Below are 57,275 nucleotides of genomic sequence, written 5' to 3' on the forward strand. Positions count from 1 at the left end.
CACCCAGAACATCGGCGGAGTATCCGAGGCGGCCGAGGGAACCGGCCATGCCGCCTCCGACGTGCTGGGCGCCGCCACAGAACTGTCCCGCCACGCCGAAACCATGAAACAAGCCGTGCAGAGCTTCCTGCAGGGCGTTCATGCCGCTTAAGCCAGCAAATCCCGCCGGGGAAGACGACGAAAACTCTCCCGGTTAAACCAAGTCTCGATAAGTCATCCTTATCGAGACTTGGTCTGGCCCATTGAGGGCTCGGTGATCGGTTCCGATCACCGAGAGTTGGTATTAAACCTCGACCACCAGCCCGTCATAGGCTGGGGCGACGCCGGGGGGCAAGGTTGCGCAAAGATGCGCGTAATCGAGTTTGGGCCCCATGTGACCGATCAACGTCGCCTTTGGCCGCAGACGTTCCACCCAGGCCAACGCCTTGCCGATATGGGCGTGGGTGTGATGCGGCGTATCGGTCAGGCAGCCGACGATCCACAAGTCCAGCCCTTCCAGCAAGGCCAACGATTCCTCGGGCAGATTGACCACATCGGTCGAATAGGCCACCCGCCCGAACCTGAAACCGGTGGTCCGGCAGTAGCCATGATCCTGGTCGAAGGGGGTGATTTCGATGCCGCCGACGTTGAACGGCCCATCCAGAACATGCGGCACCAGCCAGGGTTTGTAGATCGGCATGACGGCCGGATCCAAGGGCTCGAGCACATAACCAAACCGCTCCCGGATCTCCTCCAGCACCTCGCTTGTCCCGAAGACGTCGATCGCTGATCTCATCGCCCGGTTGACTTCCCGCAGATCATCGATGCCGTGCAGATGATCGGCATGGGCATGGGTATAGAGAACGGCGTCTAGGCGGCGCACTTCGGCGCTCAGCAATTGCTCGCGCAGATCCGGACTGGTGTCGACCAGGATGGTCTGCCCGCCCTCCTCGACCAGAATGGATGGACGGCGTCGGCGATTGCGCGGTTCGTCCGGGTCGCAACGCCCCCAGCCGGCGCTGACCATCGGCACGCCACCCGCGGCACCGGATCCCAGAATGGTAATTTTCATCGTGTCACCTTGGTGAACAGCCGGAAAAAGTTATCCGTGGTGATGCGGGCCAGGGCGTCCGGTTCAACCCCCTTCAATTCGGCCAGCTTGGCCGCCGTATGGGCGACGAAGGCGGGTTCGTTGCGTTTCCCCCGTTTCGGTATCGGCGCCAGATAGGGGGCGTCGGTTTCCACCAGCAACCGGTTGAGCGGCAGATCCCGTACCGTTTGGCGCAATTCCTCGGCCTTGTTGAAGGTGATGATGCCGGAAAGCGAGATATAAAGGCCTAGATCAAGAGATTTTTCAGCAAGTTGGCGGCTTGAGCTGAAACAATGAATGACGCCGGTGAAGGGGCCGGTGGCGGCTTCCTCGGTGAGAATTGCGACCGTATCGTCGTCCGCGTCGCGGGTATGAACGATAACCGGCAAGCCCGTTTCCCTGGCGGCGGCGATATGGTTGCGGAATGCCGCCTGCTGGAGCTCGCGCGGGCTGTGGTCGTAAAAATAGTCGAGGCCGGTCTCGCCGAAGCCGATCACCTTGGGATGCCGGGCGAGAGCGATCAGATCCGCCGTTCCGATCGCCCCCTCCTCTCCCGCCTCGTGCGGATGAACGCCGACGGTGCAATAGACGTTCTCGTAGCGCTCCGCCACCGACAGAACCTTGTCGAATTGCGAAATCCGGGTTCCGATGCTGACCATCAGCCCGACGCCGGCCGCGGCCGCGCGGCCCAGCAGATCGTCGAGATCCTCCTGAAAATCAGGGAAATCGAGATGGCAATGACTATCGACCAGCATCACGCGGCGCCCGTCCCCTCGGGATCGACATAACGGGGAAAGACGCCTTCCGGTTTCGGCAGCGGCGTACCGGGTTCGCCGCGATGGGCGAAACCTGCGAAATCGCGCCGTTCCTGTGGCACGGCGAGCTGATCGAGCAACCGTCCGATCGCTCCCGGCATCACCGGTTGCAGCAGCAGGGCGATCTGCCGGACCGTCTCGGCCAGCACGTAAAGAACGGTGCCCATCCGCGCCGGATCGGTCTTTTTCAATCCCCAGGGCGCCTGACGGTCGACATAGCCGTTGGCGGCGCGCACGACCTGCCAAACGGACTCGAGCCCTTCGTGGAACATTTGCCGGTCCAGGCAATCGCGCAGGCGGGGTAACAGCGCCGCCGCCGAATCGAGCATAACCCTGTCATCCTCGGTAAAGTCGCCGGGCTGCGGCAGTTTCGCCTCGCAGTTCTTGTTGATCATGGAAAGCGAACGCTGTGCGAGATTGCCCAGGTCGTTGGCCAATTCGCTGTTCATCCGATTGACCATGGCGCGGTGGGAAAAATCGCCGTCGGAACCGAAGGGCACCTCGCGCAACAGGAAATAGCGAACCTGATCCAGGCCGTAGGTTTCCACCAATTTGATCGGATCGATCACATTGCCCAACGATTTGGAGATCTTCTGCCCCTCGTTCGTCCACCAGCCGTGGGCGAACACCCGTTTCGGCGGCGCCAGATCGGCGGCCATCAGGAACGCCGGCCAATAGACCGCGTGGAAACGCAGGATATCCTTGCCGACCATATGCAGATCGGCCGGCCAATAGCGGGCATAGTCGCCCGTCATGTCGGGATAACCGACGGCGGTGATGTAGTTGGTCAGGGCATCCAGCCAGACATACATGATATGGGCCGGATCGCCGGGCACCGGCACGCCCCAGGAGAAGCTGGTGCGCGAGATCGACAGATCCTGCAGACCGCCTTTTACGAAGCTCAAGACCTCGTTGCGGCGCGAGGGGGGCGCGATGAAGTCGGGATTGGCCTCGTAAAAGGCCAGTAGACGCTCCTGCCAGGCCGACAGCCGGAAGAAATAGCTGGGCTCCTCCACCCATTCGACCGGCGCGCCCGTCGGCGCCAATTTGCTTCCATCGGGGCCCGTCTTCAGTTCGTCCTCGCCCCAGAAGGCCTCGTCGCGCACCGAATACCAGCCCTGGTAACCGCCGAGATAGATCTCGCCCTTGTCGATCAGGGTCTTCCACAACGCCTGGCAGGCCTCGATGTGGCGCGGTTCGGTGGTCCGGATGAAATCGTCGTTTGAATATCCCATGAAGGCAGCCAGATCGCGGAAGTTCTGCGACACGCGGTCGGTAAAGGTCTGCGGGTCCACACCCGCCGCCTGGGCCGATTTCTCCACCTTCTGTCCGTGCTCGTCGGTGCCGGTCAGGAACTTGACATCAAAACCGTCGAGCCGCTTGAAACGCGCCAGCACATCACAGGCCAGGGTGGTATAGGCATGTCCGATATGCGGGCTGTCGTTCACATAATAGATCGGCGTCGTCAGATAATAGGCAGTCTTGCCCGTCATCGCGTTCAGCTCCAGGAATGATGGCCCGGAAGCGGTCTTCCGCACCGGTCAGTGCCGGCACAGACGCTCCAGGGCGAGAAAGGCGTTGACCACCACGAGTTTGCGATCGAGGTTGACCGCATCGGCGCGGCCGAACAGATGGTTGTTTTTTTCCCACACCTCGACCCAACGATCAAGGCCGGCGGTCTTCACCAGGCGTCGCTGCAAATCCCGTTCGCCGGCCAACACCTCGGAAGATCCCCGTTCTCCGCCGGTTTGAGAGGCGGCGGATGCCAGCCAGCCGGAAAACAATTCAGACAAGGTGCGGAAGCTATCGTCGCTTTTCGCCACCTTCTCGCTGAAAGCATGCAAGGCGCCGATGTCCAGACGTGGCAGTCCGCCAATCAAGCCCACCATGTCCCGGTAAAGGCCCAAGCCCCCTTCTCCCGCCAAGGAGAGCGCCTTGCCGATGCTTCCCAGCGACAGGCGGGCGATGGCACGGGCATCGGCGGCATCCAGTTGCGGCGCGTGGCGCGCCAGCAGATCGACAACCAGATCCTCGGGCAAGGGACGCATCACCAGACGTCGGCACCGCGAGCGGATGGTCGGCAAAAGGCGTCCGGGACTGTGTGAGACCAACAGAAGCAAGGCGTTACGCGGCGGTTCTTCCAGAATCTTCAGGATGGCGTTGGCGCCCGAGCGGTTCAATTCGTCCACGGCGTCGATGATCACCACACGCCAGCCGCCCTCGGCCGGGGTCAGGGACAGAAAACCGCCGATCCCGCGAACGTCATCGACGGGAATCTCGCTTTTCATCCGGGTCTTCTTGTCGTCGGTCCAGCCGCGCTCGACCACCTTGAGGTCGGCATGCCCCCCCGAAACGACCCGTTGAAAGACGGGATGGGCCGGATCGATAGCCAGCGTGGCCGGCACGTCGCCGAACAGCCCCCCCCCGCCACCGCCGGAAAGCACGTACCGCGCGATGCGATAGGCCAGCGTCGCCTTGCCGATACCGCGCGGCCCGCAAATCAGCCAGGCATGCGCCAGCCGTCCGGATGCCCAGGCATCGAGGAAAGCCCGCTCGGCGGCGGCGTGCCCCAACAGTTCCGACGTGGTTCGGGGCGTCGAGGGGGTGTCGTCAGAGGCGGTGGTCATCGCTCAGTGGTTTCCTCTCGCGCGTCGATCACTTTTCCCGCTCACTTATGGATCGGCTCCAACCCGCTTTTTTTCAGGGCCGGCGCGGCGGCGGCGGAAGCCAGGAAATCGATCAACGCCTTGGCTCCGGCGGGATTCTGCGAACCATTGACGATGCCGGCGGAGAAGATCGTGATCTTTTGAACCTCCTCGGGCAACGGAGCGACGAAATCCGCGCCGGCGATCGGCAGCAGTTCGCTGATCTGCTGGAAGCCGAGTTCGGCCTCTCCCCGGGCGACCACGGCGGCCACCGGCTCGGCCGGAATCATCCGGCTCTTGCCCTGCATCTGTTCGGCGATCCCTAAGCGCTTGAACAACTCGCCGCCGACATACACGCCGCTGGCGCTATCGGAATAGACCACCGACTTGGCCGCCAGAAGAGTCCGCGTCAGGGCTTCGACCGTGGAGATGTCCGGCTTCGGCACGCCGGCCTTCACCACCATCCCAATGGGGGAACGCACCAGATCGACGCGGCTGTCGGCGACCACTCTACCCTGGCGAACCAACTCTCCCAGGGCGGAGCCCACCATGATCAGCACATCGGCCTTTTCGCCGCGCTCCAGACGAATGGGAATGGCGTCATGGGTGGTCCCCATCGAGGGGCCCCAGGCGGTCTCGATATGGTGACCGGTCTTTTGTTCGAATTCCGGCGTCAGCTCGCGATAGGCGGCGGCCATGCCGCCGGAAATCATCACCTTGACCTCCTCGGCATGGGCGGCTCCGGTCAACAACAAAAAGCAGGCGGCTCCCCATGCCGCGGCGCGCGAAAAAACCGATGGAGATCCCATGAACAATCCTCCCACTTTTTGTTTAAGGACCAGGGCAATATCTAGTCCCTCACTCGCCGGTCGACGGACTTCACCCGTTCGTCATCATGCCTGCATTGGCAATCGCTCCTCGACGACGGAACGGATCCTGGCGTGAACATCCTCGACGGAAGCGGTGGCCTGCACCAGGACGCACCGTTGAGGATGATGGCGGGCGATTTCCGTGAAACCATGGCGCAGCCGTTCATGGAAGGCCATCCCCATGCGCTCGTAACGGTCTTCCGCCCCGCCCCGCCCGGCAGCCCGGCGCAGACCCTCCTCCACGGGAAGATCGAGAATGAGCGTCAGATCGGGAACGAACAGGCCCAGCGTCATGTCATAAAGCTGCTCGATCGCATGGGACGGCAAGCCGTGGCCGTAACCCTGGTAGGCCATGGTGGAATCGGCGAAACGATCGCACAGGACCCACTGCCCTTCGGCCAGGGCCGGCCAGACGGTCCGCGCCACATGATCGCGCCGCGCCGCGAAATGCAGCAGGACCTCGGTCATCGGGTCCCAGCGGCCCGGCTCCCCTTCGACGAGCAGGCGGCGGATCTGTTCGGCGCCGACGGCGCCACCCGGCTCGCGGGTGGTCAGCACCCTCAGGCCGCGTTGGCGCAACAGGCCGGCAAGCAGATCCATCTGGGTCGATTTTCCGGCGCCCTCGCCCCCTTCGAAAGTAATGAAACGTCCTTGCGACATGGGGTCACGCTCCCCACAGGGTCCGTTTCACGGCGGCCCCGATCCGCCCGAAGAAACCCAGCCGCTCGACATCGGCGCCGGCCAGCAGGGGCACTTGCACCGGCTGGATACCGGGAGCGGTGATGGTGACCACGCCGACCTCGGTTCCCTTCTTGACCGGTGCCGGCAACGGCCCATTGAAATTGGCCGAAACCTTCATGTCGTGGCGCGCCGTGCGCGGCAAGGTGATCAAGACGTCCTTGGCGACCGTCAGCGGGACGGATTTTTCCACGCCAAGCCAGACTTCGCCATCGGTCACCGTCTCTCCGGCCTTGAACAGCTTGTAGTCGTCGAACTCGCGGAAAGCCCATTCGATCAACCGCTCCGATTCCTCGGCGCGCATCTTGATGCTGGTCATTCCATTCAGCACGACGATGACCCGCCGGCCGTCGCGAATGGCCGAACCGACCTCGCCATAGCCCCCGTCTTCCGTATGACCGGTCTTCAGACCGTCCGCGCCGGCGATGTTCTGCCAGATCAGAGGATTGCGGTTGTCCTGCTTGATGTTATTGAATACAAATGATTTTTCGCCGAAAATCGGATAGTAGTCGGGAAAATCGAGGATCAGGCGGCGGGCCAGAACCGACAGGTCGCGCGCCGTCATCTGGTGGCCGGGCACCGGCCATCCGCTGGCGTTCTTGAAGGTCGACTTGGTAAGCCCGATTTCGCGGGACTTGCGGGTCTCGCGTTCGGCGAAAGCCTCCTCGCTGCCGGCCAGCCCCTCGGCGAGGACCGAACAGGCGTCGTTGCCCGACTGGATGATCACGCCGCGCAGAAGATCCGAAACCTTGACCATCGAATGCACCGGCAGGAACATCAAGGAGCCTTCGCTCTTGTAGTTCTTTTTCCAGGCCGTTTCGGAGACCGGCAATTCGTCGGTCATCTTCAGGCTGCCCTCTTTCAAGCGCTCAAAGACCATATAGACGGTCATCAGCTTGCTCATCGACGACGGCGTCATCAGGTCGTCGGCGTTCTTTTCCATCAGGATGGTGCCGGTGTTGGCGTCGACGATGATTGCCTGGCGGGCCTGGGTATCGATGGTTTCGGCCTCGGCCACCGTACCAAAAGGAAGGAAAAAGGCGAAGGCCGCGCCAGCGGCGATGCCAAAGCGAGTATATGAACGCATTGTCCTAAAAGGTCCTTGAGTTGGGCATCCCGGGAAAAACCGATCGGATGCGCATTGGCGGATCAATCCACCACAAGCTTGGCCTCGGGATATCCCGAGGCGATGACTTTTTCCAAAAGCGCGTCGGCGGCGTCCAGGCTGGGCAGTGGTCCCATGCGGACGCGGAACATGGTTCCCCCCTTCGTCACCACCTGGGTGATCTTGGTCTGTCCCATCCCCGACAGCGCGGCGCTCAAGCGGTTGGCGTTGTCGTAGCGCTGAAAGGCGCCCGCCTGGATGTACATCTGGGTCGGTTTCACCGCAACGGTGCGAACCGGCTGATTGGCCAATTGCTGGGCGTCGGGCTCGGCCACGGTCTGCCGTGGCGGCGGCGGCGCGGAATTTACGATCGGCTTGGCCTGTTCGCGGCTACCGGGCGGCGGCAGGGTTTCCGCCTGCACCGTCTCGCGAGGCGCCGCGGCGACCTGGGGTTCATCCGTCTTGGACTTGAGCCGCATCGCCAGGGCCCGGCTCTCATCGGCCATGATCTCGACCTTCACCCTGGCGGTGCCTTGCTGCTCCATGCCCAGCAGTTGGGCCGCGCGGCGCGATAAATCAAGAATGCGGCTATGGGCGAAGGGGCCGCGGTCATTGACCCGCACGACCAGGGAACGGCCGTTGTCCAAATTCGTTACGCGAACGAAACTAGGCAGTGGCAAGGTCCGATGCGCCGCAGTCACCTGGTTTTGGTCGAAGATCTCGCCATTGGCGGTGTATTTTCCATGGAAATCCGGGCCATACCAGGAGGCAACGCCGGTTTCCTGGTAATTGTAATCCTCCGCCGGATAATACCAGACCCCCTGGATCTGGTAGGGTTTGCCGATCTTGTAGCCTCCCCCGTCCTGGCCGGTCTGCGCCTCCTTGACGGCATAGGTGGCGAGCTTCGTCTCGGAACAAGCACTCATCAGGACGCAGCCCGCAACCAGAAGGAGAACGCGGGCAGGAGGGAATCCCCCTCGCTTCATTTAGTGGTCCCCATACAGAGATACGGCAGATGTGGTAGACTACTTGCTCTCGAGCCGATCGGCAAGGGTTCCGGCGGCCAAAGCGAAGAAGATCGACCTGTTCCATTTCAGCAAGACGCGAAAATTGTCATAGACGAGATAGAGGTCTCCCTTGCCGACGTCGTCGCCCTTTCCCGTCTCGGCCCGAATCAGCGAGGCCTGGATATCCTTGCGCGGCGGTAGCGGCTTCCCGTTGGCCTGACGAAGGCCCAGCTTGTTCCATTCCTTGAGGCTGCGCCTGCCGTCGAGGCCGATCAGGGCTTCGGCGATTCCGTGCTTCGGCAACAGCACCGGCCGTCCCCAGGTTTCGTTGCCCTTCCAACCGATCTGCGAGAGATAATTGGCCGCCGAGGCGAAGACGTCGCCCTGGTCGCGCCAAATGTCCGGCGTACCCTCGCCCTTCCATTTCCTGGCGTATTTCAAGTAGGTCGACGGCATGAACTGGCATTGGCCCATGGCGCCGGCCCACGATCCCTGCATGGACTGGGCCGGCATGCCCCGATCGATGATCTTCAGCGCGTTGATCAGCTCGGTTCTGAAATATTGGCTGCGCCTTCCGTCATAGGCCAGCGTCGCCAACGCGGGCACCACGGAGAAGCCGCCGGTATTGCGGCCATAGTTGCTCTCGATGCCGGTCATGGCAACCAGCACCCGGGGAGGCACGCCGAACTGACGGGAGACCTCGGCCAGCAAAGCCTTGTTTTGACGAAGTATTTGCTGGCCATCGGCCACCCGCGCCGGAGTCACCACGCGATCGCGGTACGCCTCGAACGTCATCGAGAATTCCGGTTGCCGGCGGTCCAGTTCCAACACCCGATCGATCGGTTGGATGTCTTTCAAAGCCTGATCGACCGTCGCTTGGGAAATACCCCGGATCAGGACGTCGTTGCGCAAGGCGCCGAGCCAGGTGGAAAAATCCTCCTGCTGGTCAGCCAACGCAGGACCATTCAGGACCAGCCACAAGGCCGCCGCGCCGATACCGGGGAGTTTGCGCCAAAACGCCATTCCCATCATTATTTCGTCCTCGAAATGGTTTTTTCCACCTGCTCCCGGTCATCGGGGCCGGGGAACAGGCGGTCGGTCCAACCGTTCAACGCGTAATAGGCCAAGCCGACCCACTCGTGCAACGCCTGCGCCAAAAGACGCCCCCGTCTCAAGGGCAGATCGACATTGGTCCAGGCAAAGTCGCCGCCGCTTTGATAGTCCACGGGATAGGGAATCACCGGCCAGTTCAGGCGGTGGAAAATGCCGACCGATCGCGGCATATGGCGGGCCGAGGTCACCAGCACCCAAACCTGCCCGGCCTGCGGTTTGACCAGATCCTGGCTTAAAAGGGCGTTTTCGAAGGTATTCCGGGATTTGCCCTCAACCAGCAGACGGTCCGCCGGTACTCCAAGAGCTCTCAGCAGAGCCTCGGCCAGCGGCGCCTCGGCGGCATCCTGGCGCAGCGGATCGGCGCTGCCGCCGGTATAAAGGACCAGCGCCTCGGGATGGGTCTTGGCCAGCATGACGGTGGCGGTCAACCGTTCCGCCGCGTCGTTCAAGGCGATCCGCTGCCTGGCCTCGCTGACCAGCGGTTCGATGGCCCCGCCGAGGACGATGATGCCGTCGACATGCGCCGGCAGCGGCGGATTACCGGGAAACCGATTTTCCAGCGTCTCGGTCAGCCAGGGCTGGAGCGGCGAAACCAGCATGGCGCCGACCACCAGAACGAGAATGGTCAGCAAGGCGCGCCCCTGTCGCTGGCGCCGCCGCGACCACAGCATGGCGACGCCAGCGGCGAAAACGATCGCCAGCACCATTCCGGGCGCCAGAAGCGCGCCGATGACCTTCGAAAGGACATAACCCATGCTGGTGTGATATAGCTCCGGCGGATTTGTCGCAAGCCCCGTGGCGACCGGGCCTGCCGACGCATGAGGCGAAGGCGGTGGCATCGGGTGAAGTCTCGTCGGGTGCGGCCTTCGGAAACAACAATTGTCAGGACCTGTGTCAAAACGATGACCGACGTCGAACATTCCGATGGGGACGACGACGAGGACGAGCGGCAAGGCATCCCCGCCGGCGCCAAAAATTACATCCGGCCGCAAGGCGTCAAGGCATTGCAGGACGAATTGCGCTCGCTGCTCAGGGTTGAACGTCCGAAAGTCGTCGAGGTGGTGTCCTGGGCGGCGGGCAACGGTGACCGCTCGGAAAACGGCGATTATCTCTATGGCAAGAAACGGCTTCGGGAGATCGATCGCCGGATCCGCTTTCTGACCAAGCGCATCGAAAGCGCCGTGGTGGTCGATCCGGTCCGCCAGACGCGTCGAGACCAGGTTTTCTTCGGCGCCACCGTGACCTATGCTTATTCCGACGGCAAGGAGAACACGGTGACCATCGTCGGCGTCGATGAGGCCAACCTCGAACAGGGGCTGGTCAGTTGGGTTTCCCCCATAGCCCGCGCCCTGATGAAGGCCGGCGAGGGCGACATCGTCGATCTGCGGACACCGGGCGGGCGCGAACGCATCGAAATCGTCGCCATCCGATACGGCTGATCCGCCTCTTTCGCGCCGTCACGAATTTCCGCCCCGGCCACCGCGCCGCATCCGAACGGGGTGCCGCCATCCGGGCATTTTTTGAGAAGATCATGATGAACGATGCCCCCGATTTCCTGTCCACGACCAACCGGCTGATTTTGGAAGCCCAGGCCCTCGGCGCGACATTCCACGCCGACGGAACCTGGTCGATGGCCGACGACCACCCGCCTCTGCCTTCGACGCTGGCCGATCGCCTGCGCGTTCACCGCAGCGCCGTCGCCGCTCTTTTCGCGGAAGGCGAGATCGAGGAAAACAAAACAGAGGAAAACAAGTGATGAGAGGGGGCCGTCCGCCCCTCCTCCGCCCACTCGCCCTTGCCCTCGGCCTGGGGATGGCCTTTTTCGCCGCCTTCCCCGCCCGGGCCCAACTGTCCGGGCTCATCGCCAAGGGCGAGGCCAATATCACCATCACACCGGACGCCTTGAGCAAACTGTGCGTCTGGACCGACAAGGCCAACGGCACGAAGCTGATCTATTCGAGCGGCGCGTCGCAATGCTTCAACGGCCGGAATTTCCAGTGCAAGGGAAACCAGTGGTTTGAAATGAAAGGCCGTTTCGACGGCCCCTGCGACGCCGAGGCGCGCAATGCCGTCCTGAACCCATCCAGGGCGAAGGGACAGTAACCGGGGCCGGCTCAGAACCCTTGGTCATGCTCTTCCGTTCGCCTTCGGCTTGATGTATACAGCCACCGTCTTGCGGCGATATCGCCACGGCAAGGCCGCTGGATGGGTGTCCGAGTGGTTTAAGGAACCGGTCTTGAAAACCGGCGAAGGTGCAAGCCTTCCGTGGGTTCGAATCCCACCCCATCCGCCATTACCCTAGTTGTCACCACGTCCGATCTTTATTGCCGGTCCCACGGATTGAGTATTTCAAGACCCGCCATCGTCGCAAAATCCTTGACGTTTCGCGTCACCAGAACCAGCCGATGCACCAAGGCCGTCGCTCCGATAAAACTATCCCGTTCCTCACGTGGATCATGTACTTGCAGAGACGCACAACGAGCGGCCACGGCATCGTCGATCGGCAAAATACGATCGCGGAATTGCACGCGGACCGAACGCGCCAGCCAGTTCCTCAATATTTGTCCTTGCGTCTGGTCGCGGCGCTCAATGCGCCGAACGCCAAGCTCCAGTTCGTAAAGCGTCATCGCCGAGAGATAAAGATCGGCAACGGCCACCTCGGCTGCCCAAGACACCACCGATTCCGGGACGGTATCCGGTCGGCGCAAGGCGGAAACCACATTGGTATCGAGCAGAAACATTCAGGACAGGTCCGCCGGACGAAAGCCAAGTTCGGCCTTCGGTGGCTCGAAGTCGATGTCGGCGCTCGCCGGATCGGCCAGAGCTTCCAGCAAGCTTAGTCCCGGCCGCGCTCCGGCTTGATGCCGCCAATCGTCATATCGTTGCAGGACAAACGCCGGATTGCCCCGGTCCGTGATGATCACCGGCCCCTTCTCGGCGGCTCGCTTCGCCCTGGCGATATCCTGATTGAACTCCCGACCGCTGAGTGTGGTGATAGGCATCGGCATTCCCCTTCAACGTCAATTGACGAGACGATACTACATTCCGTTTCAACAACGCAAGCCATCACTCGTAGTATTGATGCTACGTTATTTATTCCAGATGCAGCCTTTTGTCTGTCGTTTACCCAAGGGGGGCGCTTCCGCCAGACTCTGGGCGGTCGGGTCGCAGCATCGCTTCCCTATCGATAAACCCCGCCGACGGCCTGGCCGAAATGGATCAGCAACAGCCGGTGCCGGACTGCGACGCGGGCGCGGATGAACAGTCGAAGGCGCCAAAATGAATCGAACAGTCGCCATCGACTTTGAAATGCCGACCAAATCTGGTCTCGCCGAGCATCGCGGCGGTGTTGCCACAGACCAGCATCGGCTTGCCGGAGATGAGGGTATGATGATCGTCAAGGGGGAACTGATGCGGATGATCGGGGATGGTGCCGAGATAGGTGGCGACCTGGCCATAATCCTCGCAGAGGTCTTCGAGCGAGGCGATCTTGAACGCCCTGATCGTCATCGACCAGAAGGTGATCGCCCCGACCTTGGCTTCCACCTCGGGGTTGTCGATGGTGATCCGGCTTTTCGTCATCACCCGGTAGTCGGGGCAGCCGAGACCGCGGAGCATCCGGCGAAAGTCTTCGACATACATCGCCCCGCCCAGGCATTCCGCCACCAGAAGACGGTCTTCCCGCAAGGCTGGAGGCAGTCTCCGGCTGGCGAACACGTCCGAGAAGAAAAGCTCACCGCCCGGTTTCAAGACGCGGAAGATTTCCGAGAACACCCGACCCTTGGCCGGCGACAGATTGATGACGCAGTTGGAGATGACCACGTCGATGGCGTCGTCGGCGATATCGAGCGCCGCCAAGTCTTCGATATATCCCTGGCGAAAATCGACGTTGGACTTCGGAAATCCGAAGCGTCTGGCTTGCGACTGCTGGTGGGACTTGGCGACCGCCAACTGCTCATCGGTCATGTCGACACCGATGACGAAGCCCTTCGGGCCGACGAGGCAGGACGTCAAATAGACGTCGCGACCGCTGCCGCAGCCAAGGTCGAGAACGCTACAGCCATCCAGGGCGGGGGGAATGGGTGAGCCGCAACCATAGAACTTCCCAAGGATCTCATTATCAATATTATCAAGAATGGATAAATGATGCGGAGGTATTGATTCCGAGCAACAGCACGTATTTGTTTGAAGATCTTTTGATTTTAGGATTATATTTCCGTAATATTCCTGAATTTTTGTAATACTATCATCGAGTGGTGGCATTGCATATCCTCCGATTCATGGTTAAATCGATCGAATATCTTGTGAAATTTCTGGTTTTATGTAGTCGACCACGTATTGAAATGAGTGTAATGCCCCTCGCCAAATCGGTCTGTCAGGCAGGCGACAAAGTGGGAAGACATGACGGGGGGCCTGATGGCGAAGTCTTCAATCGCTGCAAGATTTAAGCGTCTTGCCGCCCTCATCGACATTTGCTGGCTGTATATCCCATCAGAGGATACAGTCTGCGTTTTTATACATTTACCGACGGGGGCCATAAACAACTTGTCCGCAAGAAATCTGAGCCGGGGATTGGAGAACCGGCATATTCAGATGATCGCCCTGGGCGGGGCGATCGGCACCGGGCTTTTCCTGGGGGTCGCGCAAACCATTCGTCTGGCCGGACCTTCGATCCTGCTGGGATACGGGGTTGCCGGGCTGATCGCCTTTCTGATCATGCGCCAACTGGCCGAGATGGTGGTGGAGTATCCGGTGGCCGGGTCTTTCAGCCATTTCGCCTATCGCCACTGGGGTGAGTTTGCAGGTTTTCTGTCGGGCTGGAACTATTGGGTTCTGTATGTCCTGGTCAGCATGGCCGAGCTGACGGCGGTCGGCGTTTATATTCAGTACTGGTGGCCGCAGATGCCCACCTGGCTTTCCGGGCTGGTGTTCTTCGCCGCCATCAACGTCATCAACATGCTGCACGTCAAAATGTTCGGTGAGATGGAATTCTGGTTTTCCATCATCAAGGTCGGCGCCATCGTCGGCATGATTTTGTTCGGTTCCTGGCTTCTGGTCAGCAAAACCGGTGGCGCCCAGGTGTCGGTCAGCAATCTCTGGGCCCTGGGCGGCTTTTTGCCCAACGGGCTTTACGGGCTGACCATGGCGATGGCGCCCATCATGTTCTCTTTCGGCGGGCTGGAGCTGATCGGCATCACCACCGCCGAGGCCCGCCATCCCGAGCAGACCATCCCCAAGGCCACCAATCAGCTGATCTACCGCATTCTGCTTTTCTATGTGGGAGCGCTGGCGGTGCTGCTGTCGCTCTATCCCTGGACCCAGGTGCGCGAAGGCGGCAGCCCCTTCGTCCTGATCTTTCAGTCGCTGGATAACGGCTGGGTCGCCACCGCCCTGAACGTCGTCGTGCTGACGGCCGCGCTGTCCGTCTATAACAGCTCGGTCTATTGCAATAGCCGCATGCTGCTGGGCCTGGCAGAGCAGGGCAACGCGCCCGGTTTTCTGACCCGGTTGAGCCGCAAGGGCGTACCCCTGCCGGCCCAGCTGGTCTCCAGCGGTGCCACCGGCCTGTGCGTGGTGGTCAATTATCTGGTACCCGAAAACGCCTTTCAGATGCTGATGATGCTGGTGGTCGCCGCGCTGATTATCAACTGGGGCATGATCAGCCTGACCCATCTGAAATTCCGCAGCTACATGCGCCGCGAGGAACGAACGCCGCAGTTCCGCAGCCCGGCCCAGCCGTTTTCCAATTACCTGTGCCTGGTCTTCATGGCGGGCATTCTGATGACCATGGCGTTTTCCGATGGGATCCGCGTGGCCGTGTTCCTGATTCCGCCGTGGATCCTCTTGTTGTGGCTTCTTTTCGGGCTGCGCGGGCGGCTGTCCCGGCGCCCTGGTAAGGAATAACGAGCTACCCCCCCGTTTGCCCCCTCCTCCGGCCGTTACCAAACGGTGGACAGGTCCCTTTTATTCTTGTCGATCTCGACAGGCCTTGAGCCGTTCGATCATCCAGCGGCCTGCCGGCCCCGGCGGGTCCGCCGTTCGATAGACGGCCGACATCGTCAAAGTGAGCCCCCCCATGGGAGCGTCCTCGATCTCGAGTTCCACCAGACGACCGTCCTGGAGGTCGGACTCGACGGTATGGTGTGGCATCCCCCCCCACCCCAGTCCGTTCAACAGGAAGGCGTGCTTGGCGAAGAGATCGGCCAAACGCCAGGTGAATGGCGACATGACGCCGAATTCGCGCTCCGCGGTGAGTTTGGACCGATCCGTCAAAACCAGTTGGACATGCCGGGCCAGTTCCTCTTTCGGAATGACGCCCGGCCAAATCGCCAGCGGGTGATTGGCCGCGGCGACCATCATGACACGCACGCTGGTCAGGCGCTCGGCGGAGAGGCCGGCGGGCAGCACCGGCAGGGAACCGACAATGCTGAAGCTTGCCCGGCCATCGAGCAGCGGTTCGACCACGGCGCCCAGCACCTCGACATAAAGCCGCAAGGGCGTCCCCGGAAAATGCAGCCGAAAATCCTGGGCCGCACCCGCCAGCACCTCGATTGGAAAGAGAACGTCGACCACGACAGTCAGTTCCGGCTCGATCCCGGTGGCCATGCCCTTGGCACGCGCCTTCATACCATCGACGGAGGACAGAACCTGGCGCGCGTCGGCGAGAAGAACGACACCTTCGCTCGTCAGCCGGGGATAGCGGCCAGCGCGATCGAACAGGGTCACGCCCAGATGCATCTCCAGGGTGCCGATCGCCTCGCTGACGGCCGACTGGGTGCGTGACAGGCGCCGGCCGGCAGCGGAAAAGCTGCCCTCGTCCACCGCCGCGAGAAAACTACGCAATTGATCCAGGGAGATCCCATCCAGCATGGCCGCCTCTTATCCATCGGATATTCCGATGGATAACATAAAAATATACAGGCTACCCCTATTTTATTGGCCGTGCGATTGATGGCTGCATGTTTAGCACCCTCAAAAAACTCTTCTCCCGCAACGTCACGACGCCTCGCTCAGGCGGTTCGGAGGTCTTTCCCATGACGACGATCCTGCACATCGATTCCAGTATTCTCGGCGGATATTCCGTCAGCCGCGCGCTCAGCGCCGACATCGTGGCCAAGGAATTGGCGCTTCATCCCGGCGCCCAGGTGATCCGCCGCGACCTCGTCGCCGACGCGGCGCTCCATCTCTCCGACGCACATCTGGCGGTGTTCCAGGGCGGCGACGTCACGAGCCCGGCTCTCGGCCAGGATATCGCCGTCGGCGCGGCTTATATCGATGATCTCTTCGCCGCCGACATCATCGTGATCGGCGCGCCCATGTACAATTTCTCCGTTCCGTCGCAGCTCAAGGGCTGGATCGACCGCGTCTGCGTCGCCGGCCGCACCTTCCAGTACGGAGCCACCGGTCCCGAAGGTTTGCTGCCGAAGGGCAAGAAGGTCTTCATCGCTTCCACTCGCGGCGGCATCTACACCGGCGACAGCCCGGCGGCCGGGCTCGAACACCAGGAGAGCTATCTGCAGGGTGTTCTCGGGTTCATCGGCCTGACCGACGTCACCGTCATCCGGGCCGAAGGTCTCAATCTCGGCGATGAGCCGAAGGCGGCGGCTGTCGCTCGGGCCAAGGCCCAGATCGCTGCGCTCGCCGCCTGACCCGGCAATATCCATCGGCGGACGATCGGTGGTGGTTGCTTGTGCGGGGAACCGCCCTTCGCGACCATCGATCGTCTGCGGATTGGCCCGGCACGGTTCACAAGCCGCCGGTTCTTCATAGGTGCAGACATGGAAATTGGCATCGACAGCTTCGTCGCGACCATGCCGGATCCCGCGACCGGTGAGACGATGCCGGCGGCCGATCGGATCGAGCGTCTGCTCGAAGAGGTGGAAATCGCCGATCGGGTGGGACTCGATGTGTTCGGTATCGGCGAGCATCATCGCAAGGAGTTCCTGGATTCAGCCCCGGCTGTGATCCTGGCCGCGGCGGCGGCGAGAACGCGTCAGATACGCCTGACGAGCGCCGTCACCGTTCTCAGCGCCGCCGATCCGGTTCGCGTCTTCCAGGAATTCGCGACGCTCGACCTGATCGCCAAGGGACGCGCCGAAATCATCGTCGGGCGCGGATCCTTCGGCGAAGCCTATCCGCTCTTCGGCTTCGCCATGCGGGATTATGACGCCCTGTTCATCGAGAAGCTCGATCTGCTGCTGAAACTTCGCGACGAGGTGCATGTAACCTGGGATGGCCGTTTTCGCCCGCCCCTGACCGGTCAGGGCGTCTTCCCGAGGCCTTATCAAAAGACCTTGCCGATCTGGCTCGGCGTCGGTGGCACACCGCAATCCTTTGCCCGTGCGGGCGCTTTGGGTCTGCCGTTGATGGTGGCTGTCATCGGTGGCGGGTTTCATCGCTTCCGGCCGCTCGTCGATCTCTACCGGGACGCAGGCCGTCGCGCCGGTCATCCGGCAGAGGCGTTGCGGGTCGGCCTGCATGCGATGGGTTTCGTCGCCGACACGACCCAAACCGCCAAAGACGCCTTTTTTCCGGGCTGGGCACGGATGTTCACCGAGATCGGTCGGGAACGGGGCTGGTCGGCCGTCTCGCGCTCCCAGTTCGAGGCGATGTGCTCGCCCGAAGGCGCGTTTCTGATCGGTGATCCCGAGACCGTGGTCCAACGGGTACTCGCCGCGAACGAAGCGCTCGGCGGCCTCTCGCGTATCACCTTCCAGATGAGCTCGGCCATGCTGGAGACTGCGGCGATGCAGCGCTCGATCGAGCTCCTCGGCCGGAATGTGGCTCCCAGGATCCGAACCCTGACGAAGAAGCATGGGTGAGCAAGTGGTGGTGGATCATTTGTGCAGTCCGGGCGCCTCCTGCCCGGTGCGCGCCACATATTCCGTATAGCCGCCGCCGTACTGGTGAATGCCCTCCGGCGTCAGTTCCAGCACCCGATTGGAAAGCGTCGCCAGGAAACGCCTGTCGTGCGACACGAACAGCATGGTGCCCTCGTAGGCGGCCAACGCCGAGATCAGCATTTCCTTGGTATCCAGATCGAGATGGTTGGTCGGCTCGTCGAGCACCAGGAAATTCGGCGGATTGAAGAGCATGGTCGCCATCACGAGCCGGGCCTTTTCTCCACCGGACAGGACGCGGCATTTCTTTTCCACGTCGTCGCCGGAGAAACCGAAACAGCCGGCGAGCGAGCGGAGCGATCCCTGGCCCGCCTGCGGAAAGGATCCTTCCAGGGACTCGAATACCGTACTGTCTCCATCGAGCAGTTCCATCGCATGCTGGGAGAAATAGCCCATCCTGACGCTGCCGCCGACGGCGACGGTCCCCTCGTCCGGTTCGGTCGAGCCCGCCACCAGTTTCAGGAGCGTCGACTTGCCCGCGCCGTTGACCCCCATGACGCACCAGCGCTCCTTGCGGCGGATCATGAAGTCGAGCCCCTGATATATGGTCCGGCTGCCGTAACCCTTGTGCACGTTCTTCATGACCACGACATCGTCGCCCGAGCGCGGCGCCGGCGGGAAGTCGAACGATACCGTCTGTCGGCGCTTCGGCGGCTCGAAGCGCTCGATCTTATCGAGCTTCTTCACCCGGCTTTGAACCTGCGTCGCGTGCGAGGCCCGGGCCTTGAAGCGTTCGATGAACTTCAACTCCTTCGCCAACATGGCCTGCTGACGTTCGAACTGTGCTTGCTGCTGCTTTTCGTTCAACGCCCGCTGACGTTCATAGAAGGCGTAGTCCCCGGAATAACTGGTCAGCGATCCGCCGTCGATCTCGACGATTTTCGTGACGATCCGGTTCAGGAACTCGCGGTCATGCGAGGTCATCAGGAGAGCCCCTTCGTACTCCTTCAGGAACTCCTCCAGCCAGATCAGGCTTTCGAGATCCAGATGGTTGCTGGGCTCGTCAAGAAGCATGGCGTCGGGCCGCATGAGCAGGATGCGGCCAAGCGCCACGCGCATCTTCCAGCCGCCCGACAGCGCGCCGACGTCCATATCCATCATTTCCTGGCTGAAGCTGAGCCCGGCGAGCACCTCCCGCGCCCGTCCCTCCAGTTCATAGCCGCCCAACTCCTCGAAGCGCGCCTGCACCTCGCCATACCGCGCGATGATCGCTTCCATGTCGCCAGCGCGGTCGGGATCGCACATGGCGACTTCGAGCTCCGCCAATTCCGCCGCCACGACGCTGACCGGCCCGGCCCCATCCATCACTTCCGCGACGGCGCTGCGACCGGACATTTCGCCGACGTCTTGATTGAAATAGCCGATCGAGACCTGTTTCTCGATCGCCACCTGGCCCTCGTCCGGCGCCTCTTCGCCCGTGATCATCCGGAACAGCGTCGTCTTGCCGGCACCGTTGGGACCGACGAGGCCGACCTTCTCGCCCCTGTTGAGCGATGCGGAAGCCTCGAAGAAGAGGATGCGGTGACTGTTCTGCTTGCTGATGTTTTCGAAACGGATCATGTGAGGCCGGGTTCCCTTGGCGTGATGGGCCCCCAAGATTCCAGACGACGCCTCCGCTCCGCTTCCGGCGGGGCTCGGGCTTTCAAGGGGCCGGGCCAAAATGACGCCGCCATTTTGGCCCGGCCCCTTATGCCACAGGATGTACGACGCGATAGAGTCCTTATCGACAAATCAAAGGGCAAGGCGGTCAAGGATCCTTCGACATGCCGATCGTCCTTTCGATGAGATGGCGTCATACCAAGTCTCGATGAGAAGAACTCATCGAGACTTGGGCTAGCCCGTTGAGGGCTCGCGAGCCAATGCGAGCCAAAGCCCAAGGGTTTCGGAGAAACCCGCCCGGCGCTTGAGGGCAGCGGTGATCGGTCCCGATCACTGCAACATGGTATCAGATGATCCCACCGTTGGCGCGCAAGGTCTGGCCGTTGATCCAGGCCCCATCCGGTCCGGCCAGGAAAGCGACGGCGGCGGCGATGTCTTCGGGTTGGCCGAGACGTTCGAGCGGCGCCATCTTCGCCAAGCGGTCGATGAGCTCCTGCGGCTTGCCGTCGAGGAAAAGCCGGGTCGCGGTCGGACCGGGCGCGATGGCGTTCACCGTGATGTCGCGTCCGCGCAATTCCTTGGCGAGGACGCTCGTCATCGCCTCCACGGCCGCCTTGGTCGCGGCATAGACGCCGTAGGTCGGCTGCAGTAGCGAGGTAACGCTGGACGAGATGTTGATGATGCGCCCGCCGTCGCGAAGGCGCCGTGCCGCTTCGCGAAGCGTATTGAAGGTACCCGTCAGATTGACCGCGATCTGGCGGCTGTACAGGGCGTCGTCGCTTTCGGCGATCGTCGCCAGCTTCATGATGCCGGCATTGTTGACGAGGATGTCGACGCCGCCGAAAGCGGTCTCGGCCGAATCGAACATGCGCGCGACCTGCGCGGCATCCGAAATATCGGCCTGGGCGCTGATCGCGCGTCCGCCCGCCGCTTCGATGCGACGGACCAGCTTCTCTGCGGCGTCGACCGATCCGGCATAGTTGACGACGACCAGGAAGCCGTCGCGCGCCAAACGTTCGGATAAAGCCGACCCGATGCCACCGGCGGCACCGGTCACGATCGCAACTTTATGGGTGATGATGGTCATAACCGTTCTCCTTTTCGCCACCAGTCGGCGGCGATCATGAAGACAGGATATATGTTTAATATATCGAGATAATCTGGCATATTTTGGCATCACTATTCGATTGGGCGAACAATGGATCGCTTTGACGCCATGCGCGTCTTCATTCGCATCGTTGAACGGCAGAGCTTCACCAAAGCCGCCGAAGATCTGGGTCTGCCACGATCCTCGGTGACCGAGGCGGTCAAGGCGCTGGAAGCCAGACTGGGCGTCCGTCTCCTGACCCGGACGACGCGGCACGTCAGCCCGACGCTCGACGGCGAGGCCTATTACCGGCGTTGCCTGTCGCTGATCTCGGACTTGGAGGATGCCGAAAGCGCCTTTGCCGGCGTCAAACCCAGCGGCCTCGTGCGGATCGACGTCCACGGCACCCAGGCGCGGCATTTCCTGCTTCCGGGGCTCCCCCGCTTCCTGGAAACCTATCCGGGGCTCCGGCTCCATCTGGGCGAGGCGCACCAGGCCCTCGACATGGTGCGCGAAGGCTTCGACTGTATCCTGCGGGCCGGAACCCTGGCGGACAGCTCTTTGATATGCCGAAGACTGGCGGAACTGAACCGGGGCACCTTCGCCAGCCCGTCCTATATCGAGCGGTTCGGAGAACCCCGAACGCCCGACGAGTTGGAACGCCACCGGATCATCGGCCTGTTCGCCCCCGACGCCGCCGTGGTCGGTCCGTTTGTCTTTGTCGATCATGGGAAGGAACGGCGGTTCACGCCGCCGGCCGTCGTGACGGTAACCGGGCCGGAAACCAACGTCGCCTGCGCCTGTCTTGGACTGGGGCTGATCCAGGTTCCGCGCTATCGCGTCGCTCCGGAATTGGCGAGCGGACAGCTTGTCGAGGTTCTGTCGGAATATCCCCCGACGCCGCTGCCGGTCCACGTCCTCTATTCGCACACGCGCCAGCTCTCGCCGCGTGTGCGCGTCGTCATCGAATGGATGGCCGAGCAGTTCCGCATCCGGGCCTGAGAGCGTCCCGCTATTTACAATGAGCCATCAGTTCGCCCGGACGTCGGCCAGAAAACCATGGATCAGGTCCTGCAGGGCAAGGGACTGGGCCGTCACCTCCTCAGATGCGGCCAATACCTTGTGCGCCGCCGTGCCGGTTTGTCCCGCCGCCTCCTGAACGCCTCCGACATTGACGCTGACCTCGGCTGTTCCCGCCGCCGCCCGATCGACGTTGCGGGCGATCTCACGGGTCGCCGAAGCCTGTTGCTCCACCGCCGAGGCGATGCCGGTGGAGATTTCACGGACCTGGCCGATGACTTGCCCGACGCCGTGGATCACCTCCACCACATCTTCCGTCCGCCGCTGGACGGCGCCGATCTGCGCGGTGATCTCGTCGGTGGCGCGGGCCGTCTGGCCGGCCAGATTCTTCACCTCGCTCGCTACCACGGCGAAGCCCTTGCCGGCGTCGCCGGCCCGTGCCGCCTCGATGGTGGCGTTGAGCGCCAGAAGATTGGTCTGGGCGGCGATGCCATTGATCAAGGCGATCACTTCGCCGATTTTCGCGGCGCTTTGGGCAAGCTCTCCCACCGCGTTCTCCGCGCGGCGCGCGTGATCGGCGGCGCCTACGGAGATATCCGCGGAAACGGTCACCTGCCGGCTGATCTCGAAAATCGAACCGGACAATTCCTCCGCCGTCGCCGCCACCGCCTGCACATTGGCGGATGCCTGCTCGGTCGCCGAAGCCGCGGTGGTGGCGCGACGGGTGGTATCCTGAGCCGCCGAGGTCATCACCCCCGCCATATCGTGCAAGGTATCGGCCGCCCCTCCCAGACGCTCGATGAATTCCGCCATTTTCGTTTCGAACTGGACGACCATGTCCTCCTTACGCTCCAAAAGGCGCATCTGTTCGATGTTCTCGACACCACCCTGAGCCGACATCAGGTCCGCCGCGATCAGTTTTTCCTTGAAGAAACTCAAGGCTTTCGCCATCGCCCCTAATTCGTCCCGCAAGGTAACGCCCTCGACATCGAGAGCCCGTTCGCCCTCGGCGAGGCGTTGCATCGAGGAGGTGAAATCGATCAACGGCGGCACGATGCTCGCTATGAGCAGTGCCCCAAATCCGATGACCGCCAGCAAGACGGCGGCGATCACCACGACCGAGGTCAGGGCCGAGCGGCGGGCCTCGACATAGAGCGCATCGGCGTGCGACAGCAAGGTGTGGGCGGCGGCATCCTCGATTTTTTTGAAAAGATCGATCCGGGCCGTCGCCGCCTTGAACCAAAGGGGCGCCTCCACGCCCGGCGCTTCCCCGGACAAGACCGCAACCGTCGCGGCCCGACGCATGGAGGCGACCTCCTCGACGGCTCCAGCGTTGCCGATCTCCTTGTATTGACGCGCCAAATCCGGCGCCGCGAAGGAAAGAAATACCCGCTCGTAGATCGCCTGTGCCGCCGAAAGTTCCAAAAACCGCTTGAACAAGGCCGGTTCAAACCGGCCGGCACCGAAGCCGGCGGCCCCCGTAGCCCTCTCCTGCCCGGCCTGCTCCTTCATCCGCATGACATTAAGATATGCCGATATATCATTGAGAAGGCTGGCATTCTCAGCCATTCCCTGCATGCTGTCGATGGAAGACAACAAGCCGTCGATCACTGTCGTATAGAAGGAAATGGCATCTTTCGGCTGGATCTCCTGGCGATCGATCACGGCGCGCATCCGTTCGATATCGCTCAACGGCCCTTGAACCTTTTGCAGGCTTCTCTCCGCTTCCGATCCCGCGATCAGATCCCGGCCATTCATGGTGGTGCCGGCAAGCCTCCGGCGAGTCCCGTCGACGACCTCGCGTTGCTGGCGCAACTCTCCGCCAAACTTGTCGCCCTTGCTGGCCAGAAACAGCGAAGACATGCCGCGCTCCTTCTGAAGCTCATGAATCAGGTTGCCGATATCGATCCCCAAAACCGCCACGGATTGCGTCTTCGCCAAACCGGCGGCGGTTTCAAAACGATGGGCGGCTCCCAGCGTGGCGACCACCACGAAGGCGACCAGCGGCAAACAGGCCAGCAGGACGATACGCCATCTTATCCGCAGTACATCGAGATGCCCGCCCAAACGGCGAAACAGGGAGCCGTGCCGGCGTGAATCCGAAAAAGGGCTGTCGATCAACCCCTTGGCAAAAAAATAGGGCCGTAATTTGAGGTCGCTACAGATGACATGGTTGAGAAACCAGGCCTTCATGAAATCCAGAATCTGCCGGGGCAAGGCCTCGCCGGTGGACCCCGCCAAGGCGAGTGCGGCGAAGCTCTCGATGCGTTCCAGAGTTTGGGCATGAGAGTCGCGATGCTGCTCGATGTCGGGATAGCCGATCTTCGCCAGATACTCCTCCTCGCGGAGGAAATGCCGGCGCAGATGGTCCGCAAGGCGACCGACGATCGACGCGGCACCGGAGGTATCACCTGCCCCATCTTTTGCCGCGTGAAGTTCATTGATCAATGAAATCAGGTGCTTGTGATCATCATCGAGGGCTTTGATGCCGACGCCGAAGCTTTCCTGCCATTCCAACAGCGCCATGCCCCGTCCTCCCCCGGTTCCGGTCCGACCGGCATGGTAGCGCAAGGAAACATATTGGATAAATACTAAAGACAGTAATCAATCATCAATAACTATTACGCCGCCTGCGCCATTTAAGCAGAAAGGCGCTATTCCCCGGATTTCCGCCGCTTTCCGGCCTGGTCGCCGGACGGTCACAGCTTTCTCACAAGGGGCGGCGCCCAGGTCATGCTTGAATAAGCGGGTCTTTACGGCAAGGCGGAGAGGATACCGGAACCTTCCATGGACGTGACGTGTTTCAAAAAAAGATTTTCAAAAAACAGGGTTTGCAGGAAACGGCCGCACATCAAGCCAGGTTCACGAGAACGTCGCGAAGGTGGGGCCCATTATGACGTGTGTACCAGGGTTTCGGCTGATCGGTGGTTTCGCGTTGCTGCTGTTAAGCGGCTGCGAAACGGCACGCTTTCCCGTGCCCGAACCCAAACCCCCCATTCCCCCGGCGGCGGCCGAGGCGTCGCCGCCAAACGCCACGACGCAAAATGTGCCCGCCGTTTCCAAACAACAATCAACGGCCAAATCCGCACACAGGCGTGGCGAGGACAAGAATGGCGACGGCAAGAAGGAAGAAAACCGAACCTCACCGGAGCAACCCTCCGTGCAGCTGATCGGCCTCGACGAGACCGCGGTTCAGGCGCAACTGGGCGCTCCCACCATCGTCGAGGATCATCCCCCCGGCAAAATTTGGCGTTTTCGCAATCGGAACTGCGTGTTGAACCTCGCTTTTTATCCCGAGGTGGAAACCCGAGCCTTTCGCGTTCTTTCCTATGAGGTGACGAGCGATGACCACAATGCTGGAGCGAAGCAGCTTTGCGAAACCAAATTCGGCGCCACCGTCGCAACCGAATGACCGTCTCGACGAGGACAACATTCATATAGCGCTGGTTGACGACGACGACGATTTTCGAGAAGTGGTGGGCGCCGAACTCGGTGACTACGGCTTTGCCGTGACCGATTTCCAGGACGGCCCCTTCCTGCTCGATTATTTCGGCGCGGGAAACAGCGCCGACGTGATCATTCTCGATTGGAACCTGCCGACACTTCCCGGCATCGACCTTTTGGCGCAGTTGCGCCGCCAGGGCGTCAAAATCCCGGTCATCATTCTCACCGCGCTTTCCGGGACGGCGTATGAAATGGCGGCGCTCGACCGCGGCGCACTCGATTTCATCGACAAATCCAGGGGCATCCCGGTGCTGGCCAAACGGGCGCGGCTCATTGCCGAGGCGGCCAAACTGCCGCCCGACATGCCGACCGAGGAGGTCATCGAATACGGTCCGTTGAAATTGCGCCCCCGCCTGAGCCGAGCCTACTGGCAGGATGTGGACGTCGGATTGACGGTCACGGAGTTCAACATCGTCCGGCGTTTGATCGAACATGCCGGCGACCACGTCAGTTACCGGGCGATCTACGACTGCGTTCACCATTGCGGTTTTATTGCCGGGAGCGGCGAAGATGGATATCGAACGAATGTCCGATCATCGGTTAAACGTATCCGCAACAAATTTCGCGCGATCGATGCCGGTTTCGTGGAAATCGAAAATTTTCCCGCGTTCGGATATTGCTGGAAGCCGGCGGCGTCGGTCCCTTCTTAGGATCCGCCGCGCCGCCAGCCAGATTTCGTCGTCCCTGACGATCAAACTGGTTGTTCTGGTGGGGATTTTCGCGGCTCTCCCGATCGTTCTTTACGGACAATTCGAAAAGGCCGACCGGCAGACCCGCAATCTGGTCGCGGAGAATATCAGGCATTACGGCTGGCTCGTCGCGCAGGCGCTGGCCCCCATCCTCGATCGTTCCGACGATCTCGCGGGCCCGGAACTGGCGGCCTCGCTGGAGCGTTTTTCCGAAGATGGAACGATCCTGAAATTGATGTTCCAGCCGAAGTTGAAGAGCGGGAGCGAAGGTTTTTATTTCATCGCCGCGGCCCCGAAAATATCGGCCTCGCAGATGGGGGCCGACCTCGACGTCCTGGGGCGGCACGGCATCTTGAAATCGTTGGCCGATTCCTGCCGCTGGGACAAACCGGTGGAGATCCGCTATCAGCAGATGAACGGCGCGGAAGAAATCCTGACCTCGATCATTCCCATCAACGGGCGGCGGGGATGCTGGGTCCTGGTGTCCGCCAACAACAGTTCCGCCTTTCTCAGCACCGCTTTCGGCCGTCCTTACTGGCAGACCGACAATGTGAGGATGGCGGCGCTCATCTATCTCGTCTTCGCCGCCCTCGCCTTGCTGGTCGCCATCGGCATCCGTCGCGCCTTGCGCCATTTCCGGAAAGTGGCACGGGAAATTCGCCGCGGCGGCGTCGGAGCCATGGCATTCGCCGGCCGCAACATTCCGCCGGAATTGGTCAGCGCGGCCAGGGACTTCGACCGGTTGGTGGACGATCTTCACCGTGCGGCCTCCGACATCCGACGCACGGCCGAGGATAACGCCCACGCGGTAAAGGCTCCGCTGGCAGTCATCCGCTCGGCCCTACAGCCGCTTCGCCGCTCCGTGCCCAAGGACGACCAGCGCTCTCAACGCGCCGTTCAACTGATCGATTCGGCGTTGGGAAGGCTTTCCGCCCTGATTTCGACGGCGCAGCAACTCGGGCATGATACGGCGGATTTCATCGAAGCGCCGAAGCTGCTGATCAACCTCACCGAGGTGGTCGCCGAAGGACTGCGCAACGCAAGGGACGGCGCGGCGGAAAAAAAGCTGCGTTTCGTCCGACATCTCGACGAGGACGCCTTTGTCCTGGCACCGGACGGCATGCTCGACATCGTGGTGGAAAACATCCTCGACAATGCCGCCGGTTTTTCGGTCGACGGCGCCACCATCACGGCGACCCTCGACAAATCGAAGGATAAGATCGACCTGATCATCGACGACGAAGGTCCCGGGGTGGACTCCAACAAGATCGACCATATCTTCGAACGGAATTTCTCCTGTCGTCCCGGGCAGGGAAGAGACCCGCGCGCTCCGGCGCATGCGGGTCTCGGCTTATGGATCGTTCGCCACCACATCGAGGCCCTGGGGGGACGGGTATCCGCCTCGAACCGCCCCATGGGCGGCTTGCGCATCCATGTCTGCCTGCCCAGCCATGGTTGGTGAGCCCCCGGCCACAACTTGATCACTGGCGGGCCTTCCCGGCATTGCGCATGGTCGACCGGCAAACGGCTCATGCCCCTGCCCCGATGGGCGTGACCTAACCACCCATGCATTCGCTTACTGAAAGCCAATTGCCGGAGGAAATCATCATGCTGGGTTCGGAGGAACCGAGGTCTGTCCTGGTCACCGGCGGAGCCGGTTACATCGGCGCGCATGTCTGCCGCGCCCTCGCATCTTCGGGATATCGTCCCATCTCCTACGACAATCTTTCGCATGGTCATGCCTGGGCGGTCCGCTGGGGCCCCTTGGAGACCGGCGATCTTCTGGACGGGGCGCGTCTTGAGGCGGTCATGCGGCAGTATCGGCCCCAGGCCGTCATTCATCTCGCCGGCTTGATCGCCGCCGGAGAATCCGTGGTCGATCCCGTCATCTATTACCGGAACAATCTGACCGCCACGCTCGTCTTGCTGGAAACCATGCGGACATGCGCGATCCATCGAATCGTTTTTTCCTCTTCGGCCGGTGTTTATGGCGAGCCGGATCAAATCCCCATTCCCGAAATGCATCCTCAGCGGCCCGTCAACCCATACGGCGCCAGCAAGGGAATGGTCGAGCGGATCCTGACGGATTTCGGCGGCGCCTACGGCCTCAAATCCTTGTCATTGCGCTATTTTAACGCCGTTGGCGCCTCGCCCGACGGCGATATCGGCGAATCCCACCCGAAAGAGACGCATCTTGTGCCGCTGGTCCTGGACGTCGCGGCAGGGCTGCGGCCCCATATCGAGATCTACGGTGGCGACTTTCCGACGAATGACGGAACCTGCATTCGCGACTATGTGCATGTCTGCGATCTGGCCGATGCCCATATTCTTGCCCTGAAACATCTGGAGCGGGAGATCCGCGCCAGAGCCTTCAATCTCGGCAACGAGAAAGGCGCCAGCGTTCGCGAGGTGATCGATACCGCGATCAAGGTGACCGGACGGCAGATCTCCAGCCGGATGCGATCCCGTCGCCCCGGCGATCCGGCCATGCTGGTGGCCGACGCCTCGCTCGCCAAAGAGGTTCTTGGCTGGCGTCCAGCCTATTCCTCGCTCGAACAACAAATCGCCACCGCCTGGGATTGGCATGAACGCTACCGGTCATCCGACGTCCGGCAGACTGGCCGACGGTCATCGTGACGCATTTTGTGCACCGCAAGATTTTTCGACCACAAAAAGGACACACCTCCGCCATTCAGTTAAACGCTATCCTCCCATCGCTATTGAAACAATAGCCGCGACCTCATGGACACTGGTTGCGAATATAGTATTTGAATAAACACTATATTCAGCAGCCTCTAGATGCGGAGGAATATTATGGGATTGCAACATATCACAAGCATCATGTTGCAGAGGGAGGCACTGGCATCAGCCTCCTTGCCTGGTTTTTCAGGTGGATATGACTGGCGGCGCCTTCATGCCGCCGCTATCGACCGCAGCCCGATCGATCGGGGACGGTTCGTCCGGCTAAAAGAGCCGGCCCATCGTATCAGCAAGCGGCTCTTCGACGTCGTCGCCACGTCCTTTCTGCTTGCCCTCCTGTCGCCTCTGCTGCTGAGCATCGCGGTCATGGCCCGCCGGGACGGCGGGCCGGTGGTCTATGGCCATCGACGCATCGGAGCCCACGGCAGGACCTTCAAATGCTGGAAATTCCGCACAATGGTTCCCAACGCCGACAAGGTGCTCGAAAAAATTCTGGCGTCGGATCCGACGGCCCGTGCCGAATGGGAACGCGACTTCAAGCTGAAGAACGATCCCCGGATCACGCCGGTCGGACGCCTGTTGCGGGTGACCAGCCTCGATGAGTTGCCGCAGCTCTTCAACGTCATCGCCGGAGACATGAGCCTGGTCGGCCCCCGCCCTATCGTCACCGACGAGGTGCGCCGGTATGGGGCCGCCTTTCATGACTATGCGCGCTGCCGGCCCGGTATCACCGGCATCTGGCAAATCAGCGGCCGCAACGATGTCGGCTATGGCCAGCGGGTCGACCTGGACCGGCACTACGCCCGAAGCTGGTCCTTCGCCCGCGACATCCTCATCCTGCTGCGCACCCCGTTTGCCGTTTTGCGCCGCAGCGGCGCCTACTGATCGTGAGAGGAGAAATGACCACGAGCCTTCGCCGGCGGCGACCGCCACCGATAGGGATCTGCCTGCTCGTCGTCCTGTGCGGTTGTGCTCAAAGCAAGGAGGACCTGCCGCCGGCTCCGGCGATTTCCTCGCCGCAAGCCGGCGGCCCGGCGGTGCTGCCGCCCTATAAGGTGCAGGTCGGCGACATGCTGGACGTCAAAATGTATCTGAATCCGGAGTTGAGCGAGGAGGTCGTGGTGCGCCCGGACGGGATGATTTCGACCGCCGTCGCGGAGGACGTTCCGGCCTACGGCCTTACTCCGACGGAAATTTCGGCGTCGCTGCGGGAAAAATACAAAGCGGTTCTGAGCAGTCCCCAGATCACCGTCATCGTCCATTCCTTCGCTCCCAACCGGGTCTATGTGGCGGGCGAAGTGACCAATCCGGGGGAATTCATCACCGTCGGTCCCAATCTGACGGTCAGCCAGGCGATCGCCAGGGCCGGCGGCGTGAAGCTGAGCGCGGCCCGCGCAGGCGTTTTCATCATGCGCCGGGGAACCGACGACAAACCGCAAGCCCTCGCCGTGAATTATCCGGACGCCATTTCCGGCGAGCATCCGGAAGCCGACGTCCGCCTTGCCCAGTACGACGTCGTCTATGTGCCGCGCACCGGGGTCTACGAAGCCTACACCTTCTGGAACCAGTTCGTTCAGCAGTTCGTTCCCTACAACTGGGGCTTCTCCTACAACGTCAATTCGTCGGTCTCGACGGGTCATTAGAGCGCGTGGACATTCATGACGGCCATGCTCCCTTGATGGGACGCCTTGAGACTTCTCCCGTTGCCTCTGGTTCCCCAATGGCTTGAAAGGAAACCCCGGATATTTTGAACCACCAAGGCACCAAGACACCAAGGCGTCTTTCGGATCGGTCGGCGGCGGCCAATCTGCGCCGCAGGCATTCGGCCGACAGCCGATGACGGGACGGGAAAATGCCGGTGGCACACTCCGCCACCTTGGTGTCTTGGTGCCTTGGTGGTTCATCAAAAGCTGGAGCGCACCGGAACGATCAAGAGGACGAAGAGAATCTGGCCGATTACCAAATGTCCACACGCCCTAGTACGCAAAGCGGAAGAACGGAAAGGACGATAAGGAATGTCCACGCAACTCATGCCCTATGGAGCCTTGACGGTCTTCACCAAGCAATGGCGCTGCTTCATCGGCCTGTTCCTCGCCGTCGTCCTGGGTGGCGGGGCCTATCTCCTTTTCGCCGAGGAAAAGTATGAATCGGTGGCGCAACTGGTGATCACCTTCGGCGATCGATCCACTCCGGAAGTGGACCGATCGCCGGCCACCGAGATGACCCCGTCCGACCGTCGCGAGATCGTTCTTTCCCACGCGGCGATTCTCCAGAGCCATGATCTGGCCCGAGCCGCCATCGAGGCCTTCGGACTGCAAACCGTCTATCCGGACATCGTCGAATCGCCGCCGTCCAGGGGGACGCCGATGGACAAGGCGATTACCACATTCCTCGACAGTCTGTCGGTGGAGGTGGGGCAGCAGGACAACATCATCACCTTGTCGTTCCGCCATCCGGACAAGCGATTGGCACCCAAGCTGGTTCAGAAGCTGATCGATCTCTATGTCTCTCGCCAAACCGAGATTTACCACAACCCCCACCAGGATTTTCTCTCCACCGAGGTCCGTCAGGCCGGCGACCGGCTGGCCGCGGCGCAAACGGCGCTCGAGCAGTTCAAGAGTCGGTGGCGCATCACCGACTATGACAAGGAGGTCGAGGATCTGCTCGGCCAACGCGGCGATCTCGACACCGATCTGCACACCGCCAAGGCCAATCTCGCGCAGGCGCAGCACCGTCAGGCCGAACTGCAGACCTTGATGCGCAAGGTGCCGGAGAAACTTCCCGAATCGGCCAGCAGCGAAAAGTACCGCGCCCTCGATGACGCCCGCTCCCGATTGGCCGATTTGCGCACCAAGCAAAGCCAGATGTTGGCCACTTATACACCCGACAGCCCCGCTCTTTCCTCTTTGAAGGCGGGTATCGCCACGGCCGAGGCCGAGGTGGCGGCCAGGACGGCCGAGCTCAACCACCGCTCCACCTCTGTTCCCAACACCGTCTATCAGACGCTCCAGACCGATTACATGCGAACCGCCGCCGAGGCGGACAGCAATTCCCAGCCAGTGCGCGTCCTCGGCGAACAGATCGCCGCGATCGATCAGCGGCTGGGGGAACTGCGCAAGAATCGTGGTTCCTTCAACGATCTGATGCGCGAACATCAGATCGCCGAGGAAACCTATCGCGCTCTGTCGCTGCAATTCGCCGACGCCCGGGTCAAAGGCAACCTCAACGATCAGCGCATCTCGCCGGCCGTCGTGCTGAGCGCGCCGACCGAACCCTACAAGGCGGTTCGTCCGCGCAAGCTGATCACCTTGCTTTCCTGTGTCTTCGGCGGCGCCCTGCTGGCGGCCGGAGTGGCCTTGTTGCGCGAAGCCTTCGACGATCGTTTCTCGACCGCCGAACAGGTCGCTTTCCTGCTCGATCTCCCGGTCCTCGCCAGCCTGGAACGGCGCACCCATCGCATTCCTCCGGAAATTCTCGCGCTTGGAGGCACCTCCGAATGAAGAAATTGAGCCTCGCCCCAAATGACGTCGATCAGGATCTGGCCAGGGCCACGCATGTCTTGCGCGAAACCGACTGGATGGTGCCGGACGATCTGCCGGTGGTCGATCTGATCGAGCTTTATCTCGGCATCGACACGGCGCTTTCCGCCGACCGTGGTGTCGCCATCCAGTTCGTCGGCGCCTCGGCCGGCTCGGGCAGCGCCGAGGTCGCCCTCGACATGGCCTGGGCCGCCGCCAGCGTTCTCGGCAAGAAGCTGCTCGTCCTCAACTGCACGCCGTCGCAGTGGACCAGTCCGTTGGGCCCCCTTTCACCGGCCGGGGAAATGGGGCCCCATCACCCGACTCCGATGAATGACGATCTGATCAAGGTGAACGGTCAGGAAATGTATCTCGCCGATCTGCAAAGCTGGACCGGTAAAAGCAATTCCTTGGCCAAGGTCGATGAGATCGGCGCCCATCTCGAAGAGTTCTGCCGCTATTTCGATATGGTCGTGGTGGTTGCCCCACCCGCCGACGGCGACCCGCTGGGCGCGGTTCTGGCCGGACATGTCGATGGGAACGTCCTCGTCATCGAGGCCGAGCAAACCAGGCGCGCCGCGGCCATCCGGCTGCGGCAGATGCTGGCTCGCTGCGGGCGTCCCATTCTCGGAGCCGTTTTACACGATCGCCGGGACCACATCCCGCGATGGATGGCCCGACTGTTATGAACGAAGCCCGGCGGCAGGGGGTGCAAATGCATGTCATGGTTGTCAATAATATCTACCCGCCGATCATGGCCGGGGGAGCCGAACGCATCGTCGCTTATCTGTGCGAAGGATTGGCGCGGCGCGGTCATCGGGTGACGGTGGTATCCACCTGCGGGCCCCAAATGGAACCCTACCCGACCGAAATCCGCAACGGCGTCGAGGTGATCCGATTCTTTCCGCCCAACCTCTATTGGTCTTTCGAGCGCTCGTTGAAAGGGGGGCCGCGCAAATGGCTGTGGCATGCCCGGGATGCCTGGAACGGGGCCGCCGGGAACCGTTTGCGCGCCATCATGGAACGCTCCCGTCCGGCGATCCTGCACAGCCACCTGATCGACGGCTTGTCGGCCGCGGTCTGGGGCCGGGCGCGAGAGGCCGGCATTCCGGTTCTGCACACCGCCCACGATTACCACCTCCTCTGCCCCCGCGCCTTCCTGCTGACGGCGGACTGGAAGCTCTGCACGCGGCCGAGAGCGCATTGCCGCCTTTATCGCGGCTGGCATCAGCGAACGACCCGGTATGTCGATCTCTTTGCCAGCCCGTCCCGTTTTCTGCTCGACATGCACGAGAACAACGGATTGCGGGCAAGGAATCGCGCGGTCATCCATAACGGCATCCCGCTGCCCGACGACCGTCATCTGATACGCGACCGGCGATCCGCCGAAAGCCGTACGCGGTTTCTCATGCTGACCCGGCTGACCAACGAAAAAGGCGTGTCGGTGGTCCTCGACGCCATGGCCCATCTGCCGAAGGAACTCCCGATCGAAGTGGCGATCGCCGGCAAGGGCCCGCTGGAGGAACGGGTGCGGGCGGCGGCGGCGGCGGACGGGCGGATCCGCTATCTCGGTTTCCTCGACGGCGAAGCCAAGGCGGCGGCGCTGGCCTGGGCCGGTCATCTTCTGTTGCCGTCCCTTTGGTATGAAAACGCCCCGGTCACCATCGTCGAGGCCGCGGCCTATGGACTGAGCCTGATCGGCAGCGATATCGGCGGCATTCCGGAATTCGTCGAACCCGGCCAGACCGGATTTCTTTTCCCGCCGGGCGATTCCAGGACCCTGGCGGCGCTCATGACGCGCATCGCCCGGGACGCGAATGCGCTTCCGGATCTTGCCGAACGCTCTGAAACCCTGGCCCGCCGTTTCGGCGTCGATCGCATGATCGAGGCTTATGAAGGCCATTACGAAGCCCTGCTGGCCGAACGTCTTCCTCGAATGGCCGCAGCACAATAGGACGCACGAAGCCATGCAATACATCCCTTGTCTGTCCGTACTCGTCCTGCTGGCGATCCCCGGGGCGGCGCGCGCCGATATCTTTCCAGCCGATGCCGGCTTCCTGAACGTCAAGGACTTCGGGGCGCAAGGCAACGGCCGGACCGACGACACCGCCGCTTTCCTGGAGGCCATCGCGGCCAGCGGCGAGGATACCGGCACCACCTTCTGGCAAGATAAAATCGTCTATGTGCCGAATGGGACCTATCTGGTCTCATCGCCGCTGGTGAAGCGGTATCAGACCGGAAAATTCGGATCGGGGCTTCTCCTGCTGGGCGAATCTCAGACCGGCACCATCATCCGCCTGCCCGACCATGCGGCGGGATATGGCGATCCCCAGCACCCCCAGGCGGTCGTCTTCACCACCTCCAAGCTCCACGACGGCACGGCCACCAGCGGAGGCAAGGATTACAACGGGTTGGGCGAAGGTAACGACGCCTATATGAATTTCGTCGAAAACCTCACCATCGATGTCGGAAGTGGAAATTCCGGAGCGATCGCCCTTGATTACCTGGCCAACAATATCGGCGCCGTCCGCAACGTCACACTGCGGGCCCAGTCGGGAAGCGGCGCCGTCGGTCTGTCGATGACCCGCAAATGGCCAGGTCCGGCGCTCATTCAGAACGTCACCGTGCAGGGTTTCGCCACGGGAATCGCCACGGCGCAAACCGAATACGGGCTGACCCTCGAACATATCCGGCTTTACGATCAGACCACGGCGGCCCTTCAGAACAGTCAGAACGCCCTGGCCATCCGGGATATCGAAATCCGGGCTCCCTCGCCCACCGTCATCAATGCCGGAGACAAGAGTTTCATGGCGTTCGACGACGTCCGTCCGGGAAACGCGCCGGACGTCGGATCCTTCATGCGCAACGATGGACGCGCCATTTTCCGCGGCCTGACCCTATCGGGAGGAAAAATCGACGGTATCCTGGCCGGGCGATCTCAATGGACGGCCGCTTCGCCGCCCGACTGGCGGATACCCTTGGCGGACTTTCCGGAGGCGGGGAACCTTCCACTTTCCACCTGGGTCAGCCCGGGCCGATTCGGCGCCACCGGCGCGGCCGACCAGGATGCCACGGACGCATTGCGAAGCGCGATGGCGACCGGCGCGCCGGTCCTCTATCTGCCGCATGGCACCTACACCATCCGCGACGCCGTCGAGATACCCTCCAGCCTGCGCCGTATCGTCGGCATGAATTCCACGATCAAGGTGCTGGCAAAACGTCTGCCGACCTTCAGCCGCGGTTCCGGGATGATGCGAATCCTTTCCGGCGGAGAATCGCTCTCCATCGAACGGCTGGCCTTCGACAACAGCAACATGGGCGATCAATTGGCCATCGAGGCAGCCGGAAACCGGGACGTCGCCATCAGGGACGTGGTCTCGGCCGGCGTCACCCTGCTGGACCGCAAGGCGGGCGGCGGCCGGGTGTTCCTCGAAGACGTCTGCTGCGGCAAGATCCTGACGGCCGGCCCCGCTCCGCTGTTCGCCCGCCAGCTGGACACCGAGGGCGGAGGCGTCAGGATCGCCAACAGCGGAAGTCCGCTGTCCGTTCTGGGCCTGAAAACTGAAGGCATCAACACCATCGTCGATAATTCCTCGGGGGCGCTGACCGATATCTTCGGCGGCCTGGTCTATATGGTCCGCGACGGGGCGGACGCCTCGGTTCCGGCCTTCCGTAACAATGGGGCATCGCTCTCGGCCTCCTTTGCCGAGGAGTCGCTGCGCAGCGGCAGTCGCTATGCGATCTACGTCGGTCGCGGTTCCGGCGACGCCCGTCCCCCCGTCGCCGTCACCGATTTTCCGGAACGGGGATTTGGTCGGTTTGTTCCAGGGCTAAAGGACTGATTTCATTGCGTTCAGCTCGGATTTAGGGCCGTTTGGTCTGATAGGGGTCGGCGCCGGGGCTGGGTGGCCGACCCGGCGGTGGAACCGGTGTCGATGCGACGCAAGCGCCGCCGCGCCGCGCCACCTCGCGTTCACAGGTGGCGTGATCGGCAAAGACGCAGGACGTCACGCCACCGGCTTCGACCAGGCAATAGGGCAAGGCGCTGACCGGAGGCACGAATTCCGCCGGATTGACGGCGCAGCGCCCGCCGTTGCGATTTGCCTCCTGCTGGCAGGACGTCGGATCGGTGTAGAGGCACCGCAACGGGATACCGGAGGTCTCGACGCAGAAAGGCGCCGCCTCGGCGTGGACATGACCGAGGACGGCGAGCGCGCAGCCGAACAGGATGGACCGAAATGTCATGGCTCTTTCCTCTTCAGTTGCCGGATGGACCGGGCCATCAGCGCCAGTAGAACCAGGCAGCAGAGGGCTTGAGCGGCGCTGTAGCCGGCGATGACCCAGGGTGCGTCGAAGCCGTACAGCCTGGCCCCGGCCTCGAAAACCCCGACGGTGAAAATCAACCGTCCGATTTGCCAACCGGCCGCCAGGATCTGCTTTTCAAGAATCTGCAGGGTGTGAAAGACCGGCTGAACCAGCGCCTGGGCCAGATAACCCAGGCTCATCGCCTTCAAATAGACGATGCCTTCGATCCATTCCTCGCCGAACACCGTCGGAAACAGCAGCGCTCCGGCGAGATTGGCGGCCAGAACCCAAGCCGCAGCAAGGCAGAATTGCCTGAAAACCACCTGCCGGAAACGGCTTTTCAACTTATCGGGATCGGAGGTCGCGGTCCTGCCCGCCTCGCTCATGAAAACCTGAAGAATCGACGTACCGACGATGGCCAGCGGACGCGACACGACGCGTTCGACCAGGAAGATGTAGCCGGCGATCCTGGCCGAATATTGAAGCGAAATGAGAAGATAGAGGAGTTGGCTGCTTCCCAGGGCATCGATCAGCGCCGCCCAACTGCTGACCAGCGGGAAACGGCAGTAGCGGGCGGCCAGTCCGCGCATTCTTCGCCAGGACAGGCTGGACCAGGCGCCGGGACGATCGGTGGCGACGTTATAGAAAAGACCGGCGGTGCCCGCCGATTGACCGGCGATGAAGCCGAGCAGCAGCCCGGGCGTTCCGACGCCCAGCAGGCCAAGGACGATCTGGGACAGGGGGCCGACCACTCCCTGGCCGAAGCGGGTTTTGGCGATCGCCCGGAAAGCGCCGGTTCGCGTCGCGCCATAAAGCGCGATGAAATAACCGCCCAGGCAGACATACCCCACCACCAGCAGAATCCGGTAGGTGCCGATCCTCTCCGAGAAAAGCGGCAGGGGCCATAATGCCTCGATCATTTGCCCGGGCAGCAGAAAGACCACGGAGCCGACGGCCGCCGTCGTTGCGGCAAGGGCGCAGAGACAGACCGCCATCAGATTGGCGGCATCCTCGTCCAGGCGTGTCAAAGGCAGGGCCATTTCGTAACGCAGCGAGGCTATCACCACCAGAATCGCCAGCACGGCGGAATAGACACTCAAAATTCCGAACTGCTGCGGCGAATAGAGGCGCGTCAGAAGCGGCGACAGCAGGATGCTGACCAACTGACCACCGGCCGCGCCGCCCAACATGATCGAGACGTTCTTCAGGAACGGCCGGCGCGCCAGAATATCCCGGATCCGCCGGATCAACGCCCCCGGCACCCCCGCCAGGCCGCGCCGTCCGGGTGTGATCCCCATTTCGCGTGCTGAGGTGTCGCGCATCGCAAAGCCTTCCCGTTGGATAGAGCAATGCCATAACACCCGAGAACATATCCCGCATCGCAAATTAAGCAGGTCACAACAAGGTCACACCGCCTTGATGCGAACAAAGTGTAAATATTCGCATCGTGGATATGCCTTATGTCCATTTTAAAAGTGGAAAATAAAAGGACGCTGTTCTCTATAAGCGCCATCAAATAGTGCTTGTTTTTTTAAATTTCCATAATAAGGCGGATTGACGGTCGTGAATATAGATGTCGCCAATCAGTTATCGCGATCTCCCGGCCTGCCTCTCCGTATCGCGCGGCGCTCCAGCCGTCGTCTTGCCGGAGGATTCCACGATGTTGACTGATGTCGGGCTCAAAATGCGCGAGGAAGAGGATTTTTGGGTCAGTCCAGCCCGCCATTCCTCCGATAAGATATCAACGACGGTCGTTATTCCGACATTCAACGCCGGCCCCACGCTGCCGCGTGCCGCCCGCAGCGTTCTTGGCCAAACGTTGCGGGATATCGAACTGGTCATCGTCGACGACGCCTCGACCGATTCCTCGTGGCAAACGATCCTTGGCCTATTGGCCGAGGATCCCAGGGTGCGCGTCCTGCGTCACAAGAAAAATCGTGGAAAATCGGTCGCCATGAACCGGGCGGCGGCCGTCGCCCAGGGGCGCTGGCTGGCCGTCTTGGATGCCGACGACTGGTACCACGAGGATCGCCTCTCCACCCTGACCCGATTGGCCGAGCGGCGGCGGGCCGACATGGTCGCCGACAACCAATTCCTCTACGACGCGGGAGCCGATCAAGTCGTTGCCTCCGCCTGGTCCAAAGACGATGACGTTTGGGAATTGTCCTTCGACGATTTCCTGATCGGCTCCGACGCATATGACAATTTCAATCTCGGCATGCTGAAACCCGTAACCAGAACCGACTTCATTCGCAAGATGAAGCCCGCATACGAAGAAAATGTACGGTGCGGTGAGGATTTTCTTCATATTTTGAAATTTTATCTAATGTCTGGAAAGTCTATTATTTACAACATTCCATATTATTATTACACACAGCCATTTGGATCACTCTCCCGACAATGGTCGAGTCCGACGCGGATAGGCTACGACTTCCAAAGCGTCCTTAATGCGAACCAGCGTTGTTTCCAACAGACCAGCCATGTCCTGACGCGCCGGCAGCGAATGCTTCTCTCTGCTCGCAATCGCAGACTGAAGTCCCTGGATCGATATTTCCGCGCCAAGGATGCCTTCAGCCAGCGAGACTGGCTGGCGACGGCGGCCCTGCTCACCCTGCATCCGATGGCGCTGACCTGCCTATTGCATCGCCTTCATGACCGCCTGCTCTCACGCCCCGCCTCGCGGACCATCGAGCAGATCGCCACGCGGGCCTGCCGCCTCCCTCTGATCGTCGTTTCCAGCCAACCGGGAGAGTCCGATGCGTAGCGAAGAGCAATTCGCCGACAACAATTTCACCGTTCTTCGCCTTGTTCTGGCGCTTCTTGTCGTGTTGGGCCATTTCAAGGCCTTCATCGGCGTATTTTCACCGGCCTGGCCTTTCAACTATGCGGCCACCGCCGTCGAATGTTTCTTCGTGGTCAGCGGATATCTGGTCACCAACAGCTTCGATCGCGATCCCGACATCAAGCGCTTCTTCATCAAACGGGTCTGCCGCATCTATCCTCTTTATATCGCCGTCGTCACCGCCCAGACGATCGTCCTTGGTCTTCTCGTCCCCGGTGGTTTCCTCGCCAATCTGGGGGCGATGGCGCGCTATCTTTTGGCCAATGCGCTCTTCGCCAATTTCCTGCAGCACGATGTCGGCCAAGGGGCCCTGAGCAGCCTCGTCGACCCCAGTCTGAACGCCAGCCTGTGGACGCTCAAAATCGAGTTCGCCTTTTATCTGACCGTGCCCTTTCTTTGGCGAGCGGTCGGCCGCTGGGGGGCAAAAGTCCTGATCGTCCTGTTTTTCCTGTCGATTCTCTATCGGGAAATCATGGAAAACGCCGATTACGTCACCTATGCCAAACAGCTGCCCGGACAGATGCAGTTCTTCGTTCTGGGGATCGCCGCCTATCGCTATCGGCACATCCTGGCGGTCAATCGCTACATCGGATTGGCCGAGGGCATCGCTCTTGCCGTCATCGTCACCCTTCTGATGCCGTGGAGGCCGCTGGTCGTCTATCCCCTGGCGGTCGGCGCCCTGGTCGCCACCCTCGCCCTTTACACGCCAAGGCTCAGGCTGCGGATCGACATCTCCTATGGCGTCTATCTTCTGCACGCGCCGATCATCCAGCTTTCATTGCTGTTCGACCTCTACCGTCCCGGCTGGGACGGCCTGGCGGCGGTCGTCGTCACGGTCGTCGTGCTGGCCGCATTGGCCGAACGCACTATCGAAGCACCGGGAATCGCCTTCGGACGGGCGCTGATCGGACGGCTGGGTCTCCGCCGCCCGCCCCGAAGCTCAGAGATATCGAATTCCGGCGATCTGACGGTCGTCGTGCTCAACGATTTCTGCCACGTCCAGGGCGGCGCCAGCAAGGTCGCCATCGACGAGGCCATCGGCCTGGCCCGGTCCGGCATCCGGGTGGTTTTCGTAGGCGCCGTGGGACCCGTCTGCCCCGAACTTCGCCAATCGCCGCTGACCGTCGAATGCCTGGACCAGCCGCAATTGCTCGATGTCGCGCGACATCCGGGGGTCATCCTGCAAGGTCTTTGGAACGGCAAGGCCGGCCGCAAGGTGTCGGCCATTCTCCGCACGCTGCCGCGCGAGCGGACGATCGTGCATCTGCACGGCTATACCAAGGCGCTCACCACCAGTCCCGTCCGGGCGGCGAAACGCCTGGGCATTCCGGTCATCTGCACGTTGCACGACTTCTTTTCCGCCTGCCCGAACGGCGCTTTTTTCGACTATGCGCAGTTGAAGCCCTGCACCCGTCAACCGTTGTCTCCCGCTTGCATCCTCACGCACTGCGACAAGCGGCGTTACGGCCATAAGCTGTTCCGCGTGGCACGGGGGGCTATTCAGCGCAGCCTTGGCCGTTTTCCGGTGGCGGTCGCGCACTACATTACCCTTTCCGAACGATCGGCGGCGATCCTGGCGCCCCATCTGCCCGCCCGGGCCCACATGCACCCCCTGCCCAATCTCATCGGCGTCCCCCGCGCGGAACCGGTTCCCGTCGCCCAAAACCGCGACATCCTCTATGTCGGCCGGCTCGACGAGGAAAAAGGCGTCAGACTGCTGACCGAAGCCGCCCGTTCGCTGGATATGGCCGTCACCTTCGTCGGAGATGGGCCGCTGAGGGCCGACATCGAAGCCATTCCCGGCATGACCGTCACCGGTTGGCTATCGGCCGAAGGAGTCCAGGAGCATTTGTCCAGAGTGCGTTGTCTGGTCTTTCCCAGCCTGTGGTACGAGACCTTCGGATTGACCGTCGCGGAAGCGGCGGCCCGGGGAATACCGGCCATCGTCAGCGACATCTCGGCCGCCGCCGAGCGTATCGAGGACGGCGTCACCGGCTGGCGTTTCGAAAGCGGAAATGCGGCCGACCTGACCCGCTGCCTGGCGTTGACGCGCGACGACTGGCTGGTTTGGAAGGCCGGCGTCGCCGCCTATCGTGCATTCTGGGAAAACGCCCCGACCGAGGACGCCCATACGGCCGGCCTTCTCAAAATCTATCGCAGCGCCATGGCCCGCGGCGCGGCGGCCTGAGTGAATTGCCCCTTCCAGCGCTCGATCGATTCGGTGGGCAGGATGATCGCCGTGGGATTCGGATGGGTGATCCAGCGCTCGACGGCCTGGGGATCATCGCGCGAGGCCACCGGCAGCGCGGTGGAAATGCTGATCTCGGCCGCCCGGTTGTCGACGGGAATGATCAGGGCGCGGCGTTCGTGCTGCAAGGCGCGGATGCCGCCATGCAGCCGGGCCCCGACGAAATCCACGTCTTCCTCCTCGAGGATCCGGTCATAGGCCGCGACGTCGGGGGGGATGGGGACGAAATCACGCACGCCGATTTCATGCAGGTAGGGCAAATCCTGGTTTTGCTGGGGCCAGAAATAGACGGTCTCGTAATGGCGTTTGAGCATTTCGAACAACAGACGGTCCTGTTCCGGCGCGGGTCGATAGTAGGTCACCGCGAAAATGGCGTGACGGGCCTTGCGCACCGGAATCCGGCGGCATTTCTGCGTATCCAGCATCCACATCGTCGGGCAGGCCGTATAAAGCACGTTCGGAACATGGTGGCGCAATTTCTCGTAGGTATGCAGATCGCGGACGGAATGGAGCATGGTTTTTGACAAAACCGTGCGAAAGAACAACCGTGTCGGACCGTCGGCCTCGCCACCATATTGTTGCCAGCCGACCCCCATCAGGACCACATCGCGCCAACTCAGGTAATCGAGCGGCGTGATGCGCCAGTTGCCGCGCACCAGCATGTGCGATTTCAGGATATTGGTGCCGCCGACAACGGAAAAGGCCGCCTTCCGTCCGGCCTTGATCTCCGAAAACGAGGCCCTGCGATGGGTCGGCGTTCGCCGAAAGGCGGCGTCGGGAAAAAGCGCACGCACGCTGTCCCAGACCGCGTCCATGATGAAATGATCACCGAGATTATCGCTTTCGATCGCCGTATCGAACAGATTGATCAACATAAGGGGGACCTCCATCCGATCACGCCGATTGCGTCAACAGAATTTCGTCGGCTTGCAGACCCGGCCGCAAACGGACGTCGGGCAAGTCTCGCTGAAGCGCGGTGCGCGCCTCTTCCGGGCCGAACCAATAAACGTCGCGGCTGATCCCTATCAGCGGAAGATCATCGGCATGATCGGTGAGCAGGACGATATCCCGCTCCTGCCATCCGAGTTCGGCCAGCAGGCGGCACACCGCTTCGCGCTTGAAAATACCGACGGTGCTGGGGTCTCCCTTCTCCCGGATTCGGGGCGTGGCGACGATATGTCGGAACCCCAGGGCGCAGCCCAATCCATAGGCATAGTCGCCGGCGGCGGCTGTCGCCAGGATGGCGTCGATTTCGCCGGCGGCGACGGCGCGCATGACGTCGGACAATTCTGGACGGACAAAGCGTTTCAAGACCCCGACGAAATCGGCCTCGATGGCGCCGCCGTCTCCCTCCGCCACGCCTTGCCAAAGCTGTTGCAGGCGCCATTTCAGCGTCTCGTGACTGATCACTCCGGCCTTGCGCGCCATCAGCGCCCTGGCCACGCCCAAGCTGAGCCGCCATCGCCCGCGCCGACGCAGATGGGGGATGCGAGCCTTGATGAGATAACTCACCCATAAACGGAAGCTGTTCACCTTGAGAACCGTTCCGTCGAGATCGAAGACCACGGCCTCAGGCATCGAGAGACCATGGAAAACGGCAAAGCTGCTGGCTATAGAGCGTATAGCGGGGCAATGCCCAGGGTTTGGGCGTCGTCACCGTGATCACCGCCGAGCGGATCCTCGCCGTCGGCGGGGCGTGATAGGCGACGGCATCGAGCACGCGCGAGATGGTCGCGCCCGTATCGATGGCGTCGTCGACAACCACCAGGGACGGGCGTTGACCGGCCCCCTCCAGCCAATTCGCCAACCCCTTCAATTCGTCGCCGTCGAGATGAAAGTCGTCCTGCTGCGGTGGCTTCGGCTTGGCTGTCAAGATGGCGTGCTCAAGAACCCGAAGCCGGTCGACGATCGGACGCGGCAGTTTGGTTACCAACCGTTTCAGGGCCGAACCCGACTTGTATTTCGTCGAGGGGCGACGGCAGGTGATGGAAAGAACCGGCACGGTGTAGCCCGCCGCCTTCGCCATCGATTGCGCGACATAAAGGCCGCCTGTCCGAATGCCGATCAGGGCGTCGGGACAGCCGTCCTGCACCACCAGGCGCATGAGGGCCGCGCAAGCCTCGTCAAAACCCGCGCGGTCGAAGGTGACAACTCCGGGCCTTCTGGAAATGGGACTGTTCTGCATGATGGGGGCTCCCGCCTTGATTTCAGGAAGGGGATGCCGCGGCGGTATTTGCGGCAATGGGCAGCCGGGCCTTTGTCTCCCGCCACAGCACACCCAGGGCGGCTCCGAGAAAGAGCGAAGCCGATTGATCTTCTATGACCGAAAGGACCGTGCCGTATCCGAAGGCAAAAGCGACGACGGCGACCGCCGCCTCCAGTCTTTCGCGGGAACCGGTCAGCGGACGCAGCGCGTGAAAGCAGACAATCGCCGTGTAAAAAACAGCGAAGACGCCGAAATAGGCATAAAGGAGGATGGGCATATTATCGACGGGATTGAAGTCGTTCGGCGCGTAGAGCCGTTGCGGGCCGCCAATCCCTCCCAGACCGACGCCGAACCACAGCATCTGATGCCGATCGATCCAGCGCAAGGCATCCGGCCAGGTGTAGGCGATGCGCAGATAGATGGATTGGGTGCTGAAAACGCCCGATCCGTGATCCATATGCAGGCCGAAACTCATCACCGGCAAGGCGATGGAAAGCATCAGGAACGCCATCAGGCACAACCGCAGCCAGCCGAGGCGTCCGACGGTAACGGGCGTGCAGAGGATTCCCGCGATCGGAAGCAGGGCGATCAGGGCGCCCTTCTGCGTGGTCAGAAAGACCGCCGCCACCGAAGACGCCGCGATGACGCAACGAAGCCACGCCCGCTTCACCCTGCACAGCAGGACGATCGTCAGACAGGGCAGGATGGCGGCGGCGGCTATCGAGCTTCTGGTAAAGCCGGCCACACGCCGGGAAAGCGGATCCTGGATTTGCCAGTCCTTCGAGACGTCGACATTGAGATCGCCGACAATCGTCTTGATGCCGGTCCAGGGAAAAGTCAGGACGAATTTGTCAAGGCAAAGGCCTGCAAGGATAATCAGCCAGATCGCCGCCAGGATCTTCAGCCCCCGGCCCTCGGGGGATATCAGCAGACCGGCGGCGAAAAAGCCAAAGAGCAGGTTCATCAGGACTTTCCCGCCATATGCGACCCCCCCGATGCTGCCGATGGTCCCCATGAGGACCATGCCGTGGAAAGCCAGGATCAGGCCGAAAATCAGAAAGGCGGGATGCAATCTGAGACGCGTCATCTGGGTGGCGCCCAGAACAGCCAAAGGCCCAATCATCAGGCCATCACGTGATAAGATCAGGCTGTCTTTTCCAAGAAGAAAAAGAGAATATCGAATAGGCGCTTCAAGCGTATAGATTGATAGATATAACAAAGCGCACACAGAAAACATCGATGTGATGTTTTCTGTGTCTATATTACTGGTTCCAAACGATCCTTCTGGCGAATTATCTTCGCCAAGACCGCTGAACAAGGGTCTATCCATGTAAGTCATACCACCTACACAAGCACGACGGCCGGCGCGGCGGTTGTGACCATTGTGTGGTTACCCCGCATTCCCCCTCGCCCGGCCGTCGGTGCAGCGACATGACCAGGATGGGGCCGTGGCCGCCATCGGGGGATGGCGGCGATGCGATCGATTTGGGGATAGTGGTGGATATCCACAAAAAATGTGGATAACTCTGTGGGAACCCTGTCGAAAAAGTTCGCTGTCCGGCTCAGCGCCTGGAGACGAAACTCTTTGCCTAGCCATTGGGCAGCGAAATTTTCTTTTGCGTTTTCTTAAGCAACCCTAATTTGTTACACGGATGTTTCACGGATCCCTTCGTGATCCTTTCCGATTCGTCTTATACTTCTTCCATTCGCACTTTTTGTAGGAAGCTGACAAAAGCCTGATCTTTCGTCTTGATGTGATCGACCAGCCAGGCTCGCAAGGTCTTTAATTCCTCCACCGTCATCGTTTGATCGCCGTCATTGAACACTGTTTGTATTTTGCGCACCTGTTCCAGCAGCGAATCGTGCTCCTTCACATGCACGCCAACGCCCGGATAAGCGCGCTGCTGCATCAGAATTTCTTCCGACATGAAATGCAGGTTGGTGAACTCCACCAGACGGTCGAGGACGATCACCAACTCATCCTTGTTCCGGTTTTCCAACAATCCCCGTTCGAAGGATTCGAGAAGCCGGATCTGGGCGGCGTGTTCACCGTCCATCACCTCCTCGCTCAGTTCGACCCCGTCCTCCGTGTCCGAAACGCCAGCCATCGTCTTCCACTCCCTCGTCGATCAAACCGCAAGAACATAACCGGGACACTCACCGCATGTCCCATAAATCTCAGCACTATTCAAACTGTATAGTGCATACCATTGTCACCATTCGGAGCGACAGATACAAACAATTTTATCTATCAACCGGGGGTGATGGTGACAATGCATCATTTATCCAAAAATTATATTTAGGCGACCTAAATCGGTTGATAAAGAACTTTTATTTTTAAGCCTAAACGGGTATTGTTGCCAAAATGCAAATAGGATGTGCCCATGATGTTCTTTGGGAAATCATCGGCAAACGCGGCCAAGAGTGAAGCTCAGATCGAAGCGGAGCGACTGCAGCTTGAGCGTTTGAAAAGCATGGTTCGTGACGTGTTGCAGAAGATGCGGAACGCCAATCCGGCGGATGCGGAACGTCTTCATCAACAAATCAAGGACTTATGCACGGATAAAACCTTGCCGATGGAATTCAAACGCAAGGCGATGGAATACGCCCGTTCCTACGAGTGTAATGCCAACATGCGCGAAACGGATAAGCTTCTTCATGAGGCGATCCGGATGGCGGCGGCCGAACATATGAAGGAACGTGGTCAAAAGCTGGGCGAAGCCCGCAAGCTATATGGCAAGGCCTGCGGTTTGGGAGCCGATTTGGATTTTCGCAAGGCGGCGCAGCGTTTGATGGACACCATCATGTTGACGGGAGGCGTCGCCAAGCAGGGCCCCACCCGGGCCAAGCCTCTCGATACCGCGCCCAAGGCCCCCAATCGCGCCAAACTGTAAAATTTAAACAACCCTCCTGCTATCGGGGGTTTTGGCGATGCGACAGGACGAGGTGGCTCCGCCCCTCCGTCCTATCCCCGTGTCTTTCCTTCGCCGCCTCTACCTAGATATGAAAAATCGTATTATGCTCGTGATCCTATAACGATCACGACGGGAGGCTGGTCGCCGGATGATCCATTTGGCCAATATTCTTATCGCCGCCGCCGACCCCAGCCTGGGCCAGGAGTTGCTGCAGAAGATCCGGCGTCATGGCTATGACGGCCGCGTGGTCGATAGCCTCGATGCCGCCTTGGCCACCACCCGTCAGGAACATCCCGATATCGTCCTGGCGACGGAGAATCTGGTCGGGGGAACGGCCATAGGCCTGGCTAAAACCCTGAAGAAAACCCCGGAATGTGCTGAAATCCCAGTCTGTTTGGCCGCCAGCAGTCATTCTTCGGATCTCAAGATGCAGGCGTTGGCCGCCGGTATCGACGACGTGCTTTCCCCCCCGCTCGACGAAACCAAGCTGGTGGCGCGTCTGCGTCCCCTGGTCCGTCTGGCCATCATGCGGACCGAACTGCACCGGCGAGCCGCCACGGCGCGCAGGTTCGGCATCGAGATCATCGAAACCCTGCCGCCGACAAAAATCGACACCGACTATCCGTTGCTGGTGGTCGGCCCCTCCGGGGCTTCCCTCTCGGCCGCGTTGGAAGGCGCCCGCCCCAGCTTCGCCTCGGATCCGTTCGTCGCCGACGATCTGCTCAGCCACAATAATTTCGACGCCGCCATCCTCGTCCCGGAAAGCGATCCCACCGCCTATCTCGATTTCTGCGCCCAGACCCGCAACAATCCCAGGCTCTTCAATCTGCCAGTGCTGATCGTCAGTGACCCCGGACGGGTCGAGGAAACCGTTGCCTACCATCACGGCGCCAGTGGATTCTTCAACTCCCCGGTCAATCCGGCCGAGTTGCGTTCCTCGGTGTTGAGCCTGGTCCGCAGACAACGGCTGCGCTGGGAAATACGCAAGGCGCTCGGCGAAACCTTGCGCGCGGAAACGCGCGACGCCGATACCGGTCTTTATGCCCGGAATTTCCTCGACGCCTATCTGAGCGACCGCGTGGCCTATTCGGCTCCGCGCGGTCGGCACCTGTCGATCATGTTTCTCCGCGTTCCAGACATCGAAGGCGTGCGTCAACATTTCGGCGAGGAACAGGCCGCGCATTTGCGTTTGCAGGTGGCACAATGGATCGGCAGCCTGCTGCGCGGCGAGGACGTGACCGCGCGCTATGCCGAAAACGAATTCTGCGTCGTTCTGCCCGATACGCCGAAGATCGAAGCCGAGATCGTGATGAACCGCATCGCCGGCGTGCTGGCCTACACCGACTTCGCGGTGAAGGAGGTCTATCAACCGGTTAAAATTTGGGCGCGCGTCGGCGCGGCCGAATTGGCGCCCGACGACACGCCCTCTTCATTGATCGAACGGGCCCGCGCGAATATCGTTTGATATTCCGTATCTGAGGGTGAACCGCCATGCGCATCGACGTGATTTTCGACACCGTCTGCCCTTGGTGTTACATCGGCAAACACCGCTTTGAACGGGCCTTGGCCTTGCGTCCGGACGTGCGCGCCGAGATCCGCTGGCGCCCCTTCCTGCTCAATCCCGAGATGCCTGCCGCCGGTCTCGACCGGCAGATCTATCTGGAACGAAAATTCGGCAGCACTTATCGGATCCAGAGGATTCACGGCGCCGCCCAACAGGCCGGCGACGCCGACGGCATCACCTTCAACTTCGATGCCATCAAACGCACGCCGAACAGCATCAATTCTCACCGCCTGATCCATTTCGCCGCCGATTCGACCCCGCAAGCCAATCTCGTCGAGTCCATCTTTCAAGCCTACTTCGTCCATGGCGAGGATATCGGCGACATTCCGGTCCTGCGGAGATTGGCTGAATCCTGCGGTCTTTCCGGGCAGGAGGTGGAAGACTTCCTTCGATCGGAGGCCGGAATAAGCGCCATCGAAACGGAAAACGCCCGCTTCCACCGCCTGGGCGTCAGCGGGGTTCCCTGCTACATCCTGGATGACCGCTACGCCGTGGCCGGAGCGCAGGAACCGGACATGCTGGCCCGTCTTCTCGATATCGCCCAAGGCACGGAATTGGAAACGGCGTCGCGGTAAGGGCCTGTTGATAAATTATCGAATCAACAGACCCTAAAGCCCGAACTGCGATTGAGCCCGCCGAAAGCGGAGCGACGGCATCGCAGGAATCTTGGATCCCGGGAAACGCCCCAGCCGGGTCAGTGGGCCATGAACACTGGGATTTCCGCCTCGGCCAAAATCTGACTGGTCGTGCCGCCGAAAACCATCTGGCGCAACCGGCTTTGCGTATAGCCGCCCTTCAGCAGGAGGTCGGCGCCCTCCGCCGCGACGCGGGCCAGAATGAGCCGCCCGGCCGATTGGGAATTGTCGCTCAGCACCTCATGGGTGACGTCCAGGCCATGCCTTTTCAGCGATTCGGCGAGGAGTTCAGGCCCGGGGCCGGGCGACATGGCGCCGTTCACCGAGACGATGATCACCTTGCGCGCCCCTTTCAGGAAAGGCATGGCAAATCCCACCGTTCTCGCCGTTTCGGTGCTGGCGTTCCAGGCGATGACGATCACTTCGCCGATCGGTCCCTTGGGCGGTTGCGGCGGCGCCACCAGAATCGGCCTGCCGCTCTCGAAAAGCACCGTCTCCAGCGTCGCCTGGCGGGGATCGCGGGGATCGGCGCTGGGCCGGCCGACGATGGTCAAATCGAAGACGCGCCCATAAGCGCCGATCTTGATGTCGGAAAACAGATCGTCGCCATTCCATGCGAAAGCCTGCCCCGCCGGCAGTGAACGGTTACGTTCCTCGAAAATGGCCCGCAATTGCGTCAACAGCTCGCGCTGGGCCTTTTCATTGCCGACGGCGATCGGAAAGGCGAAATGAGCGGCGATCAACGCGTCGAAATCCGGTCCCAGGGGCACCACCTCGACGCGGCTGCCGAACTTGCCGGCAATGAGTTCCGCCGTCCGAAAAACCGAGGGATTGCCCCGATGGTCTTCGAGCGGAACGAGGATATTCTTCATGGCCTTTTCATCTCCCAACGCATGCTGATCCCGCTTTCAGGGCAGGCGCCGCACCGGAACCAGCCACGCCAGAATAGCACCCATGGTTACGTAGACGGCAATCAGTAAAAAAGCATCGCGGAAGGTTCCCCCCAACGACAGCATGATGCTTTCCCGCACCGGCGGAGCGAGGGAATCGAGCACCGACGGCCCCAGTTCCATCAGTTGCGCGAAATATTGCGAAGATTCGGGGGCTCGCCAGGAAAGCACGGCGAAAAGCAGTGTCGAGACGAGCGTCGTGCCGAAGGCGGCGCCGACCGCACGGGAAAAATTGACCGACCCCGCCGCCGCCCCCAACATCGAGGCGCCGGCGGCGTTCTGCACCGTCACCTGCACCACGCCCATGACGCTCCCCATGAAAACAGCCATCACACCGAGGATGATCGCGATGGCGGTGAGGCTGAGCCGATCCAGGAAGATGGCGAAGAATGTCATCAGGATGGCGGCGGCGACCAGGGAGACCGACGGAAAGATCATGGTGCGCCCGGTCCGGCTGACCAAACGTCCGATGCTGAGCGAACCGGCCCCGATCCCGATGGCGATGGGCAGCAAAAGAATACCCGTCTGCGAGGCCGAGGTCCCACGAACCACCCGCAGATAGATGGGGACGAAGGTGATCAGGGAAACCAGGGCCGCGCCATGACAGGCGGCGAGCGCGTCGCTGCGCCAGATGGCGGCCCGCCCCAGCAGGGCGACCGGAATCAACGGATGTGACTCGCGCCGCTCCCGCCGAAGCAGCACATAGAGGGAGCCCGTCGAGAGAAGCAGCAAGGCGGCGAAGGGCGGCAGCATCGACCAGTTGACGCGCTGAACCTGTTCGAGGGCCAGCAAGGCCGATAGAACGAAGGTGACGAAGTAGAGCAGACCATGCAGGTCGAAACTCCACCCCTCGTTGCTCACCGGGCGGCTTGGCAGACGGCGGGCGACCAGGGCGGCGGCCAAGCCCAGCGGCAGATTGATCAGGAAAATCGAACGCCAGCCGAAGAGTTCGGTCAGAAAGCCGCCGGCCAACGGGCCGAAGGAGTTGGAACAGACCACCACGGCGGCGATATAGCCCTGATAGCGCGCCCTCTCCCGAGGCGGCACCACCTCGCCGATCAGCGCATGTGACAGGGTCATCAGGCCGCCGCCGCCCAGCCCCTGCAATACCCGGGCGGCGGTCAGCGTCATGATGTTGGTGGCCAGGGCGCAAAGCAACGAGGCCACGATCATCACCCCCAGGGCGACGAACATCATCTTCTTGCGTCCGAGCATGTCTCCCAGACGGCCATAGACGGGCGCGGCGATCGTGTTGGTGATCAGATAGGCGACGACCACCCAGGAAATATGTTCGACATCGCCCAAATCCGCCGAAATGGCGGGCAGCGCGGTGGCCACGATGGTCTGGTCGACGACTCCCAGAAACATCGGAAGCATCAGCGAGGGGAACACCCCAAAAAACAGGCTGCCGGTCGAGGCCCCCGGCTGAACCGGAGCAGGATCAAGAGACATGGTCATTGTTCCGGAAAAGGAGATTGATATTGGGAAATCTTAAGAAAGGTTCGTTTCCGTTGCGTCCTTTATACGCCCGGACCCGACGAACCTGACGCGTCCGCAAATTTAGGGTCTCCGCTCCGCTTCCGGCGAGATCAGGCCTTTAGGCCGCGGCAAGTTTCGCCAGCGTTTCCACCACGCCCTGAATTCCCTTGATCCGTTGGGCCGAATCATCCCAGGAGCGCTGCACCACCAGCTTATGGTCGGGTCGCAACTTGACCGTCCCCAACTGGCCGGTGATGAACTGCACCAGACCACCCGGATTGTCGAAATTATTGTGGCGGAAGGTTAGGACGGCCCCCTTCGGACCGGCATCGACCTTCTCCACGCCAGCGGTCTTGCAAAGCGCCTTGATTCCGACGATTTCAAGAAGATTTTCAACCTCTTGCGGAAGTTTTCCAAAGCGATCGATGAGTTCGGCTGCCAGGGCGTCGATGTCTTCGCGGCTCGACACGGCGCCGATGCGCCGGTACAGCGCCAGACGGACCGAGAGGTCCGCGACATAGGTGTCGGGTATCAGCACCGGCATGCCGAGGGCGATCTGCGGCGACCAGTCCGCCGCCGCCGCGGCCTCCTCCCTGATCCCGCCCCGGGCGGCGGCCACCGCCTCCTCGACCAGTTGCTGATAGAGCTCGATGCCGACCTCCTTGACGTGGCCGGACTGTTCCTCGCCCAGCAGATTGCCTGCGCCGCGGATGTCCAGGTCATGGCTGGCCAGGGTGAAACCGGCTCCCAGGCCGTCCAGGGTCTGCATCACCTGCAGGCGCTTTTCCGCGGTCTTCGACAGAACCTGGTTGGGGGGAAGGGTCAGATAGGCATAGCCGCGCGCCTTGGCCCGGCCGACGCGGCCCCGCAATTGATAAAGCTGCGACAATCCGAACATGTCGGCGCGATGGATGATGATGGTATTGACCCGTGGCATGTCGAGGCCGCTTTCGACGATGTTGGTCGATAGCAGCAGATCGTAGGCGCCATCGGCGAAGGCGCTCATCACGTCCTCCAGTTCCTGCGGCGACAGGCGTCCATGGGCCACGGCCGGACGGATCTCCGGCACCAGATGCTTGATGCGCTCCAGCGCCCTGTCGATATCGGCCAGACGCGGACAGACGTAGAAGATCTGACCGCCGCGATAACGCTCGCGCAGGATCGCCTCGCGGATCACCACCCCGTCGAAAGGCAGAACGAAGGTCCTGACCGCCAGCCGATCGACCGGCGGCGTCGCGATGACACTCATTTCCCGCACGCCGGTCAGCGCCAGTTGCAGGGTTCTGGGAATGGGTGTGGCCGACAGGGTCAATACATGGACGTCGGCCTTCAGGGCCTTCAGCCGCTCCTTGTGACTGACCCCGAAATGCTGCTCCTCGTCGACGATCAGCAGGCCCAGATCCTTGAAGGAGATGCTCTTGGCCAGCAAGGCATGGGTGCCGACCACGATGTCGAGCGTGCCCTCGGCCAGTTCCTTGCGGGTCGCCGCCGACTGCTTCGCCGTGACCAGCCGCGAAAGCTGGCCGACGCGGACGGGCAGCCCGGCGAAGCGTTCGGCGAAGGTCTTGTAGTGCTGACGGGCCAGAAGCGTGGTCGGCACCACCACCGCCACCTGCCGGCCATCCATCGCCGCGACGAAGGCGGCGCGCAGCGCCACCTCGGTTTTGCCGAATCCGACATCGCCGCAGATCAGACGATCCATCGGTTTTCCCGAACCCAGATCGGATATGCAGTCGGCGATGGCGCGCAACTGGTCCTCGGTCTCGGCATAGGGAAAACGGGCGCAGAATTCGTCGTAAAGCCCTTCGGCGGGAATCATGCTGTCGGCTTCGCGCAAACGACGCTGGGCGGCGACGGCGATCAGTTGCTCGGCCATGTCGCGGATGCGCTTCTTCAGCTTGGCCTTGCGGGCCTGCCAGGCGACGCCGCCCAGCTTGTCGAGCTGAACGCCCGCCTGTTCCGAGCCGTAACGGCTCAGAACCTCGATATTCTCCACCGGGACGAACAACTTGTCGCCACCGTCATAGATGACCCGCAGGCAGTCGTGTGGTGCCCCCAGCACCTCCAGCGTGACCAAACCGTCATAGCAGCCGATGCCGTGATCGACATGGACCACCAGGTCTCCTTCAGAAAGATTGGTGGCCTCGACCAGGAACTGCTCGGCGCGGCGACGTTGGCGGTTCGGCCGGACCAGGCGGTCGCCCAGGATGTCCTGTTCGGAAATCACCACCAGACGATCGGTCTGGAAACCGTGCTCAAGGGCCAGATTGACCAGGGCGGGGCGCCCGATCGGCCGGGACTGGGCCGCCTCCCATCCTTCCGCCGGAGCAAGCGCCGTCAGGCCGTGTTCCCGCAAAACCCCGCCAAGCCGCTCGCCGGAACCCTGCGTCCAGGCAGCGATCACCACGCGCCGCCCGGATTTTATTTCGGAATCGACATGATCCCGCACGCCGTCATAAAGATTGACGCCGGGTTGGGCGCGCAGATCGGCGAAATCCCGTCCCTGCCGTCCACCGGCATCGAAAACGTCGGAAGCGGCCCCTTCGGCCGGCGGAAACGGCCAGAAGGCCCCGACCGGCCGGGCGGCAAGGGTCCGCGCCCATTCGTCGGGTTCGAGATGCATCATCCGCGGCGGCACCGGATGGTAGACCATGCCGGCTTCGGTAATGCCCTGTGCCTGGATCGACCGTCTGGCCTCGTAATATTCCTCGATCTGCTCGGACCGGGCCTTGCGCGCCTCCTCGACCTGATGGTCGAGGGTAACGATCGCGTCGGGCAGATAGCCGAACAGCGTATCCAGGCCGTCATGAAACAACGGCAGCCAATGTTCCATGCCGCCGAATTTGACGCCGGCGGAAACCGCCTCATAGAGCGGATCCTCGCCTCCGGCGGTTCCGAACAGTTCGCGGTAGTTGGCGCGGAAACGGGCGACCGACGCCTCGTCCAGGGGCGCCTCGCTAGCCGGACGCAGGGAGAAGATCTCCAGCTTTCCCGTCGAGCGTTGGCTCATCGGATCGAAAATGCGGATCTGCTCGACATCGTCGCCGAACAGGTCGAGACGCAAAGGCTCGGCGCTGCCGGGCGGATAGAGGTCGATGATGCCGCCGCGCAAGGCGTATTCGCCCGGTTCCATCACCGTATCGGCGCGGGTATAGCCGTTGCGGTTCAAAAAGCCCTGCAGCGCCTCGATATCGAGGCGATCGCCGATCGCCACCGAAAAACAGGTCTTGGCGAACATCCCGGCCGGAGGAACCCGCTGGAGCACGGCGCCGACGGTGGCCAGCACGAGGCGCGGCGCGCGCTGCTTGCCTTGGGCGCGCGGCTGGACCAGCCGGGACAGGGTGTCGATGCGCCGGGCGACGATTTCGACATGGGGCGAGACGCGGTCGTAGGGCACGCAATCCCAGGCCGGAAACTCCAGGATTTCCACACCGGGCGCAAACATCGCCAAGGCGTCGGCCAGCCGGGCCAGCCGCGCGTCGTCGCGGGCGATGTGCAGAAGATCGCCGCCCCGTTTGACCAATTCGGAAAGAATGAGGGCGTCATAGCCCTCCGGTGCGCCGGCCAGGGTGAGGCGCCCCGGGGTGCGAAGAATGCTATTGAACGGTTGAGTCACTTTTCGGGGGTCTCGCGTCGGGCCTGAGCCAGGGTGAAATGCCGCAACATCCGCATGACGTCATGGTCGTGGGCGGCCGGAACCGGCTTCGCTCCGGTCACCCACAGGAACAACTCCGGGTCGTTTACTTCCATCAGTTCCTCAAAGAGATCCAATTGGTCCTTGGAAAGAGACGTCAAATTCTCTTCGGCAAAGCTTCCGAAAAAGATGTCGTTCTCATTGGTCCCCATGTGACGGGCGCGGAACAGCAAGCGTTTGCAACGGATGTCCATCAATTCCGACTATCAGATCGCGAATAAGAATGAGCTAACGGTATAGAACCTTTGCGGCGCCCTGTCAGCCCATCCATCGTTCCCGCCGGGGAGCTCGATCCGCTTCGGCGAAGAACCCTGGATAATCTGGTGAACGCGCGCGAGTGGCTTTTTTGAAGACAGTTCTCGCCGCGATGGCGCGCTGAGCGGTGCGAAGCGCCAGCGGAGGAAGCCCGAGGCGGACGGATGTCCGCCGCCCGGCGCGTGAGGGACATATATCTAACCAGGGTAATCGGGTGAAGCCCGATGATTACCCTGGCGAAGAACCGTGACTTCATCGACATTTCCCGTTTCGCCTCCTATTGTGCGGCTGTGCGGCCCTGCTCGCCGGACCGGCTTCGGCATGGCTTGAAGCACCCGACGGAAACCGCAATCTTCAGAGAACAGATTGACCGACACCCTTTTCTCCAGCAGCGCCCCCAAGCCTCTCGCCGAGCGGCTTCGACCGGCAAGCCTTTCCGAGGTCGTCGGGCAGGATCATCTCCTCGGCCCCGACGGCCCCATCGGCCGCATGGTGGCGGCCGGACGGCTGTCGTCGATGATTCTGTGGGGACCGCCCGGCGTCGGCAAAACGACCATCGCGCTTCTCCTCGCCAAGGCGGTCGGACTGGAATTCTCCAGGCTTTCCGGCATCAAAAGCGGCGTTGCCGACCTCCGGAAAGAGATCGAGGCGGCCGAAGCCCGGCGCGCCACCGGCCGCGGCACCGTTCTGTTTCTCGACGAATGCCATGCCTGGAAGAATAATCAGCAGGACTCCCTGCTTCCCTATGTCGAGGATGGCACTGTCATCCTGATCGGCGCCACCACCGAAAACCCCAGCTTCGAACTCAACGCCGCACTGCTTTCCAGGGCCCAGGTCTTTCCCTTGAAGCGCATCGACGAGATCGCCGGGGAATTGCTGCTCCGGCGCGCCGAGCAGACCGTCGGCAAGACCCTTCCGCTGACCAAGGAAGCCAGGTCCATCCTGGTTGAGATGGCCGACGGCGACGGGCGGCATCTGGTCACGCTGTGCGAGGAACTGTTCTCCATGCCGGGGGGAGCCCTCGACGGCGAGGGGCTCCAAAAAACCCTGCAACGCCGGGCCGCCGTCCACGACAAATCCGGCGACGGGCATTACAACCTGCTGTCCGCCCTTCAGAAATCGATCCGCGGCAGCGACGTGCAGGCCGCCCTCTACTGGTTGGCCCGCATGCTGCGCGCCGGCGAGCAGCCGAAGACGATTTTCCGGCGCCTCGCCGTGATGGCGACCGAGGAAATCGGCCTGGCCGATCCCGCCGCCATCCGGCATGTCGAGGCCTGCGCCTCGGCTTTCGACCGCGTCGGCGTGCCCGAGGGGCTTCCCGCCCTGGCCAATTGCGTGGCCTATCTGGCCACCGCCGTCAAATCCAACGCCGTCTACAAGGCGTTCTACGACGCCATGGAACTGGCCGGACGCACCGGATCGCTGCCGCCGCCTAAACATATCATCAACGCTCCCACGGCAATGATGCGCGACATGGGCTTCAAGGACGGTTACCGCTACGATCACGACTTCCCTTACGCCTTCTCGGGTCAGGAATTCATGCCGGCCGGCCTTGACGGCGAACGGCGGCCGGCCCTCTACGTTCCGAACGAACGCGGCAACGAACGCGAGGTGAAGAAACGGATGGATTTCTGGGAGGGACTACGCAGGGATGCGCGGTAAGGGCCGTTACAAGATAAGTGCGCAATCCAAGGCGTCCCGGGCCCTAAGCCCGAGCGGCGCTTGAGCCAGGACTTCCGCGGAGGCGGAAGCCCGACCTGATGAGTCTGAGGGGGCAAATTACCTGCCCTTTTTGTCCCTCTTG

Annotated in this window: 51 protein-coding genes and 1 tRNA gene; 24 read left to right on the forward strand and 28 right to left on the reverse strand. The window is 61.7% G+C overall.

The features are described from left to right. Positions 1-283: 283 nt before the first annotated feature. From CWS72_RS17385 to CWS72_RS17430, 10 genes are all read right to left on the reverse strand, one after another. Positions 284-1,051, reverse strand: coding sequence for an MBL fold metallo-hydrolase (locus CWS72_RS17385; protein WP_101251903.1), 768 nt, complete (start codon positions 1,049-1,051; stop codon positions 284-286). Beyond that, the gene (locus CWS72_RS17390; RefSeq protein WP_101251904.1) at positions 1,048-1,824 is read right to left on the reverse strand and encodes a TatD family hydrolase; all 777 of its coding nucleotides are present in this window, start codon (positions 1,822-1,824) and stop codon (positions 1,048-1,050) included. The genes CWS72_RS17385 and CWS72_RS17390 overlap by 4 nt, the downstream gene beginning before the upstream one ends. Continuing rightward, the gene (gene metG, locus CWS72_RS17395; protein ID WP_101251980.1) at positions 1,824-3,377 is read right to left on the reverse strand and encodes a methionine--tRNA ligase; all 1,554 of its coding nucleotides are present in this window, start codon (positions 3,375-3,377) and stop codon (positions 1,824-1,826) included. The genes CWS72_RS17390 and metG overlap by 1 nt, the downstream gene beginning before the upstream one ends. 48 nt (positions 3,378-3,425) lie before the next feature. After that, positions 3,426-4,511 (reverse strand): DNA polymerase III subunit delta', encoded by a 1,086-nt coding sequence (locus CWS72_RS17400; protein WP_101251905.1) that lies wholly within the window; start codon positions 4,509-4,511, stop codon positions 3,426-3,428. 41 nt (positions 4,512-4,552) lie between these two features. Continuing rightward, positions 4,553-5,338 carry a substrate-binding domain-containing protein gene (locus CWS72_RS17405; protein WP_101251906.1) on the reverse strand — a complete coding sequence of 262 codons (786 nt, stop codon included), beginning with the start codon at positions 5,336-5,338 and terminating at the stop codon, positions 4,553-4,555. A gap of 84 nt (positions 5,339-5,422) precedes the next feature. After that, positions 5,423-6,058, reverse strand: a complete 636-nt coding sequence (gene tmk / locus CWS72_RS17410; RefSeq protein WP_101251907.1) for a dTMP kinase — start codon at positions 6,056-6,058, stop codon at positions 5,423-5,425. A 4-nt stretch (positions 6,059-6,062) separates the two neighbouring features. Continuing rightward, positions 6,063-7,223, reverse strand: coding sequence for a D-alanyl-D-alanine carboxypeptidase family protein (locus tag CWS72_RS17415; protein ID WP_101251908.1), 1,161 nt, complete (start codon positions 7,221-7,223; stop codon positions 6,063-6,065). A 62-nt stretch (positions 7,224-7,285) separates the two neighbouring features. Next, positions 7,286-8,167 carry a septal ring lytic transglycosylase RlpA family protein gene (locus CWS72_RS28645; protein ID WP_274540608.1) on the reverse strand — a complete coding sequence of 294 codons (882 nt, stop codon included), beginning with the start codon at positions 8,165-8,167 and terminating at the stop codon, positions 7,286-7,288. 99 nt (positions 8,168-8,266) lie between these two features. Continuing rightward, positions 8,267-9,280 carry a lytic murein transglycosylase gene (locus CWS72_RS17425; RefSeq protein WP_199175761.1) on the reverse strand — a complete coding sequence of 338 codons (1,014 nt, stop codon included), beginning with the start codon at positions 9,278-9,280 and terminating at the stop codon, positions 8,267-8,269. Continuing rightward, positions 9,280-10,200: a YdcF family protein gene (locus CWS72_RS17430; protein WP_158240696.1), complete on the reverse strand. Its 921-nt coding sequence runs from the start codon at positions 10,198-10,200 to the stop codon at positions 9,280-9,282. The genes CWS72_RS17425 and CWS72_RS17430 overlap by 1 nt, the downstream gene beginning before the upstream one ends. A gap of 63 nt (positions 10,201-10,263) precedes the next feature. Here CWS72_RS17430 and greB point away from each other — a divergent pair, with 63 nt between their 5' ends. The 4 genes from greB (at position 10,264) to CWS72_RS17450 (ending at position 11,654) form a co-directional block, all read left to right on the forward strand. Further along, on the forward strand, positions 10,264-10,800 hold the full coding sequence (gene greB, locus CWS72_RS17435) for a transcription elongation factor GreB (protein WP_101251982.1): 537 nt from the start codon (positions 10,264-10,266) through the stop codon (positions 10,798-10,800). Positions 10,801-10,892: 92 nt separating this feature from the next. Then, the gene (locus CWS72_RS17440) at positions 10,893-11,117 is read left to right on the forward strand and encodes a hypothetical protein (protein ID WP_101251911.1); all 225 of its coding nucleotides are present in this window, start codon (positions 10,893-10,895) and stop codon (positions 11,115-11,117) included. Beyond that, positions 11,117-11,464 (forward strand): hypothetical protein, encoded by a 348-nt coding sequence (locus CWS72_RS17445; RefSeq protein WP_146002788.1) that lies wholly within the window; start codon positions 11,117-11,119, stop codon positions 11,462-11,464. The genes CWS72_RS17440 and CWS72_RS17445 overlap by 1 nt, the downstream gene beginning before the upstream one ends. 100 nt (positions 11,465-11,564) lie before the next feature. Beyond that, a tRNA-Ser gene (locus tag CWS72_RS17450) sits at positions 11,565-11,654 on the forward strand. Between the two features lie 28 nt (positions 11,655-11,682). On the opposite strand, the gene CWS72_RS17455 is transcribed toward CWS72_RS17450, so the two are convergent. The 3 genes from CWS72_RS17455 to CWS72_RS17465 all read right to left on the reverse strand — a co-directional run bounded on the left by CWS72_RS17455 (position 11,683) and on the right by CWS72_RS17465 (position 13,624). Beyond that, positions 11,683-12,102, reverse strand: coding sequence for a type II toxin-antitoxin system VapC family toxin (locus tag CWS72_RS17455; protein ID WP_101251913.1), 420 nt, complete (start codon positions 12,100-12,102; stop codon positions 11,683-11,685). Continuing rightward, a complete protein-coding gene (locus tag CWS72_RS17460; RefSeq protein WP_101251983.1) occupies positions 12,103-12,363 on the reverse strand; it encodes a type II toxin-antitoxin system prevent-host-death family antitoxin in 261 nt (86 codons plus the stop codon). A 217-nt stretch (positions 12,364-12,580) separates the two neighbouring features. After that, positions 12,581-13,624 (reverse strand): methyltransferase domain-containing protein, encoded by a 1,044-nt coding sequence (locus tag CWS72_RS17465; RefSeq protein WP_101251914.1) that lies wholly within the window; start codon positions 13,622-13,624, stop codon positions 12,581-12,583. A gap of 282 nt (positions 13,625-13,906) precedes the next feature. Here CWS72_RS17465 and CWS72_RS17470 point away from each other — a divergent pair, with 282 nt between their 5' ends. Beyond that, on the forward strand, positions 13,907-15,265 hold the full coding sequence (locus tag CWS72_RS17470; protein WP_241911784.1) for an amino acid permease: 1,359 nt from the start codon (positions 13,907-13,909) through the stop codon (positions 15,263-15,265). A gap of 60 nt (positions 15,266-15,325) precedes the next feature. Here the strand turns inward: CWS72_RS17470 and CWS72_RS17475 are convergent, their stop codons facing one another. Further along, positions 15,326-16,231, reverse strand: a complete 906-nt coding sequence (locus CWS72_RS17475) for a LysR family transcriptional regulator (protein ID WP_101251915.1) — start codon at positions 16,229-16,231, stop codon at positions 15,326-15,328. Between the two features lie 164 nt (positions 16,232-16,395). Between CWS72_RS17475 and CWS72_RS17480 the strand changes: the two genes are divergently transcribed. Continuing rightward, the gene (locus tag CWS72_RS17480; protein ID WP_101251916.1) at positions 16,396-17,010 is read left to right on the forward strand and encodes an FMN-dependent NADH-azoreductase; all 615 of its coding nucleotides are present in this window, start codon (positions 16,396-16,398) and stop codon (positions 17,008-17,010) included. Positions 17,011-17,139: 129 nt separating this feature from the next. Next, positions 17,140-18,183 (forward strand): Atu2307/SP_0267 family LLM class monooxygenase, encoded by a 1,044-nt coding sequence (locus CWS72_RS17485; RefSeq protein WP_101251917.1) that lies wholly within the window; start codon positions 17,140-17,142, stop codon positions 18,181-18,183. 15 nt (positions 18,184-18,198) lie between these two features. Here the strand turns inward: CWS72_RS17485 and CWS72_RS17490 are convergent, their stop codons facing one another. Continuing rightward, positions 18,199-19,821 carry an ABC-F family ATP-binding cassette domain-containing protein gene (locus CWS72_RS17490; protein WP_101251918.1) on the reverse strand — a complete coding sequence of 541 codons (1,623 nt, stop codon included), beginning with the start codon at positions 19,819-19,821 and terminating at the stop codon, positions 18,199-18,201. A 385-nt stretch (positions 19,822-20,206) separates the two neighbouring features. Beyond that, the gene (locus CWS72_RS17495) at positions 20,207-20,947 is read right to left on the reverse strand and encodes an SDR family oxidoreductase (RefSeq protein ID WP_101251919.1); all 741 of its coding nucleotides are present in this window, start codon (positions 20,945-20,947) and stop codon (positions 20,207-20,209) included. Between the two features lie 129 nt (positions 20,948-21,076). Between CWS72_RS17495 and CWS72_RS17500 the strand changes: the two genes are divergently transcribed. Then, positions 21,077-21,949, forward strand: coding sequence for a LysR family transcriptional regulator (locus CWS72_RS17500; protein ID WP_241911785.1), 873 nt, complete (start codon positions 21,077-21,079; stop codon positions 21,947-21,949). A gap of 27 nt (positions 21,950-21,976) precedes the next feature. On the opposite strand, the gene CWS72_RS17505 is transcribed toward CWS72_RS17500, so the two are convergent. Then, positions 21,977-24,493: a bacteriohemerythrin gene (locus tag CWS72_RS17505; protein ID WP_146002789.1), complete on the reverse strand. Its 2,517-nt coding sequence runs from the start codon at positions 24,491-24,493 to the stop codon at positions 21,977-21,979. Positions 24,494-24,860: 367 nt separating this feature from the next. On the opposite strand from CWS72_RS17505, the gene CWS72_RS17510 reads away from it, so the two are divergent. The 10 genes from CWS72_RS17510 to CWS72_RS17555 all read left to right on the forward strand — a co-directional run bounded on the left by CWS72_RS17510 (position 24,861) and on the right by CWS72_RS17555 (position 36,220). Then, complete coding sequence (locus tag CWS72_RS17510; RefSeq protein ID WP_146002790.1) at positions 24,861-25,379, forward strand: hypothetical protein; 519 nt, start codon at positions 24,861-24,863, stop codon at positions 25,377-25,379. Beyond that, positions 25,312-26,121 (forward strand): response regulator transcription factor, encoded by an 810-nt coding sequence (locus tag CWS72_RS17515; RefSeq protein ID WP_241911786.1) that lies wholly within the window; start codon positions 25,312-25,314, stop codon positions 26,119-26,121. Before CWS72_RS17510 ends, CWS72_RS17515 begins: the two co-directional genes overlap by 68 nt. 58 nt (positions 26,122-26,179) lie before the next feature. Then, a complete protein-coding gene (locus tag CWS72_RS17520; RefSeq protein ID WP_158240697.1) occupies positions 26,180-27,622 on the forward strand; it encodes a sensor histidine kinase in 1,443 nt (480 codons plus the stop codon). A 146-nt stretch (positions 27,623-27,768) separates the two neighbouring features. Next, positions 27,769-28,797: a UDP-glucose 4-epimerase GalE gene (gene galE, locus CWS72_RS17525; protein WP_101251985.1), complete on the forward strand. Its 1,029-nt coding sequence runs from the start codon at positions 27,769-27,771 to the stop codon at positions 28,795-28,797. 177 nt (positions 28,798-28,974) lie between these two features. Then, positions 28,975-29,745: a sugar transferase gene (locus tag CWS72_RS17530; RefSeq protein ID WP_241911787.1), complete on the forward strand. Its 771-nt coding sequence runs from the start codon at positions 28,975-28,977 to the stop codon at positions 29,743-29,745. A 14-nt stretch (positions 29,746-29,759) separates the two neighbouring features. Continuing rightward, the gene (locus CWS72_RS17535) at positions 29,760-30,503 is read left to right on the forward strand and encodes a polysaccharide biosynthesis/export family protein (protein WP_101251926.1); all 744 of its coding nucleotides are present in this window, start codon (positions 29,760-29,762) and stop codon (positions 30,501-30,503) included. A gap of 372 nt (positions 30,504-30,875) precedes the next feature. Next, the gene (locus CWS72_RS17540) at positions 30,876-32,360 is read left to right on the forward strand and encodes a GumC family protein (protein WP_101251927.1); all 1,485 of its coding nucleotides are present in this window, start codon (positions 30,876-30,878) and stop codon (positions 32,358-32,360) included. After that, positions 32,357-33,067 (forward strand): P-loop NTPase family protein, encoded by a 711-nt coding sequence (locus tag CWS72_RS17545; RefSeq protein WP_101251928.1) that lies wholly within the window; start codon positions 32,357-32,359, stop codon positions 33,065-33,067. Before CWS72_RS17540 ends, CWS72_RS17545 begins: the two co-directional genes overlap by 4 nt. A gap of 26 nt (positions 33,068-33,093) precedes the next feature. After that, positions 33,094-34,332 (forward strand): glycosyltransferase family 4 protein, encoded by a 1,239-nt coding sequence (locus tag CWS72_RS17550; RefSeq protein ID WP_158240698.1) that lies wholly within the window; start codon positions 33,094-33,096, stop codon positions 34,330-34,332. Then, complete coding sequence (locus CWS72_RS17555) at positions 34,271-36,220, forward strand: glycoside hydrolase family 55 protein (protein ID WP_101251930.1); 1,950 nt, start codon at positions 34,271-34,273, stop codon at positions 36,218-36,220. Before CWS72_RS17550 ends, CWS72_RS17555 begins: the two co-directional genes overlap by 62 nt. A gap of 22 nt (positions 36,221-36,242) precedes the next feature. On the opposite strand, the gene CWS72_RS17560 is transcribed toward CWS72_RS17555, so the two are convergent. Further along, on the reverse strand, positions 36,243-36,623 hold the full coding sequence (locus CWS72_RS17560; protein WP_101251931.1) for a hypothetical protein: 381 nt from the start codon (positions 36,621-36,623) through the stop codon (positions 36,243-36,245). Then, positions 36,620-38,005 carry a lipopolysaccharide biosynthesis protein gene (locus CWS72_RS17565; protein ID WP_101251932.1) on the reverse strand — a complete coding sequence of 462 codons (1,386 nt, stop codon included), beginning with the start codon at positions 38,003-38,005 and terminating at the stop codon, positions 36,620-36,622. Before CWS72_RS17565 ends, CWS72_RS17560 begins: the two co-directional genes overlap by 4 nt. A 338-nt stretch (positions 38,006-38,343) precedes the next feature. On the opposite strand from CWS72_RS17565, the gene CWS72_RS17570 reads away from it, so the two are divergent. Both CWS72_RS17570 and CWS72_RS17575 read left to right on the forward strand, forming a co-directional pair. Continuing rightward, positions 38,344-39,447 (forward strand): glycosyltransferase family 2 protein, encoded by a 1,104-nt coding sequence (locus CWS72_RS17570; protein WP_158240699.1) that lies wholly within the window; start codon positions 38,344-38,346, stop codon positions 39,445-39,447. Beyond that, positions 39,440-41,713, forward strand: a complete 2,274-nt coding sequence (locus CWS72_RS17575) for an acyltransferase family protein (RefSeq protein WP_101251934.1) — start codon at positions 39,440-39,442, stop codon at positions 41,711-41,713. Before CWS72_RS17570 ends, CWS72_RS17575 begins: the two co-directional genes overlap by 8 nt. Here CWS72_RS17575 and CWS72_RS17580 read toward each other — a convergent pair. From CWS72_RS17580 to CWS72_RS17600, 5 genes are all read right to left on the reverse strand, one after another. After that, entirely contained in the window at positions 41,677-42,648 is a 972-nt protein-coding gene (locus tag CWS72_RS17580) for a polysaccharide pyruvyl transferase family protein (RefSeq protein ID WP_158240700.1), read from the reverse strand. The two genes, CWS72_RS17575 and CWS72_RS17580, sit on opposite strands and share 37 nt — an antisense overlap. Before the next feature lie 19 nt (positions 42,649-42,667). Further along, entirely contained in the window at positions 42,668-43,351 is a 684-nt protein-coding gene (locus tag CWS72_RS17585; RefSeq protein ID WP_101251936.1) for an HAD family hydrolase, read from the reverse strand. Next, positions 43,344-43,958, reverse strand: a complete 615-nt coding sequence (locus CWS72_RS17590) for a phosphoribosyltransferase family protein (protein ID WP_101251937.1) — start codon at positions 43,956-43,958, stop codon at positions 43,344-43,346. Before CWS72_RS17590 ends, CWS72_RS17585 begins: the two co-directional genes overlap by 8 nt. Positions 43,959-43,980: 22 nt before the next feature. Continuing rightward, the gene (locus CWS72_RS17595; protein WP_101251938.1) at positions 43,981-45,102 is read right to left on the reverse strand and encodes a hypothetical protein; all 1,122 of its coding nucleotides are present in this window, start codon (positions 45,100-45,102) and stop codon (positions 43,981-43,983) included. Positions 45,103-45,670: 568 nt separating this feature from the next. Then, positions 45,671-46,087 (reverse strand): bacteriohemerythrin, encoded by a 417-nt coding sequence (locus tag CWS72_RS17600; RefSeq protein WP_101251939.1) that lies wholly within the window; start codon positions 46,085-46,087, stop codon positions 45,671-45,673. 276 nt (positions 46,088-46,363) lie between these two features. Here CWS72_RS17600 and CWS72_RS17605 point away from each other — a divergent pair, with 276 nt between their 5' ends. The 3 genes from CWS72_RS17605 to CWS72_RS17615 all read left to right on the forward strand — a co-directional run bounded on the left by CWS72_RS17605 (position 46,364) and on the right by CWS72_RS17615 (position 49,033). After that, complete coding sequence (locus tag CWS72_RS17605; RefSeq protein ID WP_101251940.1) at positions 46,364-46,873, forward strand: hypothetical protein; 510 nt, start codon at positions 46,364-46,366, stop codon at positions 46,871-46,873. A gap of 178 nt (positions 46,874-47,051) precedes the next feature. Then, positions 47,052-48,359, forward strand: a complete 1,308-nt coding sequence (locus CWS72_RS17610) for a diguanylate cyclase domain-containing protein (protein ID WP_158240701.1) — start codon at positions 47,052-47,054, stop codon at positions 48,357-48,359. A 26-nt stretch (positions 48,360-48,385) separates the two neighbouring features. Further along, positions 48,386-49,033 carry a DsbA family oxidoreductase gene (locus CWS72_RS17615; RefSeq protein ID WP_101251942.1) on the forward strand — a complete coding sequence of 216 codons (648 nt, stop codon included), beginning with the start codon at positions 48,386-48,388 and terminating at the stop codon, positions 49,031-49,033. Positions 49,034-49,152: 119 nt separating this feature from the next. Here the strand turns inward: CWS72_RS17615 and CWS72_RS17620 are convergent, their stop codons facing one another. From CWS72_RS17620 to CWS72_RS17635, 4 genes are all read right to left on the reverse strand, one after another. Then, positions 49,153-49,965: a universal stress protein gene (locus CWS72_RS17620; RefSeq protein ID WP_101251943.1), complete on the reverse strand. Its 813-nt coding sequence runs from the start codon at positions 49,963-49,965 to the stop codon at positions 49,153-49,155. A gap of 36 nt (positions 49,966-50,001) precedes the next feature. Beyond that, positions 50,002-51,495, reverse strand: coding sequence for an MFS transporter (locus CWS72_RS17625; protein ID WP_199175763.1), 1,494 nt, complete (start codon positions 51,493-51,495; stop codon positions 50,002-50,004). A 145-nt stretch (positions 51,496-51,640) separates the two neighbouring features. Further along, the gene (gene mfd, locus CWS72_RS17630; protein WP_101251945.1) at positions 51,641-55,138 is read right to left on the reverse strand and encodes a transcription-repair coupling factor; all 3,498 of its coding nucleotides are present in this window, start codon (positions 55,136-55,138) and stop codon (positions 51,641-51,643) included. Next, entirely contained in the window at positions 55,135-55,410 is a 276-nt protein-coding gene (locus tag CWS72_RS17635) for a succinate dehydrogenase assembly factor 2 (RefSeq protein ID WP_101251946.1), read from the reverse strand. The genes mfd and CWS72_RS17635 overlap by 4 nt, the downstream gene beginning before the upstream one ends. Before the next feature lie 427 nt (positions 55,411-55,837). Between CWS72_RS17635 and CWS72_RS17640 the strand changes: the two genes are divergently transcribed. Then, the gene (locus tag CWS72_RS17640; RefSeq protein ID WP_101251947.1) at positions 55,838-57,133 is read left to right on the forward strand and encodes a replication-associated recombination protein A; all 1,296 of its coding nucleotides are present in this window, start codon (positions 55,838-55,840) and stop codon (positions 57,131-57,133) included. Positions 57,134-57,275: the final 142 nt, after the last annotated feature.

The organism is Telmatospirillum siberiense (assembly GCF_002845745.1).
Classification (GTDB): domain Bacteria; phylum Pseudomonadota; class Alphaproteobacteria; order Rhodospirillales; family Magnetospirillaceae; genus Telmatospirillum; species Telmatospirillum siberiense.

Bases quoted from the DNA above. Each gene is read 5' to 3' on its own strand.
- CWS72_RS17500 (WP_241911785.1), top strand. From the start codon at position 21,077: ATGCGCGTCTTCATTCGCATCGTTGAACGGCAGAGCTTCACCAAAGCC.
- galE (WP_101251985.1), top strand. From the start codon at position 27,769: ATGCTGGGTTCGGAGGAACCGAGGTCTGTCCTGGTCACCGGCGGAGCC.
- CWS72_RS17405 (WP_101251906.1), bottom strand. From the start codon at position 5,338: ATGGGATCTCCATCGGTTTTTTCGCGCGCCGCGGCATGGGGAGCCGCC.
- CWS72_RS17515 (WP_241911786.1), top strand. From the start codon at position 25,312: ATGACCACAATGCTGGAGCGAAGCAGCTTTGCGAAACCAAATTCGGCG.
- CWS72_RS17570 (WP_158240699.1), top strand. From the start codon at position 38,344: ATGTTGACTGATGTCGGGCTCAAAATGCGCGAGGAAGAGGATTTTTGG.
- CWS72_RS17580 (WP_158240700.1), bottom strand. From the start codon at position 42,648: ATGTTGATCAATCTGTTCGATACGGCGATCGAAAGCGATAATCTCGGT.
- CWS72_RS17575 (WP_101251934.1), top strand. From the start codon at position 39,440: ATGCGTAGCGAAGAGCAATTCGCCGACAACAATTTCACCGTTCTTCGC.
- CWS72_RS17485 (WP_101251917.1), top strand. From the start codon at position 17,140: ATGGAAATTGGCATCGACAGCTTCGTCGCGACCATGCCGGATCCCGCG.
- CWS72_RS17615 (WP_101251942.1), top strand. From the start codon at position 48,386: ATGCGCATCGACGTGATTTTCGACACCGTCTGCCCTTGGTGTTACATC.
- CWS72_RS28645 (WP_274540608.1), bottom strand. From the start codon at position 8,167: ATGAGTGCTTGTTCCGAGACGAAGCTCGCCACCTATGCCGTCAAGGAG.
- CWS72_RS17445 (WP_146002788.1), top strand. From the start codon at position 11,117: ATGAGAGGGGGCCGTCCGCCCCTCCTCCGCCCACTCGCCCTTGCCCTC.
- CWS72_RS17400 (WP_101251905.1), bottom strand. From the start codon at position 4,511: ATGACCACCGCCTCTGACGACACCCCCTCGACGCCCCGAACCACGTCG.
- CWS72_RS17555 (WP_101251930.1), top strand. From the start codon at position 34,271: ATGAAGGCCATTACGAAGCCCTGCTGGCCGAACGTCTTCCTCGAATGG.
- greB (WP_101251982.1), top strand. From the start codon at position 10,264: ATGACCGACGTCGAACATTCCGATGGGGACGACGACGAGGACGAGCGG.
- CWS72_RS17545 (WP_101251928.1), top strand. From the start codon at position 32,357: ATGAAGAAATTGAGCCTCGCCCCAAATGACGTCGATCAGGATCTGGCC.
- CWS72_RS17620 (WP_101251943.1), bottom strand. From the start codon at position 49,965: ATGAAGAATATCCTCGTTCCGCTCGAAGACCATCGGGGCAATCCCTCG.
- CWS72_RS17490 (WP_101251918.1), bottom strand. From the start codon at position 19,821: ATGATCCGTTTCGAAAACATCAGCAAGCAGAACAGTCACCGCATCCTC.
- CWS72_RS17480 (WP_101251916.1), top strand. From the start codon at position 16,396: ATGACGACGATCCTGCACATCGATTCCAGTATTCTCGGCGGATATTCC.
- CWS72_RS17425 (WP_199175761.1), bottom strand. From the start codon at position 9,280: ATGATGGGAATGGCGTTTTGGCGCAAACTCCCCGGTATCGGCGCGGCG.
- CWS72_RS17455 (WP_101251913.1), bottom strand. From the start codon at position 12,102: ATGTTTCTGCTCGATACCAATGTGGTTTCCGCCTTGCGCCGACCGGAT.
- CWS72_RS17415 (WP_101251908.1), bottom strand. From the start codon at position 7,223: ATGCGTTCATATACTCGCTTTGGCATCGCCGCTGGCGCGGCCTTCGCC.
- CWS72_RS17460 (WP_101251983.1), bottom strand. From the start codon at position 12,363: ATGCCTATCACCACACTCAGCGGTCGGGAGTTCAATCAGGATATCGCC.
- CWS72_RS17595 (WP_101251938.1), bottom strand. From the start codon at position 45,102: ATGATTGGGCCTTTGGCTGTTCTGGGCGCCACCCAGATGACGCGTCTC.
- CWS72_RS17585 (WP_101251936.1), bottom strand. From the start codon at position 43,351: ATGCCTGAGGCCGTGGTCTTCGATCTCGACGGAACGGTTCTCAAGGTG.
- CWS72_RS17535 (WP_101251926.1), top strand. From the start codon at position 29,760: ATGACCACGAGCCTTCGCCGGCGGCGACCGCCACCGATAGGGATCTGC.
- CWS72_RS17565 (WP_101251932.1), bottom strand. From the start codon at position 38,005: ATGCGCGACACCTCAGCACGCGAAATGGGGATCACACCCGGACGGCGC.
- CWS72_RS17635 (WP_101251946.1), bottom strand. From the start codon at position 55,410: ATGGACATCCGTTGCAAACGCTTGCTGTTCCGCGCCCGTCACATGGGG.
- CWS72_RS17530 (WP_241911787.1), top strand. From the start codon at position 28,975: ATGGGATTGCAACATATCACAAGCATCATGTTGCAGAGGGAGGCACTG.
- CWS72_RS17550 (WP_158240698.1), top strand. From the start codon at position 33,094: ATGCATGTCATGGTTGTCAATAATATCTACCCGCCGATCATGGCCGGG.
- CWS72_RS17505 (WP_146002789.1), bottom strand. From the start codon at position 24,493: ATGGCGCTGTTGGAATGGCAGGAAAGCTTCGGCGTCGGCATCAAAGCC.
- CWS72_RS17495 (WP_101251919.1), bottom strand. From the start codon at position 20,947: ATGACCATCATCACCCATAAAGTTGCGATCGTGACCGGTGCCGCCGGT.
- tmk (WP_101251907.1), bottom strand. From the start codon at position 6,058: ATGTCGCAAGGACGTTTCATTACTTTCGAAGGGGGCGAGGGCGCCGGA.
- metG (WP_101251980.1), bottom strand. From the start codon at position 3,377: ATGACGGGCAAGACTGCCTATTATCTGACGACGCCGATCTATTATGTG.
- CWS72_RS17465 (WP_101251914.1), bottom strand. From the start codon at position 13,624: ATGCCACCACTCGATGATAGTATTACAAAAATTCAGGAATATTACGGA.
- CWS72_RS17590 (WP_101251937.1), bottom strand. From the start codon at position 43,958: ATGCAGAACAGTCCCATTTCCAGAAGGCCCGGAGTTGTCACCTTCGAC.
- CWS72_RS17560 (WP_101251931.1), bottom strand. From the start codon at position 36,623: ATGACATTTCGGTCCATCCTGTTCGGCTGCGCGCTCGCCGTCCTCGGT.
- CWS72_RS17385 (WP_101251903.1), bottom strand. From the start codon at position 1,051: ATGAAAATTACCATTCTGGGATCCGGTGCCGCGGGTGGCGTGCCGATG.
- CWS72_RS17605 (WP_101251940.1), top strand. From the start codon at position 46,364: ATGATGTTCTTTGGGAAATCATCGGCAAACGCGGCCAAGAGTGAAGCT.
- CWS72_RS17440 (WP_101251911.1), top strand. From the start codon at position 10,893: ATGATGAACGATGCCCCCGATTTCCTGTCCACGACCAACCGGCTGATT.
- CWS72_RS17390 (WP_101251904.1), bottom strand. From the start codon at position 1,824: ATGCTGGTCGATAGTCATTGCCATCTCGATTTCCCTGATTTTCAGGAG.
- CWS72_RS17625 (WP_199175763.1), bottom strand. From the start codon at position 51,495: ATGTCTCTTGATCCTGCTCCGGTTCAGCCGGGGGCCTCGACCGGCAGC.
- CWS72_RS17430 (WP_158240696.1), bottom strand. From the start codon at position 10,200: ATGCCACCGCCTTCGCCTCATGCGTCGGCAGGCCCGGTCGCCACGGGG.
- CWS72_RS17510 (WP_146002790.1), top strand. From the start codon at position 24,861: ATGACGTGTGTACCAGGGTTTCGGCTGATCGGTGGTTTCGCGTTGCTG.
- CWS72_RS17600 (WP_101251939.1), bottom strand. From the start codon at position 46,087: ATGGCTGGCGTTTCGGACACGGAGGACGGGGTCGAACTGAGCGAGGAG.
- CWS72_RS17540 (WP_101251927.1), top strand. From the start codon at position 30,876: ATGTCCACGCAACTCATGCCCTATGGAGCCTTGACGGTCTTCACCAAG.
- CWS72_RS17475 (WP_101251915.1), bottom strand. From the start codon at position 16,231: ATGCTGGATGGGATCTCCCTGGATCAATTGCGTAGTTTTCTCGCGGCG.